55 protein-coding genes and 7 pseudogenes are annotated in these 53284 nt (G+C 67.2%); 47 read left to right on the top strand and 15 right to left on the bottom strand.

The window, feature by feature from the left end:
• The 30 genes and pseudogenes from FU658_RS13895 to FU658_RS13750 all read left to right on the top strand — a co-directional run.
• A partial coding sequence (locus FU658_RS13895) for an EF-Tu C-terminal domain-related protein (RefSeq protein ID WP_222708463.1) occupies nt 1-99 on the top strand: 99 nt, incomplete at its 5' end.
• Nucleotides 100-184: 85 nt separating this feature from the next.
• Nucleotides 185-496 carry a 30S ribosomal protein S10 gene (rpsJ, locus tag FU658_RS13890; protein ID WP_147892626.1) on the top strand — a complete coding sequence of 104 codons (312 nt, stop codon included), beginning with the start codon at nt 185-187 and terminating at the stop codon, nt 494-496.
• A gap of 10 nt (nt 497-506) precedes the next feature.
• Complete coding sequence (gene rplC, locus FU658_RS13885; protein ID WP_147892625.1) at nt 507-1145, top strand: 50S ribosomal protein L3; 639 nt, start codon at nt 507-509, stop codon at nt 1143-1145.
• An 11-nt stretch (nt 1146-1156) separates the two neighbouring features.
• Nucleotides 1157-1762 (top strand): 50S ribosomal protein L4, encoded by a 606-nt coding sequence (gene rplD, locus FU658_RS13880; RefSeq protein ID WP_147892624.1) that lies wholly within the window; start codon nt 1157-1159, stop codon nt 1760-1762.
• On the top strand, nt 1759-2055 hold the full coding sequence (gene rplW, locus FU658_RS13875) for a 50S ribosomal protein L23 (protein WP_147892623.1): 297 nt from the start codon (nt 1759-1761) through the stop codon (nt 2053-2055). The genes rplD and rplW overlap by 4 nt, the downstream gene beginning before the upstream one ends.
• A 17-nt stretch (nt 2056-2072) precedes the next feature.
• Complete coding sequence (gene rplB / locus FU658_RS13870) at nt 2073-2900, top strand: 50S ribosomal protein L2 (RefSeq protein WP_147892622.1); 828 nt, start codon at nt 2073-2075, stop codon at nt 2898-2900.
• A gap of 6 nt (nt 2901-2906) precedes the next feature.
• Nucleotides 2907-3179: a 30S ribosomal protein S19 gene (rpsS, locus tag FU658_RS13865; protein ID WP_147892621.1), complete on the top strand. Its 273-nt coding sequence runs from the start codon at nt 2907-2909 to the stop codon at nt 3177-3179.
• A gap of 13 nt (nt 3180-3192) precedes the next feature.
• Nucleotides 3193-3521: pseudogene (rplV, locus tag FU658_RS13860) on the top strand (50S ribosomal protein L22).
• 17 nt (nt 3522-3538) lie between these two features.
• Nucleotides 3539-4255 (top strand): 30S ribosomal protein S3, encoded by a 717-nt coding sequence (rpsC, locus tag FU658_RS13855; RefSeq protein ID WP_147892619.1) that lies wholly within the window; start codon nt 3539-3541, stop codon nt 4253-4255.
• 3 nt (nt 4256-4258) lie between these two features.
• Nucleotides 4259-4671, top strand: a pseudogene (gene rplP / locus FU658_RS13850) (50S ribosomal protein L16).
• Nucleotides 4671-4856 carry a 50S ribosomal protein L29 gene (gene rpmC / locus FU658_RS13845; protein ID WP_147892629.1) on the top strand — a complete coding sequence of 62 codons (186 nt, stop codon included), beginning with the start codon at nt 4671-4673 and terminating at the stop codon, nt 4854-4856. Before rplP ends, rpmC begins: the two are co-directional and overlap by 1 nt.
• A gap of 9 nt (nt 4857-4865) precedes the next feature.
• Nucleotides 4866-5129: a 30S ribosomal protein S17 gene (gene rpsQ / locus FU658_RS13840; protein WP_147892618.1), complete on the top strand. Its 264-nt coding sequence runs from the start codon at nt 4866-4868 to the stop codon at nt 5127-5129.
• 14 nt (nt 5130-5143) lie between these two features.
• Nucleotides 5144-5512, top strand: coding sequence for a 50S ribosomal protein L14 (gene rplN / locus FU658_RS13835; RefSeq protein WP_147892617.1), 369 nt, complete (start codon nt 5144-5146; stop codon nt 5510-5512).
• 20 nt (nt 5513-5532) lie between these two features.
• Entirely contained in the window at nt 5533-5847 is a 315-nt protein-coding gene (rplX, locus tag FU658_RS13830; protein WP_147892616.1) for a 50S ribosomal protein L24, read from the top strand.
• 11 nt (nt 5848-5858) lie between these two features.
• Nucleotides 5859-6398, top strand: coding sequence for a 50S ribosomal protein L5 (gene rplE / locus FU658_RS13825; RefSeq protein ID WP_147892615.1), 540 nt, complete (start codon nt 5859-5861; stop codon nt 6396-6398).
• 15 nt (nt 6399-6413) lie between these two features.
• Nucleotides 6414-6719 (top strand): 30S ribosomal protein S14, encoded by a 306-nt coding sequence (rpsN, locus tag FU658_RS13820; RefSeq protein WP_147892614.1) that lies wholly within the window; start codon nt 6414-6416, stop codon nt 6717-6719.
• Between the two features lie 65 nt (nt 6720-6784).
• The gene (gene rpsH, locus FU658_RS13815; protein WP_147892613.1) at nt 6785-7180 is read left to right on the top strand and encodes a 30S ribosomal protein S8; all 396 of its coding nucleotides are present in this window, start codon (nt 6785-6787) and stop codon (nt 7178-7180) included.
• 12 nt (nt 7181-7192) lie between these two features.
• Nucleotides 7193-7716: pseudogene (gene rplF, locus FU658_RS13810) on the top strand (50S ribosomal protein L6).
• A 32-nt stretch (nt 7717-7748) separates the two neighbouring features.
• Entirely contained in the window at nt 7749-8108 is a 360-nt protein-coding gene (rplR, locus tag FU658_RS13805; protein ID WP_147892612.1) for a 50S ribosomal protein L18, read from the top strand.
• Nucleotides 8109-8200: 92 nt separating this feature from the next.
• Nucleotides 8201-8710 (top strand): 30S ribosomal protein S5, encoded by a 510-nt coding sequence (rpsE, locus tag FU658_RS13800; protein WP_147892611.1) that lies wholly within the window; start codon nt 8201-8203, stop codon nt 8708-8710.
• A 27-nt stretch (nt 8711-8737) separates the two neighbouring features.
• Nucleotides 8738-8899, top strand: a complete 162-nt coding sequence (rpmD, locus tag FU658_RS13795; protein WP_147892610.1) for a 50S ribosomal protein L30 — start codon at nt 8738-8740, stop codon at nt 8897-8899.
• Between the two features lie 24 nt (nt 8900-8923).
• Nucleotides 8924-9358, top strand: a complete 435-nt coding sequence (gene rplO, locus FU658_RS13790) for a 50S ribosomal protein L15 (RefSeq protein WP_147892609.1) — start codon at nt 8924-8926, stop codon at nt 9356-9358.
• 3 nt (nt 9359-9361) lie between these two features.
• A complete protein-coding gene (gene secY, locus FU658_RS13785) occupies nt 9362-10717 on the top strand; it encodes a preprotein translocase subunit SecY (protein WP_147892608.1) in 1356 nt (451 codons plus the stop codon).
• A gap of 226 nt (nt 10718-10943) precedes the next feature.
• Complete coding sequence (gene rpsM, locus FU658_RS13780; protein ID WP_147892607.1) at nt 10944-11300, top strand: 30S ribosomal protein S13; 357 nt, start codon at nt 10944-10946, stop codon at nt 11298-11300.
• Nucleotides 11301-11309: 9 nt separating this feature from the next.
• Nucleotides 11310-11702, top strand: a complete 393-nt coding sequence (rpsK, locus tag FU658_RS13775; RefSeq protein WP_147892606.1) for a 30S ribosomal protein S11 — start codon at nt 11310-11312, stop codon at nt 11700-11702.
• A gap of 15 nt (nt 11703-11717) precedes the next feature.
• The gene (gene rpsD / locus FU658_RS13770) at nt 11718-12347 is read left to right on the top strand and encodes a 30S ribosomal protein S4 (RefSeq protein WP_147892605.1); all 630 of its coding nucleotides are present in this window, start codon (nt 11718-11720) and stop codon (nt 12345-12347) included.
• A gap of 22 nt (nt 12348-12369) precedes the next feature.
• Nucleotides 12370-13365, top strand: a complete 996-nt coding sequence (locus FU658_RS13765; protein WP_147892604.1) for a DNA-directed RNA polymerase subunit alpha — start codon at nt 12370-12372, stop codon at nt 13363-13365.
• Nucleotides 13366-13400: 35 nt separating this feature from the next.
• Nucleotides 13401-13793, top strand: a complete 393-nt coding sequence (gene rplQ / locus FU658_RS13760; protein WP_147892603.1) for a 50S ribosomal protein L17 — start codon at nt 13401-13403, stop codon at nt 13791-13793.
• A gap of 218 nt (nt 13794-14011) precedes the next feature.
• Nucleotides 14012-14521, top strand: coding sequence for a disulfide bond formation protein B (locus tag FU658_RS13755; protein WP_147892602.1), 510 nt, complete (start codon nt 14012-14014; stop codon nt 14519-14521).
• A 70-nt stretch (nt 14522-14591) separates the two neighbouring features.
• The gene (locus FU658_RS13750) at nt 14592-15983 is read left to right on the top strand and encodes a class II 3-deoxy-7-phosphoheptulonate synthase (RefSeq protein ID WP_147892601.1); all 1392 of its coding nucleotides are present in this window, start codon (nt 14592-14594) and stop codon (nt 15981-15983) included.
• Between the two features lie 32 nt (nt 15984-16015).
• Here FU658_RS13750 and FU658_RS13745 read toward each other — a convergent pair whose 3' ends face one another.
• The 3 genes and pseudogenes from FU658_RS13745 to typA all read right to left on the bottom strand — a co-directional run bounded on the left by FU658_RS13745 (nt 16016) and on the right by typA (nt 19147).
• On the bottom strand, nt 16016-16447 hold the full coding sequence (locus FU658_RS13745) for a VOC family protein (RefSeq protein WP_147892600.1): 432 nt from the start codon (nt 16445-16447) through the stop codon (nt 16016-16018).
• A 55-nt stretch (nt 16448-16502) separates the two neighbouring features.
• Nucleotides 16503-17234 (bottom strand): annotated as a pseudogene (locus FU658_RS13740) (NYN domain-containing protein); the annotation flags it as partial.
• Between the two features lie 68 nt (nt 17235-17302).
• Nucleotides 17303-19147, bottom strand: a complete 1845-nt coding sequence (gene typA / locus FU658_RS13735; protein WP_147892599.1) for a translational GTPase TypA — start codon at nt 19145-19147, stop codon at nt 17303-17305.
• Between the two features lie 174 nt (nt 19148-19321).
• On the opposite strand from typA, the gene FU658_RS13730 reads away from it, so the two are divergent.
• The 9 genes from FU658_RS13730 to FU658_RS13695 all read left to right on the top strand — a co-directional run bounded on the left by FU658_RS13730 (nt 19322) and on the right by FU658_RS13695 (nt 30848).
• Nucleotides 19322-19828, top strand: a complete 507-nt coding sequence (locus FU658_RS13730) for a peptidylprolyl isomerase (RefSeq protein ID WP_147892598.1) — start codon at nt 19322-19324, stop codon at nt 19826-19828.
• A 57-nt stretch (nt 19829-19885) separates the two neighbouring features.
• A complete protein-coding gene (locus FU658_RS14890; RefSeq protein WP_222708461.1) occupies nt 19886-20527 on the top strand; it encodes an HAD-IC family P-type ATPase in 642 nt (213 codons plus the stop codon).
• Nucleotides 20506-22560, top strand: coding sequence for a cation-translocating P-type ATPase (locus FU658_RS13725; protein WP_222708460.1), 2055 nt, complete (start codon nt 20506-20508; stop codon nt 22558-22560). Before FU658_RS14890 ends, FU658_RS13725 begins: the two co-directional genes overlap by 22 nt.
• A gap of 62 nt (nt 22561-22622) precedes the next feature.
• Nucleotides 22623-23822 (top strand): pyridoxal phosphate-dependent aminotransferase, encoded by a 1200-nt coding sequence (locus tag FU658_RS13720; RefSeq protein ID WP_147892597.1) that lies wholly within the window; start codon nt 22623-22625, stop codon nt 23820-23822.
• A 55-nt stretch (nt 23823-23877) separates the two neighbouring features.
• Complete coding sequence (locus FU658_RS13715; protein WP_147892596.1) at nt 23878-24864, top strand: malate dehydrogenase; 987 nt, start codon at nt 23878-23880, stop codon at nt 24862-24864.
• Between the two features lie 168 nt (nt 24865-25032).
• Nucleotides 25033-26943 (top strand): propionate--CoA ligase, encoded by a 1911-nt coding sequence (prpE, locus tag FU658_RS13710; RefSeq protein ID WP_147892595.1) that lies wholly within the window; start codon nt 25033-25035, stop codon nt 26941-26943.
• A gap of 67 nt (nt 26944-27010) precedes the next feature.
• The gene (prpB, locus tag FU658_RS13705; RefSeq protein WP_147892594.1) at nt 27011-27895 is read left to right on the top strand and encodes a methylisocitrate lyase; all 885 of its coding nucleotides are present in this window, start codon (nt 27011-27013) and stop codon (nt 27893-27895) included.
• Between the two features lie 17 nt (nt 27896-27912).
• Nucleotides 27913-29067, top strand: a complete 1155-nt coding sequence (prpC, locus tag FU658_RS13700; protein ID WP_147892593.1) for a bifunctional 2-methylcitrate synthase/citrate synthase — start codon at nt 27913-27915, stop codon at nt 29065-29067.
• 137 nt (nt 29068-29204) lie between these two features.
• Nucleotides 29205-30848, top strand: a complete 1644-nt coding sequence (locus FU658_RS13695; protein ID WP_147892592.1) for a cation:proton antiporter — start codon at nt 29205-29207, stop codon at nt 30846-30848.
• 61 nt (nt 30849-30909) lie between these two features.
• Here FU658_RS13695 and FU658_RS13690 read toward each other — a convergent pair whose 3' ends face one another.
• Together FU658_RS13690 and FU658_RS13685 are read right to left on the bottom strand one after the other, a co-directional pair.
• Entirely contained in the window at nt 30910-31350 is a 441-nt protein-coding gene (locus tag FU658_RS13690; RefSeq protein WP_147892591.1) for a cell wall hydrolase, read from the bottom strand.
• A 324-nt stretch (nt 31351-31674) separates the two neighbouring features.
• Nucleotides 31675-33694 (bottom strand): annotated as a pseudogene (locus tag FU658_RS13685) (oxidoreductase).
• A gap of 292 nt (nt 33695-33986) precedes the next feature.
• On the opposite strand from FU658_RS13685, the gene FU658_RS13680 reads away from it, so the two are divergent.
• Nucleotides 33987-35036 carry an OmpA family protein gene (locus FU658_RS13680; protein ID WP_147892590.1) on the top strand — a complete coding sequence of 350 codons (1050 nt, stop codon included), beginning with the start codon at nt 33987-33989 and terminating at the stop codon, nt 35034-35036.
• A gap of 141 nt (nt 35037-35177) precedes the next feature.
• A complete protein-coding gene (locus tag FU658_RS15785) occupies nt 35178-35702 on the top strand; it encodes a hypothetical protein (protein WP_147892589.1) in 525 nt (174 codons plus the stop codon).
• Between the two features lie 52 nt (nt 35703-35754).
• On the opposite strand, the gene FU658_RS13670 is transcribed toward FU658_RS15785, so the two are convergent.
• From FU658_RS13670 to FU658_RS13640, 7 genes are read right to left on the bottom strand one after another with little or no spacing between them, the layout of a single operon-like run.
• Entirely contained in the window at nt 35755-36783 is a 1029-nt protein-coding gene (locus FU658_RS13670) for a cyclopropane-fatty-acyl-phospholipid synthase family protein (protein ID WP_147892588.1), read from the bottom strand.
• Nucleotides 36784-36800: 17 nt separating this feature from the next.
• The gene (locus FU658_RS13665; protein WP_147892587.1) at nt 36801-37583 is read right to left on the bottom strand and encodes a DUF1295 domain-containing protein; all 783 of its coding nucleotides are present in this window, start codon (nt 37581-37583) and stop codon (nt 36801-36803) included.
• Nucleotides 37580-38143, bottom strand: coding sequence for a DUF2878 domain-containing protein (locus tag FU658_RS13660; RefSeq protein WP_147892586.1), 564 nt, complete (start codon nt 38141-38143; stop codon nt 37580-37582). The genes FU658_RS13665 and FU658_RS13660 overlap by 4 nt, the downstream gene beginning before the upstream one ends.
• A complete protein-coding gene (locus FU658_RS13655) occupies nt 38140-39447 on the bottom strand; it encodes an SAM-dependent methyltransferase (protein ID WP_147892585.1) in 1308 nt (435 codons plus the stop codon). Before FU658_RS13655 ends, FU658_RS13660 begins: the two co-directional genes overlap by 4 nt.
• Nucleotides 39444-40226: a DUF1365 domain-containing protein gene (locus FU658_RS13650; protein ID WP_147892584.1), complete on the bottom strand. Its 783-nt coding sequence runs from the start codon at nt 40224-40226 to the stop codon at nt 39444-39446. The genes FU658_RS13655 and FU658_RS13650 overlap by 4 nt, the downstream gene beginning before the upstream one ends.
• Nucleotides 40223-41467 carry an NAD(P)/FAD-dependent oxidoreductase gene (locus FU658_RS13645; RefSeq protein WP_147892583.1) on the bottom strand — a complete coding sequence of 415 codons (1245 nt, stop codon included), beginning with the start codon at nt 41465-41467 and terminating at the stop codon, nt 40223-40225. The genes FU658_RS13650 and FU658_RS13645 overlap by 4 nt, the downstream gene beginning before the upstream one ends.
• Nucleotides 41464-42453: an acyl-CoA desaturase gene (locus FU658_RS13640; protein WP_187266138.1), complete on the bottom strand. Its 990-nt coding sequence runs from the start codon at nt 42451-42453 to the stop codon at nt 41464-41466. Before FU658_RS13640 ends, FU658_RS13645 begins: the two co-directional genes overlap by 4 nt.
• Before the next feature lie 101 nt (nt 42454-42554).
• On the opposite strand from FU658_RS13640, the gene FU658_RS13635 reads away from it, so the two are divergent.
• The gene (locus FU658_RS13635; RefSeq protein ID WP_147892582.1) at nt 42555-43352 is read left to right on the top strand and encodes a pseudouridine synthase; all 798 of its coding nucleotides are present in this window, start codon (nt 42555-42557) and stop codon (nt 43350-43352) included.
• Nucleotides 43349-44629 (top strand): DUF2254 domain-containing protein, encoded by a 1281-nt coding sequence (locus FU658_RS13630; protein ID WP_147892581.1) that lies wholly within the window; start codon nt 43349-43351, stop codon nt 44627-44629. The genes FU658_RS13635 and FU658_RS13630 overlap by 4 nt, the downstream gene beginning before the upstream one ends.
• A gap of 45 nt (nt 44630-44674) precedes the next feature.
• On the opposite strand, the gene kbl is transcribed toward FU658_RS13630, so the two are convergent.
• A complete protein-coding gene (gene kbl / locus FU658_RS13625; RefSeq protein WP_147892580.1) occupies nt 44675-45880 on the bottom strand; it encodes a glycine C-acetyltransferase in 1206 nt (401 codons plus the stop codon).
• Nucleotides 45881-45962: 82 nt separating this feature from the next.
• Nucleotides 45963-47414: a hypothetical protein gene (locus FU658_RS13620; protein WP_147892579.1), complete on the bottom strand. Its 1452-nt coding sequence runs from the start codon at nt 47412-47414 to the stop codon at nt 45963-45965.
• On the opposite strand from FU658_RS13620, the gene FU658_RS13615 reads away from it, so the two are divergent.
• On the top strand, nt 47413-48099 hold the full coding sequence (locus tag FU658_RS13615; RefSeq protein WP_147892578.1) for a hypothetical protein: 687 nt from the start codon (nt 47413-47415) through the stop codon (nt 48097-48099). The two genes, FU658_RS13620 and FU658_RS13615, sit on opposite strands and share 2 nt — an antisense overlap.
• Nucleotides 48100-48103: 4 nt before the next feature.
• Here the strand turns inward: FU658_RS13615 and tdh are convergent, their stop codons facing one another.
• Nucleotides 48104-49126 carry an L-threonine 3-dehydrogenase gene (gene tdh, locus FU658_RS13610; protein ID WP_147892627.1) on the bottom strand — a complete coding sequence of 341 codons (1023 nt, stop codon included), beginning with the start codon at nt 49124-49126 and terminating at the stop codon, nt 48104-48106.
• 196 nt (nt 49127-49322) lie between these two features.
• Here tdh and FU658_RS13605 point away from each other — a divergent pair, with 196 nt between their 5' ends.
• From FU658_RS13605 to FU658_RS15655, 3 genes and pseudogenes are all read left to right on the top strand, one after another.
• Complete coding sequence (locus FU658_RS13605; RefSeq protein ID WP_147892577.1) at nt 49323-51479, top strand: S46 family peptidase; 2157 nt, start codon at nt 49323-49325, stop codon at nt 51477-51479.
• Nucleotides 51476-52767: pseudogene (folC, locus tag FU658_RS13600) on the top strand (bifunctional tetrahydrofolate synthase/dihydrofolate synthase). The gene FU658_RS13605 and the pseudogene folC overlap by 4 nt, the downstream one beginning before the upstream one ends.
• A 35-nt stretch (nt 52768-52802) precedes the next feature.
• A pseudogene (locus FU658_RS15655) lies at nt 52803-53284 on the top strand (hypothetical protein); the annotation flags it as partial.

The raw sequence follows: 53284 nt of genomic DNA, 5'->3' as shown, positions 1-53284 counted from the left end.
CTGATCGCCCCGATCGCGATGGACGACGGCCTGCGTTTCGCCATCCGCGAGGGTGGTCGTACCGTCGGCGCCGGCGTCGTGGCGAAGATTTTCGAGTAAAGCTGCACCACACGAAGCAATGGGGGGCGGGACATACCGCTCCCGCCCCCGTCGCTCTTTCAACGCATAACAGAGAATTACTGCCATGGCGGACCAGAAGATCCGGATTCGGCTCAAGGCGTTCGATCACCGACTGATCGATCGTTCCGCGAGCGAGATCGTGGAGACGGCGAAGCGGACCGGCGCGCAAGTGCGCGGCCCGATCCCGCTGCCGACCAAGATCGAGCGCTACACCATCCTGGTGTCGCCGCACGTCGACAAGGACGCGCGCGACCAATACGAAACCCGTACGCACAAGCGCGTGCTCGACATCATCGACCCCAACGACAAGACCGTCGATGCGCTGATGAAGCTCGAGCTGGCTGCTGGTGTCGACGTCCAGATCAAGCTGGGTTGAGGTGACGACCATGAGCATTGGAATCGTTGGCCGCAAGTGCGGCATGAGCCGGGTCTTCACCGAGGATGGCCTGTCCATCCCGGTGACCCTGATCGAGGCCACCCCGAACCGGGTGACGCAGCTGAAGACGATGGAAACCGACGGCTACACCGCCGTGCAGGTCACCGCCGGAACCAAGCGCGCCGCCCTGGTGAACAAGCCCAAGACCGGCCATTTCGCGAAGGCGAAGGTCGAGGCCGGCCGTGGCCTGTGGGAGTTCCGCGTCGCCGAGGACCAGCTGGGCAGCTACGAGCTGGGTGCCGAGATCAAGGCCGACATCTTCGAGGTCGGCCAGATCGTCGACGTCCAGGGCGTCACCAAGGGCAAGGGCTTCCAGGGCACGATCAAGCGCCACAACTTCACCATGGGTGATGCCACCCACGGCAACTCGCTGTCGCATCGTGCCCCCGGCTCGATCGGCCAGCGCCAGACGCCAGGCCGCGTGTTCCCGGGCAAGAAGATGTCCGGTCACATGGGCCACGTGCGCCAGACCACGCAGAACCTCGAGATCGTGAAGGTGGACGCAGAGCGCGGCCTGATCGCCATCAAGGGTGCGGTGCCGGGCGCGCCGGGCGGCAACGTCATCATCCGCCCCGCGGTCAAGGCTTGAGGAGTTAGAACATGGAACTCGCCGTAAAGGATAGCGGTACGAAGCTGTCGGTTTCCGACAAGATCTTCGACCGCGAGTTCAGCCAGAACCTGGTCCACCAGGTCGTCGTTGCCTTCCGCAACGCCGGTCGCGCCGGTACCAAGGCGCAGAAGACCCGTTCGGAAGTCTCCGGCACCACCAAGAAGTCGAAGAAGCAGAAGGGCGGCGGTGCCCGTCACGGCGCGCTGACCGCGCCGATCTTCATCGGCGGTGGCGTCACGTTTGCCGCCAAGCCGCGCAGCTTCGAGCAGAAGGTGAACCGCAAGATGTACCGCGCGGCGATCGCTTCGATCCTGTCCGAGCTCAACCGCCAGGACCGCCTGGTCATCGTCGAGAGCTTCGACATCGACGAGGCGAAGACCAAGGCGATGGTGGCCAAGCTCGCCGACTTCGGAAACGCGCAGCGCCCGCTGATCGTGACCGAGGACGGCAGCGAGAACCTGTACCTGGCCTCGCGCAACCTGCCCTACGTGCAGGTGCGTGATGTGCAGGGCCTGGATCCGGTGGCGCTGATCGGCGCCGACACCGTGATCTTCACTGCCGACGCGATCAAGAAGGTCGAGGAGTGGCTGGCATGAGCAACGAGAAGATTCTCGGCGTGATCCGCGCCCCGCACGTGTCCGAGAAGGCCGCGCGGGTGCAGGAACTGACGAACTGTTACGTTTTCGAGGTCGCGACGACCGCAACCAAGGCCGACGTCAAGAAGGCCGTGGAAGACCTGTTCAAGGTCACGGTCGAGGCCGTCAATGTGTTGAACGTCAAGGGCAAGCAGAAGTCCTTCCGTTTCCGCACCGGTCGCCGCGCCAATTCGCGCAAGGCATACGTCAAGCTGGCCGAAGGCCAGACCATTGACGTCATGGCCCAGGGCTGAGGTAAGGAATCAAACCCATGCCAGTAATGACTTTCAAGCCGACTTCACCAGGCCGCCGCGCGATGGTTCGCGTGACGACCCCCGGTCTGCACAAGGGTGCGCCGCACGCCGCCCTGCTCGAGAAGAAGAGCAAGACCGGTGGCCGCAACAACAAGGGCCGCATCACGACCCGCCACATCGGCGGCGGGCACAAGCAGCATTACCGGATCATCGACTTCAAGCGCGACAAGGAAGGCATCCCGGCGCGCGTGGAGCGGATCGAGTACGACCCGAACCGCACCGCGCACATCGCGCTGCTGTGCTACGTCGACGGCGAGCGCCGCTACATCATCGCTCCCAAGGCGCTGGCGGCCGGTGACCAGGTGATCGCGGGCCGCGAGGCTCCGATCCGTCCGGGCAATTCGCTGCCGCTGCGCAACGTTCCGGTCGGTTCGACGGTGCATTGCATCGAGATGAAGCCGGGCAAGGGTGCCCAGCTGGCCCGCGCCGCCGGCGCTTCGGCCCAGCTGATCGCCCGTGACGCCGCCTACGCCACCATCCGCCTGCGTTCGGGCGAGATGCGCCGCGTGCCGGCCGAGTGCCGCGCGACGATCGGCGAGGTCAGCAACTCCGAGCACAACCTCGAGAAGCTGGGCAAGGCGGGCGCGTCGCGCTGGCGCGGCATCAAGCCGACCGTGCGTGGTGCCGCCATGAACCCGGTCGACCACCCGCACGGCGGTGGTGAAGCGAAGGCCGGCCAGGGTAATCCGCATCCGGTGTCCCCGTGGGGCACGCCGGCCAAGGGTTACAAGACTCGCAAGAACAAGCGCACGCAGAAGTTCATCGTGCGCGATCGCAGGGGTTGATAGGGCATGTCTCGTTCACTTAAGAAAGGTCCGTTCGTCGATCACCACCTGATGAAGAAGGTGGAAGTCGCGGAAGCCGCCAACAACAAGCGCCCGATCAAGACCTGGTCGCGCCGCTCGATGATCCTGCCGGAGATGGTCGGTCTCACGATCGCCATCCACAACGGTCGGGCCCACGTGCCGGTGCTGATCAACGAGAACATGGTCGGCCACAAGCTCGGCGAATTTGCGCTCACCCGGACCTTCAAGGGTCACGGTGGCGACAAGAAGAGCCGCTAAGAGGAGCATGGACATGGAAACCAAAGCCATTCTCCGCACCGCGCGGATCTCGCCCCAGAAGGCTCGCCTGGTCGCCGACCAGGTGCGTGGCCTGCCGGCCGGCCGTGCGCTGGAGCTGCTGAAGTTCAGCGACAAGAAGGCCGCCCACATGATCTACAAGGTCCTGTATTCGGCGGTCTCCAATGCCGAGAACAACGATGGCGCCGACGCAGACGAGCTGCGCGTCGCCTCGATCATGGTCGATGAAGGCCCGACGCTGAAGCGCTTCATGGCCCGCGCCAAGGGTCGCGGTACCCGCATCCTCAAGCGCACGAGCACATCACTGTGGTCGTGGGCCAGTAAGGCATAGGACGAATACGATGGGTCATAAAGTTCATCCAACCGGAATCCGCCTCGGCATCGCCAAGGACTGGAATTCGAAGTGGTACGCCGGCAAGAAGGAATTCAGCGAATACCTGACTTCCGACCTGAAGGTCCGCGAGATGCTTCGAAAGAAGCTGGCGCAGGCAGGCGTGTCCAAGATCCTGATCGAGCGTCCGGCGAAGTCGGCGCGCATCACGATCCACACCGCCCGTCCGGGCGTGGTGATCGGAAAGCGCGGCGAGGACATCGAGAAGCTGCGCAAGGAAGTCTCCGACCTGATGGGCGTTCCGGCGCACATCAACGTCGCCGAGGTCCGCAAGCCGGAGCTCGACGCGCAGCTGGTGGCCGAGTCGATCGCGCAGCAGCTCGAGCGCCGCATCATGTTCCGCCGCGCGATGAAGCGCGCGGTCGGCAACGCGATGCGCCTGGGTGCCCTGGGCATCAAGGTCGGCGTCGCGGGCCGCCTCAACGGCGCCGAGATCGCGCGCTCGGAGTGGTACCGCGAGGGCCGCGTGCCCCTGCACACCCTCCGCGCCGACATCGACTACGGTTTCGCCGAAGCACACACCACCTACGGCGTCATCGGCGTGAAGGTGTGGGTGTACAAGGGCGAGATCTTTGACTTTGCCCAGCTGAGCCAGGAAAAGACCGAGGAGCGCTCCGAGCGCGGCCCGCGTCCTCCGCGCTCCGGCGGCCGTGATTCGAGGGAATAAGCCATGTTGCAACCCAAGCGCACCAAGTTCCGCAAGATGCACAAGGGCCGCAATGATGGCCTTGCCTGGAATGGCACGCCGTCAGCTTCGGCGAATATGGCCTCAAGGCGACCTCGAGCGGCTTCATCACCGCGCGCCAGATCGAGTCGGCGCGTCGCTCGATCAGCCGTTACGTCAAGCGTGGCGGCAAGATCTGGATCCGCGTGTTCCCGGACAAGCCGATCACCAAGAAGCCCATCGAGGTCCGCATGGGCTCCGGCAAGGGCAACGTCGAGTACTGGGTGGCCCCGATTCAGCCGGGCCGCATGCTGTACGAGATGGAAGGCGTGAGCGAGGAAATCGCACGTGAGGCGTTCCGCCTTGCCGCGGCCAAGCTCTCGGTCAAGACCACTTTCGTGACCCGGACGGTACGGTGATGGAAATCAAGGATATGCGTAACAAGTCGGAGGCCGAGCTCAAGGCTCACCTCCTGGATCTGCACAAGGAGCAATTCTCGCTCCGCATGCAGAAAGCCACTGGTCAGCTGTCGCAGACCCACCAGGTCAAGCGGGTCCGGCGCGAGATCGCGCAGGTCAAGACCCTGCTCGGCGACAAGAAGTAAGGCGGACGTATGAGCGAGAATGACAAGCCGCTGCGCACGGTCGAAGGCCGTGTGATCAGCAACAAGATGGACAAGACCGTGACGGTCCTGGTCGAGCGCCAGGTGAAGCACAAGCTTTACGGCAAGTACATCCGCCGCTCCTCGAAGCTGCATGCGCACGATGAAGAGAATTCGTGCAACGAGGGCGACGTGGTGCGCGTGAGCGAGTGCCGTCCGCTGTCCAAGTCCAAGAACTGGCGCGTGGTGGAAGTCGTCACCCGCGCGGCCGAGTAAGGGAGGGTTTAGCAATGATCCAGATGCAGTCCACCCTGAGTGCGGCCGACAATTCCGGCGCGCGCGAGCTGATGTGCATCAAGGTGCTTGGTGGTTCCAAGCGCCGTTATGCCCATATCGGCGACATCATCAAGGTCAGCGTGAAGGAAGCGATTCCGCGCGGCAAGGTCAAGAAGGGCGAGGTCTATGACGCCGTGGTCGTGCGTACCCGCAAGGGTGTGCGCCGCCAGGACGGCTCCCTGATCCGCTTCGATGGCAACGCCGCCGTGCTGCTCAACAACAAGCACGAGCCGATCGGCACGCGCATCTTCGGACCGGTCACGCGCGAACTGCGTGGCGAGAAGTTCATGAAGATCGTGTCGCTCGCGCCCGAAGTGCTCTGAGCGAGGAGCGAGGAAAAGCCATGAACCGTATCCGTAAAGGCGATCAGGTCATCGTGACCGCCGGCAAGAACAAGGGCCAGAAGGGCGAGATCGTGAAGGTCGACGGCGACAAGGTCGTCGTTGCCAACGTGAACATCGTCAAGCGCCACACGAAGCCCAACCCGCAGGCCAACAACCCGGGTGGCATCGTCGAGCGCGAGGCCCCGATCCATATCTCCAACGTCATGCTGCTCGATCCGGCTTCCGGCAAGGGCTCGCGCGTTGGCATCAAGGTGCTCGAGGATGGACGCAAACAGCGTGTGCTCCGCTCGAGCGGCGAGGCGGTTGACGCCTGAGGAATGACGCAATGACCCGGCTTGAAGAGTTTTACAAGAGTGAAGTTGTCCCCAAGCTCATGGAGAAGTTTGGCTACGACAACGTCATGCAGGTTCCGCGAGTGACCAAGATCACCCTGAACATGGGCGTGGGCGAGGCGGTGGGCAACAAGAAGGTCCTGGAGAACGCCGTGGCCGACATGGCCACCGTTTCCGGCCAGAAGCCCATCGTGACCAACGCGCGCGTGTCGGTGGCGAGCTTCAAGATTCGTGATGGTTGGCCGATTGGGTGCAAAACCACCCTGCGTCGTGCCAAAATGTACGAATTCCTTGATCGCCTGATCAATGTGTCGCTGCCCCGCGTCCGCGATTTCCGCGGCGTGTCGGGCAAGTCGTTCGACGGCCGCGGCAACTACAACATGGGCGTGAAGGAACAGATCATCTTCCCCGAGATCGATTTCGACCAGGTCGATGCGACCCGGGGCATGGATATCGCCATCACGACGACGGCCAAGAGCGACGCGGAAGCCCGCGCCCTGCTCGAAGCCTTCGGTTTCCCGTTCCGCAACTGATTCGGAGTTCCGTACATGGCAAAGACCAGCATGGTGAATCGCGAGGCAAAGCGCACGAAGTTGGTGAACAAGTTCGCCGCCAAGCGCGACGAGCTGAAGAAGACAATCGCGAACCCCAACGCCTCCTACGAGGAGAAGATGGACGCGGTCACCCGCCTCAACAAGCTGCCCCGCGACTCCTCGCCGGTCCGCCAGCGTACGCGCTGCGAGCTGTCGGGTCGTCCGCGCGCGGTCTACCGCAAGTTCGGCCTGGGCCGGAACAAGCTGCGTGAAGCCACCATGCGTGGCGACGTCCCCGGTCTTCGCAAGGCCAGCTGGTAACGCACGGCTCCCCCTCGGGGGACTTTGCGGATATCGGTGCTTATCACTGAGACAGGATTCATTACATGAGCATGACTGATCCCATCGCCGACATGATCGTCCGCATCAAGAATGCGGCCGCGGTCGGCAAGCCCACGGTGCAGATGCCGTCGTCCAAGACCAAGGTGGCCATCGCCAAGGTGCTCAAGGACGAGGGCTACATCCTCGACTCCAAGGTCAGCGACGGCGACGGCAAGCCCGTCCTCGAGGTCGTCCTGAAGTACTACGAAGGCCGTCCGGTCATCGAGCGCATCCAGCGTGTGTCGCGCTCCGGCCTGCGCCAGTACCGCGGCAAGGACGCGCTGCCCAAGATCCTCAACGGTCTCGGCATCGCGATCATTTCGACCTCGAAAGGCATCATGACCGACCGCCAGGCCCGCGCTGCAGGCGTGGGCGGCGAAGTCATCTGCCTCGTGGCCTAAGGAGTACGCATCATGAGCCGCGTTGCCAAGCAACCGATCGTCGTCCCGAAGGGCGTCGACATCACCATTTCCGCCGAGGAAATCACCGTCAAGGGTCCCAAGGGCACCCTGAGCCTGAAGAAGCCGGCCGGCGTCGACCTGAAGGTCGAGAACGGCGAAGGCCAGATCAGCTCCGCGGAAGGGGACCTCGCCATGGGCGGTACGATCCGCGCGATCGTCGCCAACATGGTCAAGGGCGTGTCCGAAGGCTTCGAGCGCAAGCTCGAGCTGGTGGGCGTCGGTTACCGGGCTCGGTCCAGGGCCGTGACCTCAACCTGAACCTCGGTTTCTCCCACCCGGTCGTGTTCACTGCGCCCGAGGGCATCACCATCGAAACCCCGACCCAGACCGAAGTGCTGGTGAAGGGCACCGACAAGCAGCGCGTGGGCGAAGTGGCTGCCAAGATCCGTGGTTTCCGTCCGCCGGAGCCCTACAAGGGCAAGGGCGTTCGCTACTCCGGCGAGAACATCATCAGGAAGGAGGCGAAGAAGGCCTAAGCCGCAGGGCTTACGCGCTTCGCTCCAGAGGTATGACCATGAACAAGAATATTGCCCGTCTCCGCCGCGCCAAGCGCACCCGTTCGCACATCCGCGTGCTCGACGTGCCGCGTCTGTCGGTGCTGCGCACCGGCCAGCACATCTACGCCCAGGTGTTCACGGCCGACGGCTCCAAGGTGCTGGCGGCCGCTTCCACGGTCCAGGCCGACGTGGCCGAAGGCCTGAAGGGTCGCAAGAACATCGACGCCGCCGCCCGCGTGGGCCAGATCGTCGCCGAGCGCGCGCTCAAGGCCGGTGTGGAGCACGTCGCGTTCGACCGCTCGGGCTACCGCTACCATGGCCGCATCAAGGCCCTGGCCGAGGCGGCCCGCGAGGCCGGCCTGAAGTTCTGATCCCGTGCCCGGGGCATTCCCCGGGCCGGTTACCCGAAAGCCATCACAACGATAAGCGGCCACGGCCGTAAGCATTTGACAGGATTACAAGCATGAGTGGTTCCCATCAGCGAGAGAGCGACGACGGCTTCATCGAGAAGCTGGTCGCCGTCAATCGAGTCTCCAAGACGGTCAAGGGCGGTCGCCAGTTCACCTTCACCGCGCTGACCGTGGTCGGTGACGGCAACGGCAAGGTCGGCTTCGGCTACGGCAAGGCCCGCGAGGTCCCGGCCGCGATCCAGAAGTCGATGGAGTATGCGCGTCGCGCGATGATCGACGTCAGCCTCAACAACGGCACCCTGTGGCACCCGGTGAAGTCCGGCCACGGCGCGGCGCGTGTGTACATGCAGCCCGCCTCCGAGGGTACCGGCGTGATCGCCGGTGGTGCGATGCGCGCCGTCATGGAGGCCGTCGGCGTGCACAACGTGCTGGCCAAGGCCATCGGCTCGCGCAACCCGATCAACCTGGTTCGTGCGACCATCCGCGGCCTGCAGGAAATGCAGTCGCCGGAGCGCATCGCCGCCAAGCGTGGCAAGAAGGTCGAGGAGATCACCCATGGCTAAGAAGAACGACGCCGCCGCACCGTCAAGGTGCGTCTGGTCAAGGGCCTTCGCGGCACCCAGGCCCGTCACCGCCTGTCGGTGAAGGCGCTCGGCCTGCGCAAGATCAACGACGTCCGCGAGCTGCCGGACAACCCCTGTGTGCGGGGCCTGATCAACCAGGTGCATTACCTGGTCCAGGTCGAGCAGTAAGCCGGAATTCGAGGAGAAACACCCATGCGTCTCAATACGCTCAAGCCCGCAGACGGCGCCCGCAAGGAGCGCACCCGCGTCGGTCGCGGTATCGGTTCCGGACTCGGCAAGACCGCCGGTCGCGGCCACAAGGGCTCGTTCGCGCGCGCCGGCAAGGGCAAGATCAAGGCCGGCTTCGAAGGCGGCCAGATGCCGCTGATCAAGCGCCTGCCCAAGGTCGGTTTCCGTTCGCGCATCGCGAAGGACACCGCCGAGGTCATGCTCTACAAGCTCGACCTGGTCAAGCTCGACACGATCGATTTCGCCGCGCTGCGTGCAGCCAAGCTGGTGCCGTCCACGGCCAAGCAGGCCAAGATCGTCAAGAAGGGCGAGATCAGCCGCAAGGTGACCCTGACGGGTCTGCTGACCACCGCTGGTGCCAAGGCCGCGATCGAAGCGGCCGGCGGAAAGGTGGAGTAAGCAGTGGCCCAGTCCGGCACCACTGCCGCGGGGATGCTCGGCGGCCTAGGCAAGCTCACCGAGCTGCGCAACCGCCTGCTGTTCGTCCTCGGCGCGTTGATCGTCTATCGCTTCGGCACCTATATCCCGGTGCCGGGCGTGAACCCCGAGGCGATGACCAACCTGATGCGTCAGCAGGAAGGCATCGTCCAGATGTTCAACATGTTCTCCGGCGGTGCGCTGGAGCGTTTCAGCCTGTTCGCGCTGAACGTGATGCCGTACATCTCGGCGTCGATCATCATGCAGCTCGCGGCGCAGATCTTCCCGGCGCTCATCGCCATCCGCAAGGAAGGCGAGAGCGGTCGGCGCAAGATCACCCAGTACACGCGCTACGGCACGGTGCTTCTCGCGGCCTTCCAGGCCATGGGCGTCGCACTCGCGCTGCAGTCGCAGTCCGGTGGCGAGGGTGCGGTGGTGTTCAACCCCGGCCCGGGCTTCGTGTTCACGGCGATGATCTCGCTGACCGCAGGCACCATGTTCCTGATGTGGCTGGGCGAGCAGATCACCGAGCGCGGCGTCGGCAACGGCATCTCGCTGATCATCTTCGCGGGCATCGTCGCGGGCCTGCCGGGTGCGGTCATCTCCACGCTGGAGATGGTCAACACCGGCGAGATCGGCGCGCTGTCGGTCATGGTGCTGTTCGCGCTGATCCTGGCGGTCACCTACTTCGTGGTGTTCGTCGAGCGTGGACAGCGCCGGATCACGGTGAACTACGCCCGTCGCCAGGGCGGTCGCCAGGCGTACATGAACCAGAGCTCGCACCTGCCGCTCAAGCTGAACATGGCAGGCGTGATCCCGGCGATCTTCGCCTCGTCGATCATCATGTTCCCGGCCACGGCCGCGAGCTGGTTCGGCCAGGGCACCGACATGGGCTGGTTGTTCACGCTGTCCCAGCGCCTGTCGCCGGGCGAGCCGCTGTACCTGTTCCTGTATGGCGCGCTGATCATGGGTTTCGCGTTCTTCTACACGGCGCTGGTGTTCAACGCCCAGGAGACCGCGGACAACCTGAAGAAATCCGGTGCGTTGATTCCGGGCATCCGCCCGGGTCGTGCCACGGCCGAGTACGTCGACGGGGTGCTCACGCGCCTGACCGCCGCGGGCTCGGTGTATCTGGTCAGCGTGTGCCTGCTGCCGGAAATCCTGCGTACGCAGATGGCGGTGCCGTTCTACTTCGGCGGTACCTCCTTGTTGATCGTGGTCGTCGTGGTGATGGACTTCACCGCGCAGATCCAGGCTCACCTGATGTCCCATCAGTACGAGAGCCTGTTGAAGAAGGCCAACCTGAAGGGCGGTTCGCGCGGCGGCTTCGCGCGCGGATAGTCCCTGGTCCGTGCCCGCGCGAGAGTAGCGCGGGCCGCCCCCGAGGCCGGTTTTCCGGAGTCGGGGGCAGATCGGGGTCTTTACGCCAGAGTACGGGCACACTCCCCGTACCGGCTCCCGGGTCGCGCTCGCGCGGCCTGGGGGTTCTATTGAACACGAAGCCTTGGTATCATTTCCGATTCACTGCGCTGGAAACAGCGGCGAATTCACGTTGGAGATCGCGTAAATGGCGCGTATTGCGGGTGTCAACCTTCCCGTCCAGAAACATGTCTGGGTCGGGCTGCAGAGTATTTACGGCATTGGCCGTACCCGGTCGAAGAAGATCTGTGAGTCGGCGGAAGTCACGCCGACCACCAAGATCCGCGACCTCAGCGAGCCCGACGTCGAGCGCCTGCGCGCCGAAGTCGGCAAGTTCATCGTCGAGGGCGACCTGCGTCGTGAGGTCGGCATGTCGATCAAGCGCCTGATGGACCTGGGTTGCTATCGCGGCCTGCGTCATCGTCGTGGCCTGCCGATGCGCGGCCAGCGTACCCGCACCAACGCACGGACCCGCAAGGGCCCGCGTCGTGCGATCAAGAAGTAAGGGATAACAATGGCCAAGCCAGCTGCTGCCAAGACGAAGAAGAAGATCAAGCGGGTCGTCACCGACGGCATCGCCCACGTCCAGGCTTCGTTCAACAACACGATCATCACGATCACCGATCGCCAGGGCAATGCCTTGTCGTGGGCCACTTCGGGCGGCGCGGGTTTCCGCGGCTCCCGCAAGTCCACCCCGTTCGCGGCGCAGGTCGCCGCCGAGCGTGCCGGCAAGGCCGCGCTCGATTACGGCCTGAAGACCCTGGAAGTGCGCATCAAGGGCCCCGGCCCGGGTCGCGAGTCCTCGGTCCGCTCGCTGAACAATGTCGGCTACAAGATCACGAACATCATCGACGTGACGCCGATCCCGCACAACGGCTGCCGGCCGCCCAAGAAGCGCCGCGTCTAAGGAGCACACAAGACCATGGCTCGTTACATCGGTCCCACCTGTAAGCTCGCGCGCCGCGAAGGCGCCGATCTTAGTCTCAAGAGCCCGGCGCGTGCGCTGGATTCCAAGTGCAAGCTGGAGCAGAAGCCCGGCCAGCATGGCGTCGGCACCCGCCGCGGCAAGCTGTCGGACTATGCCCTGCAGCTGCGTGAAAAGCAGAAGGTCAAGCGCATCTACGGCCTGCTCGAGCGCCAGTTCCGCAACTACTACGGCAAGGCTTCGTCGAAGAAGGGCAACACCGGCGAGAACCTGCTGCAGCTGCTGGAGCGTCGCCTCGACAACGTCGTCTACCGCATGGGCTTCGCGGTCACCCGCGCACAGGCCCGCCAGCTGGTGTCCCACCGTGGCGTGCTGGTCAACGGCAAGTACGTGAACCTGCCGTCGTACCAGGTCCAGGCCGGCGACGAGATCACGCTGTCGGAGAAGGCGCAGAAGCAGATGCGCGTCCAGGAAGCGTCCACCCTGTCCCAGGAAATGGACCTGATCCCGTCGTGGATCGAAGTGGATGCGAAGAAATTCACCGGCGTGTTCAAGTCGGTGCCCGAGCGTGCGGACCTGCCCTCGGACATCAACGAAGCACTGATCGTCGAGCTGTACTCGAAGTAATCATTCAGGAGAGTCACTGACCATGTCGGTAACTGCCACCCAAGTGCTGCGTCCGCGCGGCGTTGCCATCGAACGCATCACCCAGAATCGCGCCAAGGTGGTCATCGAGCCGCTCGAGCGTGGCTATGGCCACACGCTGGGCAACGCGTTGCGCCGCGTCCTGCTGTCCTCGATTCCGGGTGCCGCGATCACCGAAGTCGAGATCGACGGCGTGCTCCACGAGTACACGACCCTGGAGGGCCTGCAGGAGGACATCATCGAGATCCTGCTCAACCTCAAGGACGTGGCCATCCGTCTCGACGGCGTGGACTCCACCACCCTGAGCCTCAGCGCGCAGGGTCCGGGCACGGTCACGGCCGGTGACATCAAGGTCGACCACAACGTCGAGGTGCTCAACCCCGGCCACGTGATCTGCGAGCTGACCAAGGACACGGCGCTCAACATGCGCCTGAAGATCGAGCGGGGCTTCGGCTACCAGCCGGCCGCGGCGCGCCGTCGTCCGGACGAGGAGGCCCGTGCGATCGGCCGCCTGATGCTGGACGCGTCGTTCTGCCCGGTCAGCCGCGTCGCGTACGCGGTCGAGGCTGCCCGCGTCGAGCAGCGCACCGACCTCGACAAGCTGGTGCTGGACATCGAGACCAACGGCACGATCGAGGCCGAGGAAGCGGTGCGCACCGCCGCCCAGATCCTCACCGACCAGCTGTCTATCTTCGGTGACTTCAGCCAGACCACCGGCGCCAAGCCGGAGCCGGACACCGGTGGCATCGATCCGACGCTGCTGCGTCCGATCGACGACCTGGAGCTGACGGTGCGTTCGGCCAACTGCCTCAAGGCCGAGAACATCTACTACATCGGCGACCTGATCCAGCGTACGGAGGTCGAGCTGCTCAAGACCCCGAACCTGGGCAAGAAGTCGCTTACCGAGATCAAGGAAGTCCTTGCACAGCACGGTCTTTCCCTGGGCATGAAGCTCGAGAACTGGCCGCCGGCCGGTCTCCAGCAGGGCATGCTGGGCTGAACGCCCAGAGCTTTTAGAGAATAGGATAATCAGCCATGCGCCACCGTAAATCCGGCCGCAAGTTCAGCCGCACCAGCGCCCACCGCGAGGCCATGTTCAAGAACATGGCAGCCTCGCTGTTCAAGCACGAGCTCATCCGCACCACGCTGCCCAAGGCGAAGGAACTTCGTCGGGTCGCCGAGCCGATGATCACCCTGGCCAAGATCGACGGCGTCGCCAACCGCCGCCTCGCCTTCTCGCGCCTGCGCGACAAGGAAGCGGTCGGCAAGCTGTTCGTCGAACTGGGTCCGCGCTACCAGGAGCGTCCGGGCGGTTACGTCCGTATCCTCAAGTGCGGCTTCCGCCCGGGCGACAACGCGCCGATGGCGTACGTCGAGCTGGTGGACCGTCCGCGCAGCGACGCGGGCGAGGGCCAGACGGCCGAGTAAGCTGCTTTCTGCCGGCGCTCGCGCCGTGCACGGAAAACCCCGGTTCGCCGGGGTTTTTTTGTGGGTGCCGTCGGAGCGGAGGGAACCCCTGGGGCGCCTGGCGGTCTATCTGGGCTGCTACCGCGCTCGCGCGGGCGGTCGGCTTGCGGTAGCGTGGCGCCCGATTCCCCAATCCCGATTCCCCAATGCTGTCCCGACCCACGAGCCTGGAAGCGATGATGTCTCCCAATCCCCTTGCCTGGTCGTTTCGTCAGCGCTTCGGCGCCGGCTTCCTGGCCTGTGTCGGCCTGATGGGCTACGCGCTTTACGCACAGCACGGCCTGGGCCTCGAACCCTGCCCGCTGTGTGTCTTCCAGCGCATGGCCGTCATCGCCCTGGGCCTGGTGTTCCTCGCCGGCACCGTGGTGGGCCCGCGTCCCGGACCGCTGCGCATCGGGTTCGGGGTGCTGGGCCTGATCGCCTCGGGGGTCGGCGCCGGTGTGGCCGGTCGCCATGTATGGCTGCAGAACCTGCCTGCCGACGAGGTTCCCGCATGCTCGATGATGAGCCTCGAGTACATGCGCGAGGCCTTCGGCATCGGTGAAGTGATCCGGCGGGTGTTCACCGGGTCGGGCGAGTGTGCCGAGATCGACTGGACCTTCCTCGGTCTGTCGATGCCGGCGTGGACGCTGATCGCGTTCGTTGTGCTCGGTGCGTGGGCGGTCCTTGCCGGCCTGCACCGGCGCTGAGCAGGGCTTTCATTGCGCGACGACGTCCATGTGGCATCATTCTTTGATGCAACGCAGCAGTGATCGATCAATGAGCCCTCGCGACACCCAGCCCCAGCCCGTCAGTCTGCCCATCGATTGGGCCCCGGACAGTTGGCAGGCATTCCAGGCGCGGCAGCAGCCCAGCTACCCGGATGCCGCCGCCCTGGCCGATGCATTGGCGGAGTTGCGCCGACTGCCGCCGTTGGTGACCTCTTGGGAGATCCTGAGCCTCAAGCGCCAGCTTGCCGAGGCCCAGGAGGGCAAGCGTTTCCTGTTGCAGGGCGGGGACTGCGCCGAGAGCTTCGCCGATTGCGAGTCGGGCCTGGTCTCGAACCGGCTCAAGGTCCTGTTGCAGATGAGCCTGGTTCTGGTGCACGGCATGCGCCTGCCGGTGGTCAGGGTGGGGCGCTTCGCCGGCCAGTACGCCAAGCCGCGCTCGGCCGACACCGAGACCCGGGACGGGGTGACGCTGCCGAGCTACCGCGGGGACTTCATCAACGCGCCGGGCTTCGACGAGACTTCGCGTCGCCCCGATCCGCGGCGCATGATCAAGGGCCACGCCCGTTCGGCGATGACGATGAATTTCGTCCGTGCGCTGATCGATGGTGGCTTCGCCGACCTGCACCATCCCGAGTACTGGGAGCTGGGCTGGGTCGGTCGTTCGGACCTGGCGGCGGAGTACCACCGCATGGTCGACGCGATCGGCGATTCGGTGCGCTTCATGGAAACGTTGTCCGGCGAAGAAGTGCACAACCTCAATCGCGTGGACTTCTTCACCTCGCACGAGGCGCTGCTGCTGCCCTACGAGGAGTCGATGACCCGCGAGGTGCCCAGGCAGTGGGGCTGGTTCAACCTGTCCACGCATTTCCCGTGGATCGGCATGCGCACCGCCGCGGCGGACGACGCGCACGTGGAATACATGCGCGGCATCCGCAATCCGATCGGCATCAAGGTCGGTCCGACCGTCACGCCGGACAAGCTGTTGTCGCTGATCGACCTGCTCAATCCCGAGGACGAGCCCGGCCGCCTGACCCTGATTCATCGCATGGGTGCGGGCGAGGTCGAATCGAAGCTGCCTCCGCTGCTCGAGGCGGTGCGCCGCGAGGGCCGGCGCGTGCTGTGGATCGCCGACCCGATGCATGGCAACACCGAGTCCACCAGCAACGGCTACAAGACCCGGCGCTTTGCAAACATCCGCAGCGAGCTCGAGCAGGCGTTCGAGCTGCATGCCGCGTCGGGCACGCGCCTGGGCGGCGTGCACCTGGAGCTCACCGGCGAGGACGTCACCGAGTGCCTCGGCGGGGCACGCGAGCTTGTCGAGGCCGACCTGACGCGCGCCTACCGCTCGACGGTGGACCCGCGGCTGAACTACGAGCAGTCGCTGGAGATCGCGATGCTGATCGTGCGCAAGCACGCCCAGCTCGCCGCCCCGGTCCGCTAGGGCCGGGGCGGCCCACCGATCGGCGCTGCGCTTCAGGCGTCCGCCACGCCGGACGGTGGGGTCGCACCGAAGCGGTTCGCCTTCTCTTCCATCAGCGCCAGGGTGTTGCCCTCGCTGTCGCGCAGGAAGGCCAGCCACAGCGCATAGGTCGGCGCCTGGTGGGTCAGCGTGGCCTCGCGACGGAACTCGACGCCGCGTGCCTTCATTTCACGCACCCGGGCCTCGATGTCGCTGACGGCGAGGTAGATCAGCGAGGTCGGGTGGTCGAACTCCTCGGCGCTGGGCAGGCTCAGCATCAGCCGCGTCGGCCCGCACTGGAAGAAGGCCATGCCCTCGGCGGCGAACAGGAACGGCAAACCCAGCGCGTCGCGGTAGAAGGCGGTGGCGCGCTCGACGTCGTGGCAGGTCACCGCGATCTGGGCGATGGCGTGGATCGCGGTCGGGGCGGGTGCCGCGTCGTTCATCGTGAACTCCTGCGCCGACGGCTCGACTTTTCGCCGCGACCTCGGAGCCCACTGGCCGCGCGCGGACGTAGATCGAGGTGGACTGGCCGTTGCCGCCACGCTCCTCCACCTCGTAGGCACTCAATGCACGCACCAGGTCGCTGAGCTTGCGGTAGCCCCACACGCGCGGATCGAAGTCCGGCGCCTGCTTGGCGATGTGGCTGCCCACCGGGCCCAGCTGCGCCCAGCCGTCCTCGTCGGAGGCATCGTCGACCGCCTCGGCGAGCAGCTTCGACAGGCGCTTGTCGGCGTGCAGCGCCTTCTCGTCGAGCTTCCTCGGACTGGTTTCGGCCGACTGCGCGCCCAGCAGGTCGGTGTAGATGAACTTGTCGCAGGAGGAGACGAAGGGCGAGGGCGTCTTGCGCTCGCCGAAGCCGTAGACGGTCAGGCCCTGCTCGCGAAGCCGGCTGGCCAGGCGGGTGAAGTCGGAGTCGCTTGAAACGATGCAGAACCCGTCGAAGCGGCCGGTGTGCATCAGGTCCATCGCGTCGATGATCAGCGCGCTGTCCGACGCGTTCTTGCCGACCGTGTAGCGGAACTGCTGGATCGGCTGGATCGACAGGTCCAGCAGCACCTGCTTCCAGCCCTTGAGGTTGGGCGTGGTCCAGTCGCCGTAGGCGCGCTTGACGCTGGCGATGCCGTAGCGGGCGATCTCCGACATCAGCCCCTCGGCGATCGAGGGCGGGGCGTTGTCGCCGTCGATCAGCACCGCCAGTTTGGCATTCGCGTTGTCGCCGTTGCTGGCCATGCGGCCTCCACCAAAGGAAAGGGGGCCAGTATCGGCCCCCTCCGGTCACACCTTCAAGCGAAGTCGCATCACGCCACGCGCGAGGCCCGCTTGCGGTCGTTCTCGGTGCGGTGCTTCTTGCGCAGGCGGATCTGCGCCGGGGTGATCTCGACCAGCTCGTCGTCGTCGATAAACTCCAGCGCCTGCTCCAGCGACAGCTTGATCGCCGGGATCAGGCCCTCGTCCTTGTCGGTGCCCGAGGCGCGGAAGTTGGTCAGCTGCTTGCCGCGCAGCGCGTTCACCGTCAGGTCGTTGTCCTTGGAGTGGATGCCGACGATCTGGCCCTCGTAGATCTCCTCGCCCGGCTCGATGAACAGCCGGCCGCGCTCCTGCATCGCGATCTGTGCGTAGGCCGGGGAGGATCCGGTGGCGTTGGAGATCAGCACGCCGTTCTGGCGCTGGCCGATCGAGCCCTCGCTCTTCGGGCCGTAGTGGTCGAAGACGTGGAACAGCAGGCCGGTGCCGGCGGTGATGGTGCGGAATTCGGTCTGGAAGCCGATCAGGCCACGCGCCGGGATGATGAAGTCCAGGCGCACGCGGCCCTTGCCGTCGGGCTCCATGTTCTGCAGCAGCGCCTTGCGCTCGCCCAGGCGCGACATCACGCCGCCCTGGAACTGCTCCTCCATGTCGACCACCAGCGACTCGAACGGCTCCATCATCTGGCCGTCGATCTCCTTGATGATCACCTCCGGGCGCGAGACGGCCAGCTCGTAGCCCTCGCGGCGCATCGTCTCGATCAGGATCGAGAGGTGCAGCTCGCCACGGCCGGACACCTTGAACTTGTCCGCATCCTCGGTGTCCTCGACCTTCAGCGCGACGTTGTGCTGGGTCTCGCGGATCAGGCGGTCGCGCAGCTGGCGGCTGGTGAGGAACTTGCCGCCGCTGCGGTCCTTGACGCCGGCGAACGGCGAGTCGTTGACCTGGAAGGTCATCGAGATCGTCGGCTCGTCGACCGTCAGCACCGGCAGCTGCTCGGGTGCTGCGGTGTCGCACACGGTCTCGGAGATGCCCAGCTTGTCGATTCCGGAGATCGCGATGATGTCGCCGGCGCGGGCCTCCTTCACTTCATGGCGCTCCAGGCCCATGAAGCCCAGCACCTGCAGCACCTTGCCGTTGCGGTTCTTGCCCTCGCGGTCGACGACCGTGACCTGCTGGTTGGTGCGCACGGTGCCGCGCTGGATGCGGCCCACGCCGATGATGCCGACGTAGTTGGAGTAGTCCAGCGACGTGATGCGCATCTGGAACGGGCCTTCCAGGTCGACCGGCGGCGGGGAGACCTTGTCGACGATGGTCTGGAACAGCGGGGTCATGTCGCCCTCGCGCACCGTGTCCTCCATGCCGGCGTAGCCGTTGAGGCCCGACGCGTAGACCACGGTGAAGTCGAGCTGCTCCTCGGTGGCACCCAGGCGGTCGAACAGGTCGAAGGTCTGGTTGAGCACCCAGTCCGGCCGCGCGCCGGGGCGGTCGACCTTGTTGATGACGACGATCGGCTTGAAGCCCATCGCGAACGCCTTCTGGGTGACGAAGCGCGTCTGCGGCATCGGGCCGTCCATCGCGTCGACCAGGATCAGCACCGAGTCGACCATCGACAGCACGCGCTCGACCTCGCCGCCGAAGTCGGCATGGCCCGGGGTGTCGACGATGTTGATGCGGTATTCCTCGCCCTCGGGCGACTTCCAGCGGATCGCGGTGTTCTTCGACAGGATCGTGATGCCACGCTCCTTCTCGATGTCGCCGCTGTCCATGACCCGCTCGGTCATCTGGTGGCGCTCGTCGAAGGTGCCCGACTGCTTGAGCAGCTGGTCGACCAGGGTGGTCTTGCCGTGATCGACGTGGGCGACGATGGCGATATTGCGGAGCTTTTCGATGGACATGGGGATACCGCGCCGGCAGGCGCACTTTTGGCAGGGAAGTCGAGCAGTATAACGCGATCATGTTGCGCTGCAGCGGTTTTCCGGGCTGCATGGCATTATTCGTGTTCAGCCGGCCGTCGGCCGCGTCCCGGGCCCCCCGGGCACTTCCCTCCCATCGATCCCCGAGGTTTCCCCATGTCCCAGCTCACCGCCGTCTTCACCACCTCCCGCGGCCCGATCCGCGTCGTACTGCGCCCGGACAAGGCCCCGCTGACGGTCGCCAACTTCGTCAACCTGGTGAGGCGCGGCTTCTACGACGGCCTGAGCTTCCACCGGGTGATCCCCGACTTCATGGTCCAGGGCGGCTGCCCCGAGGGCAGTGGCCGGGGCGGCCCGGGCTACCGCTTCGAGGACGAGTGCAGCCCGGACCTGCCGCACGAGCGCGGCGTGCTGTCGATGGCCAACGCCGGCCCGGGCACCAACGGCAGCCAGTTCTTCATCACCCACGTGGAAACCTCCTGGCTCAACGGCAAGCACACCGTGTTCGGCAAGGTGGAGTCCGATGCCGACCAGAAGGTGGTCGATGCGATCCAGGGCGGTGACGCGATCGAGAAGGTCGAGCTCGAAGGGGATGCCGACGCCGTGATTGCCGCCAAGGCCGACCGCGTCGCGGAATGGAACAAGGTGCTCGACGCGCGCTGAGGATCCGATTTTGACCGCAGTCGGGTGGGAAGCCCCCGGCTGCGGTAGCTTTGGGGCATGGCTGCCCTGGAAGACGAGCGCACGAATCCCGACCCGGCCGATGCACCGGTGCCCTGGCATGCGCTTGAAGCCGCCGAGGTCCTGGAGCGGCTTGGTTCGGGCCCCGGGGGGCTCGACCAGGAGCAGGTGCGCGAGCACCGCGAACGCTACGGGGAGAACCGCCTTCCCGCACCGCCGCCCCGGCCCGCGTGGCGGCGATGGCTGGCCCAGTTCAACAACGTCCTGATCCACCTGCTGCTGGTGGCCGCCGTGGCGGCGCTGGTGCTTGGACACCGCGTCGACGCGGCGGTCATCCTTGCCGTGGTGCTGGTCAATGCACTGATCGGCTTCATCCAGGAAGGCAAGGCCGAGCGCGCGATGGAGGCGATCGGCCGCATGCTCGCGCCCAAGGCGCGCGTCCGTCGCCGGGGACGCTGGACGGTGGAGCCGGCGGAAACGCTGGTGCCCGGCGACCTGGTGTCGCTCAAGGCCGGCGACCGCGTCCCGGCCGACCTGCGCATGATCGAGGCGCACGGCATGCAGGTCGACCAGGCCGCCCTGACCGGCGAGTCGGTCCCCGTGGACAAGTCGGCCTCGGCCGACCCGGAGGACGCGCGCTCGCGGAGCGTGCCTCGCTGGTGCACGCCAGCAGCATGGTGACCCTGGGACAGGGGAGTGGCGTGGTGGTGGCCACTGGCGAGGCGACCGAGCTGGGCCGCATCAGCCACCTGCTGGAGGGCGTCGGGACGCTGACCACGCCACTGTTGCGCGACATCACCCGCTTCGGGCGCAGCCTCGCCGTGCTGATCCTGGCGGTTGCCGCAGCGATGGGGCTGGTGGCGGTGTGGTGGCATGCGACGCCGATCGGCGACGCCTTCCTGGCCGGCGTGGCCCTGGCCGTGGCGGCGATTCCCGAAGGCCTGCCGGCGATCATCACGGTGACGCTGGCCATCGGGGTGCAGCGCATGGCGGCCCGCAAGGCCGGGGTGCGACGGCTTCCGGCCGTGGAGACCCTGGGCGCGGTGAGCGTGATCTGCACCGACAAGACCGGCACGCTGACCCGCAACGAACTGGTGGCCCGAAAGATCGCCACGGCTGCACAGGCGTGGCCTCCCGACGAAGTCGACCCCGCGCGCAGCGGCCACCGTCGTCTTCTCGAGGCCGCGGTGCTGTGCAACGACGTGGCCGAGGATGCGCATGCCGGGGACCCCCTGGAGCGCGCCCTGGTTCAACTGGCGCTCGACTCGGGCCTGGACGTGGCCGGCGTGCGGGATGCGAACCCCCGCGACGCGATGCTGCCGTTTTCCTCCGATGCCAAGTTCATGGCGACCGCCCACGGCGAACGGGTCTGCCTCAAGGGTGCCCCGGAGGCGGTGATGTCGCGTTGCGACCAGGCACTCGACGGTGACGAGCCGGTGGCGCTGGATGCCGAGGCCTGGATGGCGCGCATGGAAGGACTCGCCCGGTCGGGATACCGCGTGCTGGCTTTCGCCGAGCACGCGCGCGAACTGGGCGGCGGCAAGGGGCTGCACGTTGACGACCTGGCCAAGGGTGGTTGCCTGCTCGGCTTCGTCGCCTTCGAGGATCCGCCGCGCGAGGAGGTTCCTGCCGCGCTGTCGGCCTGCCGCAGCGCCGGCATCCGGGTGGCGATGATCACCGGGGACCATGCGGCCACCGCGAAGGCCATCGCCGGACAGTTGGGTATTGGTGACGGTGAGCGGGTCATGACCGGTCCGGAACTGGACAAGCTCGACGCGAATGGCCTGAGGGAAGCAGCGGCCGGGTGCAGCGTCTTCGCCCGCACCACGCCCGAGCACAAGCTGCGCCTCGTGGAAGCGCTGCAGGCAGGCGGCGCGGTGGTCGCGATGACCGGCGACGGGGCCAACGACGCCCCGGCGCTCAAGCGCGCCGACATCGGCGTGGCGATGGGCATCAAGGGCACCGAGGCCTCGCGCCAGGCGGCCGAGATCGTGCTGGCCGACGACAACTTCGCCTCGATCGTCGCCGGCGTCGAGGAGGGGCGGGGCGTGTACGACAACATCCGCAAGGCGCTGATGTTCATCCTGCCGACCAATGCCGCCCAGGCGCTGGTGGTGCTGGTGGCCGCCCTGATGGGCATGAGCCTGCCGATCACGCCGGTGCAGATCCTCTGGATCAACATGGTCACCGCCGTGACCCTGGCCATGGCGGTGGCGTTCGAGCCGCCGGAGGGCCAGGTCATGCAGCGATCGCCGCGGCCGCCGGGTCGGGGCCTGGTGACGGCCTACGTGGGCTGGCGCGTGGCCTGGGTGGGGGTGCTGATGACCGTCGGCGTGTTCGCCACGTTCCGCATGGCGATCGATTCCGGTGCAGGCGCCGAGGTGGCGCGCACCGTCGCGATGAACACCTTGGTGGCCGCGCAGCTGGCCTACCTGTTCTGCGCACGCCGCTGGGTGTCGCCAGGCTGGACGCCGCAGGCCCTGTTCGCCAACCCCTGGGCCTGGGTGTGTGTCGGGGCGTTGCTCCTCATGCAGGGCACGATCACCGCCTGGCCGCCGGCGCAGGCGGTGTTCGGTACCGCGATGCCAGCCGCCGGGCACTGGCTGTGGATCGCCATCGTCGCGCTGGTGGTGTTCGTGCTGGTCGAGCTGGAGAAGGCCGTCCTGCATGCGCGGGCGTCCCGCCGCCGGGCCTCCCGGGGGAGAGCGGGCTGAGGCCTGCATGCTAGAATCGGGGGCTTGCCCGACCCCGTTCCCACCCGATTCGAGGACCCGAAATGCCCAAGCTCGCCGCCCGCGTGGGCCGCGCCAAGCCCAGCGCGATCATGCAGATCTTCGACAAGGCCAAGCAGCTCCAGGCCCAGGGTCGCGACGTCGTGAGCTTCTCGATCGGCGTACCGAACTTCCTGCCCGGCGAGCACGTCTACCAGGCGGTGCGCGACGCCCTGGAACACGACTCGGGTTCCTACGGCTCCAACCGCGGCGACGTTCGACTGCTCGACGCCTTCCTGGGGCACATGGAGGGACTGGGGCTGACCGGCTACGCGCGCGAGAACTGCGCGGTGGCCGTGGGTGCCAAGCACATCCTCTACAACCTGTTCGAGGCGATCCTCGACGAGGGCGACGAGGTCGCGTTCCCGACCCCGTACTGGACCAGCTACGTCGACATCGCCGAGATCGTCGGCGCGAAGATCAAGCTGCTGCCGTGTCCGCCGGAGCAGGACTACAAGATGACCCCTGCCCAGCTCGACGAGGCACTGGCCTCCAAGCCGGCGCTGTTCCTGTTCAACAACCCGTCCAACCCGACCGGCATGGTCTACACGAAGGACGAGATCGCCGCGCTTGCCGACGTGCTGGTGAAGCACCCGGACACCTGGGTGATCACCGACGACATCTACAACAAGATGGTCTTCGACGATGTCGGCTACCACAACTTCATCAATGCCCGTCCCGAGCTGCGCGACCGGGTGATCTTCGTCGACTCGCTGTCGAAGACCTACGGCATGCCCGGCTGGCGCGTCGGCCTGATGGCCGGCCCGGAGTCGATCGCGAAGGCGGTGGTGACGCTCAATTCGAACCACATCACCAACATCCCGGAGATCGTCACCGCGGGTGCGGTCGCGGCGCTGTCGGGTCCGCAGGACGTGCCGGAGTCCAAGTGCGTCGAGTTCCAGGCCAAGCGCGACCAGGTCGTGGGCATGTTCCGCTCGATCCCCGGCGTGGAATGCCCGATGCCGCAGGGCGCGTTCTACGTCTTCCCCGACATCAGCTGTGCGTTTGGCAAGTCGCACTCGGGCCGCGCGATCAACAACGACGTCGACCTGTGCGACGCGCTGCTCGAAGCCAAGGGCGTGGCCTGCGTGCCGGGTTCGGCCTTTGGCGAGCCGCGCGCGCTGCGGGTCAGCTACACCTGCCCGACCGCGCAACTGGCCGATGGCCTGGAGCGCATCCGCAGCTTCTTCGCCGAACTGCAGTAACCCCTTCACTTCCGCGGGGCCGTTTGGCCCCATATCAGTTTTCGGAGACCTCCCCATGAAGAACCCCGTCCGTGTTGCCGTCACCGGTGCCGCCGGCCAGATCGGCTATTCCCTGCTGTTCCGCATTGCCTCGGGCGAGATGCTAGGCAAGGACCAGCCGGTGATCCTGCAGATGCTCGAGCTGCCGATGGAGAAGGCCCAGGCCGCGCTCAAGGGCGTGATGATGGAGCTCGAGGACTGCGCGTTCCCGCTGCTGGCCGGCATGGTCGGCACCGACGACCCGGAAGTCGCGTTCAAGGACGCCGACATCGCGCTGCTGGTCGGCGCACGACCGCGTGGCCCGGGCATGGAGCGCAAGGACCTGCTGCTGGAGAACGCGAAGATCTTCACCGCCCAGGGCGCCGCGCTGAACAAGGTGGCCAGCCGCGACGTGAAGGTGCTGGTGGTCGGCAACCCGGCCAACACCAATGCCTACATCGCGATGAAGTCGGCCCCGGACCTGAAGGCGCGCAACTTCACCGCGATGCTGCGCCTGGACCACAACCGCGCGCTCAGCCAGCTGGCCGGCAAGGCCGGCGTGCCGGTGAAGAACATCGAGAAGCTCATCGTGTGGGGCAACCACAGCCCGACGATGTACCCGGACTACCGCTTCGCGCATGCCGATGGCGTGTCGCTGAAGGACTCGATCAACGACGAGGCCTGGAACCGCGACACCTTCCTGCCCACCGTCGGCAAGCGCGGTGCGGCGATCATCGAGGCGCGTGGCCTGTCCTCGGCGGCCTCGGCGGCGAATGCCGCCATCGACCACATCCGCGACTGGGTGCTGGGCACCGATGGCAAGTGGACCACGATGGGCATTCCCTCCGACGGCAGCTACGGCATCCCGATGGGTGTCATGTATGGCTTCCCGGTGACCTGCCAGGATGGCGAGTACACGATCGTGCAGGACCTGGACATCGACGAGTTCAGCCGCGAGCGCATGAACCACACGCTGGCCGAGCTCGAGGAAGAGCGCCAGGGCGTGGCGCACCTGCTGGGCTGAGCCTACCTGGCATGAGATGTCGGACGGGCGGCCTTCGGGTCGCCCGTTCTCGTTTGCCGGCAGGGGCATGTCGACGGAATGTGGCCAGGGATACGACGAAGGTCGCAGGGTCCGCGCGCTGCACCCGCACTAGGCTTGCAGGACGCTCCCGCCGGCCAGGTATCCGCCATGCGCTACGAAGACGTCTATCGCCGCTCGATCGAGCAGCCTGAGGCGTTCTGGGCCGAAGCGGCCGGGGCGATCGACTGGGAAACACCGCCCGAGCGGATCCTCGACTACTCCAATCCCCCGTTCCGCCGCTGGTTCGTCGGGGGGCGCACCAACCTGTGCCACAACGCGGTCGATCGCCACCTTGCACAGCGCGGCGACCAGCCTGCCTTGATCGCGGTGTCGACCGAGACCAACGAGCAGCGCAGCTACAGCTACCGCGACGTGCATCGCGAAGTGAACGCCTTCGCGGCCACGCTGGCGGGCCTGGGGGTGGAGGAGGGTGACCGGGTCGTCATCTACATGCCCAACATCGCCCAGGCGGCTTTCGCGATGCTTGCCTGCGCGCGGCTCGGTGCGGTGCATTCGGTGGTCTTCGGTGGCTTCGCCGCACCCAACCTCGCGCTGCGCATCGATGATGCGCGCCCCAAGGTGCTGGTGTGCGCCGACGCGGGCATGCGCGCTGGCAAGGTGATCCGCTACAAGCCGCTGGTCGACCGGGCGCTGGAGGCGTGTGCGCATCCGCCCGGTGCGGTACTGGTGGTGAACCGCGGCCTCGACGACGCGCTCGAGCTCCAGGCCGGGCGCGACCATGACTTCGACCGCCTGCGACAGCAGCACGAGGGGGTCGAGGTGCCGGTGGCCTGGGTCGAGGCCAGCCACCCCAGCTACCTGCTCTACACCTCCGGCACCACCGGCAAGCCCAAGGGCGTGCAGCGCGAGACCGGCGGCTACGCGGTGGCGCTGGCGCTGTCCATGCGGGCCGTCTACGACATCGGCCCGGGGCAGGTGATGTTCACCACCTCGGACGTGGGTTGGGTCGTTGGCCACTCCTACATCGTCTACGGGCCATTGATCGCCGGTGCCACTTCGATCATCTACGAGGGGCTGCCGACCTCGCCCGACCCGGGCATCTGGTGGCGACTGTGCGCCGAGCACGGCGTGCGCACGCTGTTCTCCTCGCCGACCGCGATCCGGGTGTTGAAGAAGCAGGACCCGGACCACATCCACCGACACGACCTGTCGAAGCTCCAGTACGTCTTCCTGGCCGGTGAGCCGCTGGATGAGCCGACCGCGCGCTGGGCCGGCGAGACGATCGGCAAGCGCATCATCGACAACTACTGGCAGACCGAGACCGGCTGGCCGGTGCTGAGCCTGCTGCCGGGCGTCGATCTCAAGCCATCGAAGCTCGGTTCGCCCGGGCTACCCAACCTCGGCTACCGGCTCAAGCTGATCAACGAGGTCAGCGGCGAGGAGTGCGCCGCGGGCGAGAAGGGCGTCCTGGCGATCGTGCCGCCGCTGCCGCCGGGTTGCCTGAGCACCGTGTGGGGCGACGACCAGCGGTTCCTGTCGAGCTACTTCAGCCACTTCAAGGAACTGCTCTACAGCTCGCTGGACTGGGCGATCCGCGACGAGGACGGGTACTACTTCATCCTCGGGCGCACCGATGACGTCATCAATGTCGCCGGGCACCGTCTGGGCACGCGCGAGATCGAGGAGTCGGCATCGGGCTGCGCACTGGTGGCGGAAGCCGCGGTGATCGGAGCGGCTGACGAGACCAAGGGCCAGGTGCCCGTGGTGTTCGCGCTGCTGCGCCAGTCCGCCGGCGATACGGATGGCCGGCAACAGGCGGCCGAGTCCATCCGCGCCCGGATCGTCGACCAGCTGGGTGCGGTGGCGGGGCCTGCGCGCATCTACCTGGTGGAGGCGCTGCCGAAAACGCGCTCCGGCAAGCTGCTGCGGCGCTCGCTGCAGGCGCTGGTGGAGCAGCGTGATCCGGGTGACCTGTCCACGCTGGACGATCCCGGTGCGCTGGACGCGGTGAAGCGGGCGCTGGAGCAGGGTTCGGACCTCAAGCCGCGCAAGGGGTGAGCCAGGTCCGCCCGGACCGGGATGGCGGCGGTGCGCTAAAATGGCGGTTTTCCGACAGGAACCCCGCATGAGCCAGTCCAGCCCCGGCGCGCGATTCCGCGCCGCGCTTGCCGAAGAGTCGCCGTTGCAGGTGATCGGCGCGATCAACGCCAACCATGCCCTGCTGGCCAAGCGTGCGGGTTACCGGGCGATCTACCTGTCCGGCGGCGGAGTGGCGGCCGGCTCGCTGGGCCTGCCCGACCTGGGCATCAACACGCTCGACGACGTGCTCACCGACGTGCGGCGCATCACCGATGTATGCGACCTGCCGTTGCTGGTCGACATCGACACCGGCTTCGGTCCCAGCGCGTTCAACATCGAGCGCACGGTGAAGAGCCTGGTCAAGTTCGGCGCCGCGGCCTGCCATATCGAGGACCAGGTCGGCGCCAAGCGCTGCGGCCACCGGCCGGGCAAGGAGATCGTGTCCACCCAGGAGATGGCGGACCGGGTCAAGTCCGCCGCCGACGCGCGCACCGACGAAGCGTTCTTCATCATCGCGCGCACCGATGCGATCGCCTCGCACGGCGTCGATGCCGCGATCGAGCGCGCGATCGCCTGCGTCGAGGCCGGCGCCGACGGCATCTTCGCCGAGGCCGCCTACGACCTCGACACCTACAAGCGCTTCGTCGACGAGGTCGGCGCACCGGTGCTGGCCAACATCACCGAGTTTGGCCAGACGCCGCTGTTCACCCGCGACGAGCTGGCCTCGGTCGGCGTGGCGATCCAGCTCTATCCGCTCTCCGCGTTCCGTGCGATGAACAAGGCGGCGGAGAGCGTGTACGAAGCGATCCGCCGCGACGGCCACCAGAAGGCGGTGCTGGACACGATGCAGACCCGCGAGGAGCTCTACGACCGCATCGGCTACCACGCCTTCGAGCAGCACCTCGACGCCCTTTTCAGCAAGACCAAGTGAGCCAAGGAGCCCCACGCATGTCCGAGACCCCGAGCACCCTGCCCAAGCCGAAGAAGTCGGTGGCCCTGAGCGGTACCGCCGCCGGCAACACCGCGCTGTGCACCGTCGGCCGCACCGGCAACGACCTGGCCTATCGAGGCTACGACATCAAGGACCTGGCCACGAAGGCCGGTTTCGAGGAGGTCGCCCACCTGCTGGTGCACGGCCACCTGCCCAGCTTCAGCCAGCTGGCCGCCTACAAGCGCAAGCTGGCCAGCCTGCGCGGCCTGCCGGCGATCGTCACCGAGGCGCTGGAGCTGATCCCGGCCAATGCCCACCCGATGGACGTGCTGCGCACCGGTTGCTCGGTGCTGGGCACGGTGCTTCCGGAGAAGGAGGGCCATGCCGCGCCGGGTGCGCGCGACATCGCCGACCGGCTGATGGCCAGCTTCGGTTCGATGCTGCTGTACTGGTACCACTTCACCCACAACGGCCGCCGCATCGACACCGATACCGACGACGAGTCGATTGCCGCGCACTTCCTGCACCTGCTGCATGGCAAGCCGCCGACCCAGCTGCAGGCCGACTCGCTGGACAAGTCGCTGGTGCTCTATGCCGAGCACGAGTTCAATGCGTCGACCTTCGCCGCGCGCGTCATCGCCGGTACCGGGTCGGACATGTACTCGTGCATCACCGGCGCGATCGGTGCACTGCGCGGCCCGAAGCACGGTGGCGCGAACGAGGTCGCGATGGACATCATCGCCCGCTACCAGAGCGCCGACGAAGCCGAGGCCGACATCCGTGCACGCGTCGAGCGCAAGGAGATCGTCATCGGCTTCGGCCACCCGGTCTACACCGTCAGCGACCCGCGCAATCCGATCATCAAGGAAATCAGCCGCAAGCTGTGCAAGGAAGGCGGCAACGAGACGCTTTTCGACATCTCCGAGCGCATCGAGACGCTGATGTGGGACATGAAGAAGATGTTCCCGAACCTCGACTGGTTCAGCGCATCGGCCTACCACATGATGGGCGTCCCCACGGCGATGTTCACCCCGCTGTTCGTCATCGCCCGCACTTCGGGCTGGAGCGCGCACGTGATGGAACAGCGCGTGGACGGCAAGATCATCCGCCCGAGCGCGAACTACACCGGCCCCGAGGACCGCGACTTCGTGCCGCTGGACAAGCGCGGCTAGGCAGACCCGAAAACGCATGCTGGACCAGGCCCGGGGCGGCATCGTCCCGGGCCTTTTTTTTTGAGCTGCCTCCAATGGCGGGCACGGTCCGGGTGCTAATGTCTGCATCGACCTTGGCCCCAGCGACGACGCCTGCCATGTACAACGAAATCACCCTGCTGCTGTTCGCGACCTCGATCCTCGGTTTGATCGCACTGCGGCTCAAGCAACCCGTCATCGTCGCCTACATCCTGATCGGCATCCTCGCCGGACCAGCGGTTCTGGACTGGGTCAGTGCCCACGAGCCGATGGAACTGCTGGCCGAGATCGGCGTGACGGTGCTGCTGTTCGTGGTCGGGCTGAAGCTCGACATCAAGCTGATCCGAAAGCTGGGCGCGGTGGCGCTGGCCACCGGCCTGGGCCAGCTGGCCTTCACCATCGTGGTCGGGTTCGGCATCGCGGTGGCGATGGACATGGGCTGGCTGCGCGCGCTGTACGTCGCCGTCGCGCTGACCTTCTCCAGCACGATCATCATCGTCAAGCTCCTCTCCGACAAGCGCGAGATCGATTCGCTGCACGGGCGCATCGCGATGGGTTTCCTGATCGTGCAGGACATCGCGGTGGTGCTGGCGATGATGGTGGTCGGCACGCAGGGCGGGGCCGACGCCGACACGGCGTGGTGGATGAGCGCGCTGGAGCTTGTGGGCAAGGTGCTGGCGATGGGCGTGCTGGTCGGCCTGCTGATGCGCTTCGTGCTGCCCCGTGTGCTGCACTGGATGGCCGGTTCGCAGGAGCTGCTGCTGATCTTCGCGATCGCCTGGGGCACCTCGCTGGCTGCCGGCGGGGAGTGGCTGGGTTTCAGCAAGGAGGTCGGCGCGTTCCTGGCCGGCTTCTCGCTGGCCTCCCTGCCGTTCCGCGAGGCGATCAGTTCACGCCTGTCGAGCCTGCGCGACTTCCTGCTGCTGTTCTTCTTCGTCCACCTGGGTACCCAGCTGGACATGAGCACGCTGGGTGCGGAAGTGCCGGCCGCGATCGTGCTCTCGCTGTTCGTGCTGATCGGCAACCCGATCATCGTCATGGCGATCATGGGCTACATGGGCTTCCGCAAGCGCACTGGCTTCCTGGCCGGCTTGACCGTGGCCCAGATCAGCGAGTTCTCGATCATCTTCGTCGCCATGGGCGTCGCGATCGGCCATGTCGATGATGCGGCGCTTGGCCTGGTGACCCTGGTGGGGCTGGTGACGATCACCGCCAGCACCTACATGATCCTCTACTCGCACAAGCTCTACGCGCTGTTCGAGCCGTGGCTGGGCGTATTCGAGCGCAAGGTGCCGTTCCGCGAGCAGGGGGCGGAGGAGGTCGGGGTGAGCGCCGACGTCATCGTCATCGGGATGGGGCGTTACGGGCGCCGGCTGGCCGAGCGGCTGGAGGAGCATGGCCTGCGCGTGCTTGGCATGGACTTCGACCCCGAGGTGCTCTCGGCATCTGCAAGCTGCAAGGTGCCGGTGGTGTTCGGGGATGCCGACGACGAGGAGTTCCTGGCGCACCTGCCCTTGCGTTCGGCGCGCTGGATCGTCAGCACGCTGCGTGACCGCGAGGTCGATCGCAATCTCGCCATGCTGTTGCGTCGGCAGGGCTTCACCGGAAAGCTTGCGCTGACGGCGCACTCCGGGGTGGAGTCGACCTGGCTCCAGGAGGCCGGCGCCGACGAGATCTTCCACCCCTTCCAGGACGCGGCCGAGCACGCTGCCGGCAAGCTTGCCGAAGCCTGCGGGCTCATTCGCGCCGACCCCGTGGCCTGAACGAAGAAACCCCGCCGGTTCGGGCGGGGTTTCCAGTCAGCGACGCAGTGATGATGCAAGCCTACAGGCGCATCACCCGGTAGAAGCTGTGGTCGCCGATCACCGCCACCGGCTCGTTCGCCCAGGCGGGGCTGACCAGGTTGTGCGCGGCGAAGTGGCTGGCGCCGGGCACCAGCTCCTTGCGCTCGCCCTGGGGCAGGGACCACTCGCGCTGTGCGTCGAAGGCCATGGCCACCGCCTTTTCCCATGCGTTTGCGTTGCGCAGGCGGTAGCCCGGGTGCACCAGGGTCGGCGCGAACTGCGAGCGGGCGGTGACGACATCGCACATCGAGTCGCCCCACACGCCGCTGTCCTGCCGGCGCAGGGCCACCTCGGCCACGGCGCGCTGGCCGGCGACCGGCTGGTCGCGTGCCTCCAGGTACAGCGTGGTGGCCAGGCAAAGCTGGTCACCGGCGGGTTGCGGCAGCACTTGGGCCAACCAAAGTAGCCAAGCGAGTTTCATGGCCTTGCTCCTTGCTCCGTTGCGCCGGCGTTCCCGCACTCGTCCCGGCGGCCTTGCGACCGTCGATCAAGCGTTGGGGAGGACTCGCCAGCCTGGCGTCATGGGGAGGATCCGTACGTCGACCTGTCCCTGGTCTGGATCCAGTGCGTGCCTCCTTGAAGGCACGCACGGCCGAACCGCCATTGGCTCGGCTTGAATGCGCGGCACCCTATCGGGTCGACGCATAACGCCAGCTTAACAGATGAACTCCCGGCTGAACACAATTGGCCGGTCTTTCAAGCACCTAACGCAGCATCGTTGGGACAGCGGCCAGAGCCGTACGCCTTAAAAGCGTGCGGCGAGGCGCGATCCCTGGTCGATGGCCCGCTTGGCATCGAGTTCGAGCGCGACATCGGCGCCACCGATGAGGTGGGCTTCCACGCCGAGCGCGCCCAGCGCGTCCACGAGGTCCCGACGCGGCTCCTGCCCGGCGCAGACCACGACATGGTCGACGGTGAGGGTGCGCTCCTTGCCTTCGGCCCGGATGCGCAATCCGTTGTCGTCGACGCCCAGGTACTCGACGCCACCCAGGGCCTTCACTCCCTTTTGCTTCAGCGTCGCCCGGTGGATCCAGCCGGTGGTCTTGCCCAGCCGGCGCCCGGTTTTCCTTCACTGCGTTGCAGCAGCCAAAGCTTGCGGGCAGGTGGCTCGGGCTCGGGGCGCACCAGGCCACCGCGGGTGGCGAACTCCGGGTCGATGCCCCATTCGGCCATCCAGCGCGCTGATCGAGCGTCGGGGAGGGCCCCTCATGGACCAGGAACTCCGCCACATCGAATCCGATGCCGCCCGCGCCGATGATCGCGACGGCCGCGCCGGGCTTCACGCGCCCCTCGAGGACGTCCAGGTAACCCACCACCTTCGGGTGATCGGCGCCGGGGAAGTCCACCCTGCGCGGTCGCACCCCGGTCGCCAGCACGACTTCATCGAAGCCCTGCAGCGACTCGGCTGAAACCTCCTTGCCAAGGAATACGCTGACCCCGGTGGCATTCAGGCGCTGGCGGAAGTAGCGCAGGGTCTCTTCGAACTCCTCCTTGCCCGGGATGCGCTTGGCGAGGTTGAACTGGCCGCCGATCTCGGCGGCCGCGTCGAACAGCGTGACCTCGTGCCCACGTTCGGCGGCCACCGTCGCGCAGGCCAGGCCTGCGGGCCCCGCTCCGACGACCGCGACCCGCTTCGGTGCGGTGGTGGGCGTGTAGACCAGTTCGGTCTCGGCGCAGGCGCGCGGGTTGACCAGGCAGCTGGCGCGACGGTTGGCGAAGACATGGTCCAGGCAGGCCTGGTTGCAGGCGATGCAGGTGTTGATGGCGTCCGCCCGCCCGGCGGCGGCCTTGTTGACCCACTCCGGGTCGGCCAGGAACGGCCGGGCCATGGACACCAGGTCGGCCTGCCCCGCGGCAAGCACCTGCTCGGCCACGTCGGGCATGTTGATCCGGTTGGTGGCGACCAGCGGCACGAAAACATGGGGCTTGAGCTTGGCGGTGACCCCGGTGAACGCGCCCCGGGGCACCGAGGTGGCGATGGTGGGGATCCGGGCTTCATGCCAGCCGATGCCGGTGTTGATGATCGTGGCGCCGGCGGCTTCGACCGCCTTGGCCTGGGCGACGATTTCCTGGAAGTCCGAGCCGCCTTCGACCAGGTCGAGCATGGACAGCCGGTAGATGATGATGAAGTCCCTGCCCACCGCCTCACGGATGCGACGTACGATTTCCACCGCGAAACGCATGCGTTTTTCCGGGCTGCCACCCCAGCGGTCGTTGCGCTTGTTGGTGCGGGGTGCAACGAACTGGTTGATCAGGTAGCCCTCCGAACCCATCACCTCCACGCCGTCGTAGCCCGCAGCCTGGGCGAGGCGGGCGGATTGGGCAAAGGCGGAGATCTGGCGTTCCACGCCACGATGGCTTAGCTCGCGCGGGGTGAAGGGGTTGATCGGGGACTTCAGCTTCGAGGCCGACACCGAGAACGGGTGATAGGCATAACGTCCCGCGTGCAGCAGCTGCATGCAGATCCGGCCGCCCTCGGCGTGGACGGCGGACGTGACCTGCTTGTGCTTCCCGACCTCCCAGCGCCAGCTGAGCTTGCCCGAGAACGGGACCAGCCAGCCGGTGACGTTCGGCGAAAAGCCGCCGGTGACCATGAGGCCCACGCCACCGCGCGCGCGTTCCGCGAAATAGGCGGCGAGCTTGGGGAAATCCCGACGCTTGTCCTCCAGGCCGGTATGCATCGATCCCATGAGGACCCGGTTGGGCAATGTGCAAAAGCCCAGATCCAGCGGGGCGAGGAGGTTCGGATATTTGGGCTGGGTCATTGGATACGGTTGCGTAGGTCAACGACTAAGGTGCCTGCATTCGGCGGGCCCGACAAGGCGAAAATAGATTCCGGGGCGCTTGCCGGGGTGCCGGGAGGACGTGGCCGCGCGTCGGATGTGCTTGCTGTGAAAGGGATATTGCAATTGCACCGGGCTGCGTTATCATTCCGTTAACGTGCCGTTGGGTCGGCCGTTGTAGGCTACGCGGGTTGGTGCTGCTCAAGGCAGGCCACCACACCAGTGACCTTCCGTTTAGCGGTTGCACTTCCCCGTCATGAACAAGGAGTTGATCATGAATAAAAAAATCCTTTGCATCGCGCTCGTCGGCGCTATCGGCGTGGCGCCTGCCGCGTTCGCCCAAGACTACGATGACCGCTGGTACCTGACTGCTTCCACGGGTCTGGTCGACTATGACAGCGAGCGTGGCCTGAGCGACGACATCTACGGTTCGATTGGTCTGGGCAAGTTCTTCAGCCCGAACTGGTCGATGGACCTGGACGTCAACTACTCCAACCCGATGCGCAGCGCGCCGGCCAACGACCTGCGCTGGAGCCAGCCGGCCCTGGGCATCACGCCGCGCTACCACTTCCGTTCGGAAGGCCGCAACTGGGGCCCGTTCGTCGGTCTCGGAGTCGGTGTGGTCCGCAACTACGAGTCGTTCTCCGACCCGATGGGTGGCCCGCCGCTGCAGCGCAAGGACAACTCGCCGTACGTGCAGCCGAGCCTCGGCCTGCAGGCTGACTACGGTCGTGTCGGTGGCCGCATCGAGGCCGCCTACCGCCATACGTTCGACGACAGCAGCATCCATGCCCCGGACAAGAGTGGTTTCGGTGACATGATCTACTCGGTCGGCCTGATCGTGAAGCTTGGTGCGGAGCCGGTTGCCCCGGTCGCGCCGCAGCCGGCCGCCCCGCCGCCGCCGCCGCCGCCGCCGCCGGTCGAGCGTTGCCCGGATGGTTCGGTCATGGGTCCGGACGGTTGCCCGGTTCCGCTGACGATCGACCTGCGTGGCGTGAACTTCGACTTCGACCGCGCCACCCTGCGCCCGGATGCGATCTCCAGCCTCAACGAGACGATCGAGATCCTGCGCAACTACCCGGATCTGCGTGTTGAAGTCGCCGGTCACACCGATCTGTGTGGTTCGGAGACCTACAACCAGGGTCTGTCGGAGCGTCGTGCCCGTGCGGTGTACGAGCACCTCATCAACAACGGCATCTCCTCCAACCGCCTGGTTGGTCCGGTCGGCTACGGCGAGAGCCGTCCGCTGGTCAACACTCCGCAGACCCATCCGGAGTGCCGCAACGAGACCAACCGTCGCACCGAGCTGAACGTCCAGAACTGATTGGTTCCAGCGTTGAGTTCAAGAAGAAACCCGGCCTTGTGCCGGGTTTCTTTTGTTTCAACGGGTTGCAAGGCCTGTTGCATGTGGGGCCTGCGGTTCCCTACACTGCAGGGACCCGCGTCGCACCAGAGAATCCCGACCATGCGCAATGTCCTGTTCGTCCTCAGCCTGTCCCTCATTGGTTTCAGCGCCCAGGGCGCGGCTGACATTGGCTCGCAGATCGATTGCTCGGGAAGCGTGTCGCCCTATCCGTTGCCCGTGCGCCCGTCGGCGGTTCCGCCGGTGGCCTACGAGTTGACGGGTGCCGGAAGCCAGCACGGGGCACCGCGTGGCACCCTGGCCCGCGCCAGCGACGAGCGCCAGTCGATCGACCGGGTGCTGACGCGACTTCGTACCGAGCACTGCCAGCCCAAGGTCATCGATCCGGGTGCCGGCTACGTGCGCCAGACCGAACACGACAACACCCCATACCGCTTCAACGCCAACACCGGCTTCACCGCCGCGGAGTTCGATGCGTGGATGAAGGAGCGGGGCATCCGCATCGTCAACGGCCGTGCGGTCGTCGGCGGTCGTCCCGAAGCGCCGGCTGAACCCCGGCCGGTGGCTGCGGAGCTGGGCTGCGCCGAGGCCGCCTCCGGTGCGGAGCAGGCCGCAGGCGCCTGTTGATCGGCCTGTTTCCTTTCCGGGTTTCCTGATCCTGCCCGTTGCCGGGCGGGTATCAGCGTCGCCTGAAGCGATAATGCGCGACTTGCCACTCATTGCCGTCGCGATAACCGAACAATTCCGCGCACGCCATCCAGAACATGCGCCAGCGCTGCATCCAGATGGCCGTGTCGTCGCCGTAGACCGGGCGTAATACCGATTCGACTTCCGCGCGGTTTTCATCCTGGTTTTCCAACCAGTGGTTGGCGGTAGCCTGGTAATGTTTTCCCGACATCATCCAGCGTTGCTCCAGGGCGAGTGAATCCTGGAAATGAAGCAGGGTGTCGGCGGCGGGCATCAGGCCGCCGGTGAAGAAATAACGACCCATCCAGTTGTCCTCGCCCTGCGTTTCGAACGGGTACATCAGGTGGCGGTGGCAGAAAATGTGCACGAACAGTATTCCGCCGGGCTTGAGCCAGCCACCGATGCGTTCCAGCAGCAACTGGTAGTTGCGCACGTGCTCGAACATCTCGACTGAAACGACACGGTCGTACGCCGCCTCGGGTCGCTGCAGCGCATTGACATCGCAGGTGACGATGTCGACGTTGGCGATCCCCAGAGCCGCGCAGCGGGCCATGATGTGCGCACGCTGGCTGCGGGAGTTGGATACGCCGGTGATGCGCGCGTTCGGGTAACGGCGTGCCATCCAAAGCGTGAGTGATCCCCAGCCGCAGCCCAGTTCAAGGATGTGCTGCCCGTCTTGCAGGTCCGCCCGCTCGCCGTAGAGCTCGAGCATCGCGTCCTCGGCCTCGTCGAGGCTTTCGTTGCCGCGCGGGTAGTAACAGCTGCTGTACTTGAGCCGGCTGCCCAGGCAGAGCTCGAAGAAGCGCGTGGGGACTTCGTAGTGTTGCTCGTTCGCCGCGTCGGTTTCTATCGCAATCTCACTACCGCGCAGCGTTTCGATCAGGTCGCGGTAGCGCCTGGAGGCGGAGTCGGCGTCGTCATCGAACTCATCGCGAAGGCGTTGGCGGCACATCCGTCGGATGCCGTGCCGCAGCAGGACGTCTGGCACGAGGCCACGTTCGCACAGGTCGATCAGGGACATGCTGCCTCGCTCAAAAGTCAGGGGGAGGAACGCGGGGGTCTGGGAATGAAGGGGCTGACTTCGCGCTGGTAGCGTCGGTAGTCCTCGCCACGGCTGCGCAGGGCCTGTTGTTCGGCCCAGGGGATCCCGGTGAAGCGGTAGAGGAAGGCCAGCATCAGCACGGGTCCCAGCAGGGCAAGCCATGCCTGCGGTGCGCCCACCGCCAGCAGCGCATAGGCGAACCAGTGCAGCCATTCGAAGAAGTAGTTCGGATGCCTCGACCAGCCCCACAAGCCGGCGCGGCAGGTCCTGCCACGATTGGCCGGCACGGCCCGGAAGCGGGCGAGTTGCCGGTCCGCCAGCGCTTCGCCCCCGACGGCGACCAGCCACACGACGATCGCCAGCGCGGTGACTGTGCGCAGCCCGGATTCGGGGTTGGCCGCCGCCACCAGCAGCGGCACCGAGAACAAGGCCACGATCAGCGCCTGGGCCTGGAAGAACAGGAAGAACCGGCGCTGGTCGCCGCTCCAGTGCTCGCGCAGTGTGCGGTAGCGGCCGTCCTCGGGCTCGCCCAGCACCCGATGCATCAGGTGCAGGCTCAGGCGGGCACCCCACAGACCGCCCATCATCGCCACCAGCCAGCGGTTGAGTGCAGCGCCATCCGAGAAGCTGCCCGCATACAGCGCGGCTGCAGCCATGAGGCCGGCCCAGAACACGTCGACCCAGCCGGCGTTGCGGCGCTTCCACGACAGTGCCCAGGCGGCCGTCATGACCAGGGCAGCCCCGAACCAGACCAGCAGCACGTGCTGCAAAAGGCTCATGGTGGGGTCCCCGGGTGCAGCGCGGCCGGATGCGGTGCGACGCGCGCCGCCGCCAGTGCCAGCAACGGAACGGTCACGGCCCAGGCCGCGCCGATCGCGCCGATCACGACGGACGTGGGTGCTGCCAGCGAGACGGCGCCGAAACCGCGCTCGGCCGCCAGGTAGGCCAGCGGACCACCGATGGCGCCGAGCGTGACCGCCAGGGCAGGACGTTGGCAGATCGCGGCCAGCGAGTGGTTGATGGTCAGTGCGAAGCCAGCCCACAAGGACAGGATCCACAAGGGTGCCCAGTCCGGCGAAGGCCAGGAATGGGCGAACTCAAGCAGCCCAAGGCCGACCCAGACGGAGTCGAGCGCGAAACCGAATGGCAGCACGATCGCCAGCAGCGAGGCATCGGCGCGACGCTGCCCGGAGAGCGCCAGGGTCAGCAGCGCGAAGATCGCCACAGCCAATGGTCCCGTCCAGGGACGACCGCTTCCAGCCCCGGCAACAGTGGCAAACCACACGCACTGGAAGCCCAGCGCATTGGCCACCAGGGCCATGCGATGCGGAGTGCTCACGCCCACCCCGGTTCCACCGGGTGCAGGTCGGGGAGGTATTCCCCGCGGCGGTTTCCGGGCCGCGCCAGCAGCAATTGCGCGTCGCCGATCGAGCGTTCAAGGAAGCCGCCCTCGCAGTAGCACAGGTAGAACTCCCACATGCGCACGAAGCGCTCGTCGTAACCCAGGGCCCGCACCTCATCCAGACGCTGCACGAAACGCTCGCGCCAGGCCCGGAGCGTCAGCGCGTAGCTGGGCCCGATGTCCTCCATGCTGAGCAGGCGCAGATCGGTCGAGCGGGCCATCGCCCCGGTAAGCGCACTGATCGACGGAATGAAGCTGCCCGGGAAGATGTGCCGCTTGATGAAGTCCACCGAAGCCAGCGCCTGCCGGTAGCGGTGGTCCTCGATCGTGATCGCCTGGATCAAGGCCAGGCCGTCGTCCTCGAGCAGCGAAGCGCACTTGGCCAGGTAGGTGTCCAGGTACTGGTGCCCGATCGCTTCGACCATCTCGATGGATACGAGCTTGTCATAGCGACCGTCCAGGTCGCGGTAGTCCTCGAGCAACACGTTGATGCGCTCGGAGAGCCCTGCCGCGGCCACGCGCTGGCTGGCCAGTGCGTGTTGCTCCCTCGATATCGTGGTCGTGGTGACACGGCAGCCGTAGTGGCGCGCGGCGTGGAGCGCAAACCCCCCCCAGCCGGTGCCGATCTCGACCACGTGGTCGGTGGGTCGCAGCGCGAGCTTCTGGCAGATCCGGTCCAGCTTGCGTGTCGCCGCCACCTCCAGCGACTCCGCCGGGTGCGCGAACACGGCCGAGGAGTACATCAGGTTGCGGTCGAGGAACAGGGAGAACAGGTCGTTGCCCAGGTCGTAGTGCGCAGCGATGTTGCGACGGCTCCCGGTCCGGGTATTGCGCCGCCACGCGTGCCAGGACCTCATCAGCCAGCCGCCCAGGGCCGCCACGCCGCCCTCCATCCGGTCGAGCAGGTCGCGATTGCGCACCAGCAGTTGCACCAGCCCGACCAGGTCATCGCAGTCCCAGTCGCCCTCCATGTAGGACTCACCCGCGCCGACGCTTCCGTTGAGCGCGACCTGGCGATAGAAGTCCGGTCGGTGGACGGTGACGTGGACCTCGATCGGCGGCAAGCCGCCCGTGTCGGCGCTGCCCAGTTCGGCCAGCCCGAATGCGTCCTCCACGAGGATGCGGCCGCGAATGCCTCCCAGGCGCTGCAGCAGGCGCGAGCGGAGCATGCGGTCGGTGGCCCGGTAGGCGGCCTGCCGATCGGGATCGGTGCGCTCGAGCGAGGTGGCCTGGGTCGTCATCGCTGTTGTTTCCTGGCGGCGAGCCGCGCCGCGGTGTCGGGATGGTCGTGGACCGGGACGCCCTTGAGCCACAGCCTCAGGGCCTGCCAGTGGATTGCAGTGACCACGCGCGTGGTCATCAGCGGAAAGCGCGCGAGGCACCGGGCCAGCGTCGTGGCTCCGATCTCGTGACGTGCCATGGACAGCGTCGCGTCGAACTCGCGACGTTCCCCGTGCGCCACCGCCATGTGCACGCGCAGCTGCGCCCCGGGAGCCTGCAGGCGCCAGTGGTAGCGGCGCTGCATCGGCAGGAACGGGGACACGTGGAATCGCTTGTCGAATGCCCATTCCAGCATGTCGCCTCGCCGCCGTGCCTCGGATACGGGCAGAACGTAGCTGAAGCGTTGTCGCCACGGCGTGTTCGTGATCTCCGCGAGCACCCAGTCCAGGGTGTGGCCGTCCTCGAGGTAGCCGTAGTAGAAGCTGACCGGATTGAAGCTGACCCCGAAGTAGCGCAGGTGCGTGAGCAGCCGGATCGGCCCCCCGGGTCGTCGCCCCAGGCGCAGCGCGACGGTGTCGCGCACCGCCTGAGCCAGGGGCAGGTCCGGATCGCCGTGGAAGTCGCGTCGTTGCATCGATGCCACGTTGGGTCGTTCCAACGACCACAGCCAGCGGTCCTGGAAGACCTCGTCGAGCTCGTCCAGGTCCAGCAGGGGCTGGAACATGCGGTAGCTGAACGCGTGTGTCGCCGGGTGGTGGCGACGGTGCCGGACACGCCCGATGTAGATCGCCGACTTCATGGCCAGGCCACCCCCAGCGCGCGGGCCACGTCGACGCCGCTGCGCAGGCCGTCCTCGTGGAAGCCAAATCCCCAGTAGGCCCCCGCATACCAGGTGCGGTGCTGGCCGTTGAGCTCGCCGCGACGGCCCTGGGCGGCCACGCTGGCATGCGAGTACACCGGGTGGGCATAGTCCATGCGCGCGATGATCCGCTCCGGATCGATGTCTGCAGTGCGGTTGAGCGTCACCACGAAGGGCTCGGGAGAACGAAGCGACTGCAACAGGTTCATGCAGTAGCTCACGGTACATTGCCCGTCCGCCTCGGCAGGCACGTAGGCGTTCCAGGCGGCCCATGCCTTCCGGTTGCCGGGCAGCACGCTCGCATCGGTGTGCAGGACGGTTTCGTTGGGCTGGTAGGTGATCGCGCCAAGCACATCGCGTTCGGCGGTGGTCGGGTCGGCCAGCAGCGCCAGCGCCTGGTCGGAGTGGCAGGCGAGCACGATCTGGTCGAACCGCTCGGCGCCGCTCGCGGTCTCGACCATGACGTGGTCGGATGCCCGGCGAACGCGCAGAACCGGCGTTTCGAGACGCACCTGCGCCGACCAGGTCGCGGTGATGCGCTCGATGTAGCTCGACGAACCGCCGCTCACGACGCGCCACTCGGGCCGGCCCTCCACCTGGAGCATGCGGTGGTTGTCCATGAAGCGCGCCAGGTGGCGTGCCGGGAAGGCCAGGACCTGTTGGCTGGGGGAGGACCAAAGCGCCGAAGCCATGGGCACCAGGTGGTCCTCGATGAACATCGTCGAATAGCGTCCTTGCCCGAGGTACTCCCCGAGCGTCGGGCCGGGGGCGTCGTCGTCGAGCAGGGCCGGGGCCTCGCGGTAGAAGCGCATGATGTCGCGCACCATGCCCCAGAACCGCGGCGACACCAGGTTGCGGCGCTGGCAGAACATCGTGTCCATCCGGGTGGCGTTGTACTCCAGGCCAGTGCGCGCGTCGTGTACCGCGAAGCTCATCGTCGTGGGCTGCGAGGCTACGCCGAGCTGGTCGAACAGGCGGTCCAGCAGCGGGTAGTTGTGCGGGTTGAACACGATGAATCCGGAGTCGATCGCATAGTCGCGACCCTCCATGTGGCACCGGTGCGTGTGGGTGTGGCCACCCAGGCGGCTCCCGGCTTCGAACACGACGACCTCGTGCTCGCGCGAGAGCAGCCAGGCCGCACCGAGCCCGGCGATGCCGCTACCCACCACGGCGATCTTCATGTGCGGCCGTCACTCCCATCCGGCATGCGACGCACGCCACGCATCGCCGCCGGCACCGGTTTGAGGTCCCAGACCAGGCCGAGCGCCGCCATCGTGCGCAGGACGTAGTAGGTCAGGTCGACCTCCCACCAGCGGAAGCCCTGCCGTGCCGAACCGGGGAAATGATGATGGTTGTTGTGCCAGCCCTCGCCGAAGGTCAGCAGGGCCAGCAACCAGTTGTTGCGGCTGTTGTCGCGCGTGGCGAAACGCCGGCTGCCCCAGCGGTGGGCCAGCGAGTTGATCGTGACGGTGGCGTGGAACAGCACCACCGTGGAGACGAAGAAGCCCCAGACCAGCAGCTGCGGGCCATTGGTGCCCAGGCCGGGGGCATGGCGCTCGAGCAGCACGCCGGAGCCGTAGAGGGCGGCCGCCAGCGCCACCGGCACCAGGATGTCGAAACGATCCAGCAGGCGAAGTTCGGGGAAGCGCTCCAGGTCGCGGATCACGCTGCGATCGGTCCGGAAGCCGTGGTTGGTCAGGAACCATCCCATGTGGCTCCAGACGAAACCACGCACCACGGGGGAGTGCACGTCGCGCGCGGTGTCGGAATGCCGGTGGTGGTTGCGGTGGTGTGCGGCCCACCAGAGCGGCCCGCGCTGCACGCTGGCTGCGCCCAGTACCGCGAACACGAACTGCAGGCCCCGCGAGGTGCGGAAGGCCTTGTGCGAGAAGTAGCGATGGTAGAAGCCGGTGATGGCGAACATCCGCACGGCGTACAGGGCCGCCGCCACCGCGAGGGCGATCCAGGAAACGCCAACGACGAACACGCCGAGGCAGGCCAGGTGCAGGCCGATGAAGGGAACGACGCGCAGCCAGTCGATACGTTCGGGAGATCGATCGGGTCCTTCCGCACCGGCCTCCGTATCGAACCACTGCCGCAGTCGTGTCGCTGCGTTCGCCGCATCGCGCGCCGGCGACGGGCGTGGGTCTTCGGAAGGTGCTGACATGCGCGGAATGTGCCCTCGAAACGGTGATGGAGCAGTGAACCGGGAGCGTGGTTCGTGCGCCGGGGCTTGGCAAGCGCGCGGCACGCGGTGATGCTGGGTGCATGCCTCCCCGCTCCGCCACGCCGCCACCGACGAAGAGCGCCCGCAAGGGCGTGTCGCGCGTGATCTCGCGCAGCGGTGCGTGTTCGCGCAGCGAGGCAGCGCGCTGGGTGCTCGAGGGGCGGGTGGCGGTCGATGGCCGGGTCGTGGACGACCCCGATCATCCGGTGCGCGTCGGTCACGACAGCGTCAGCGTGGACGGTCGGCCGATCGGGGTCGCGCCGCGGGTGTGCATCATGCTCAACAAGCCACGTGGCCTGGTGACAAGTGCCAGTGACGAGCAGGGTCGCGATACCGTGTATTCCTGCATCGCCGACGCACAGCTGGGCTGGCTGGCGCCGGTGGGGCGCCTGGACCGTGCCAGCGAAGGCCTGCTGCTGATGAGCAACGACCCGCAGTGGGCGGCAGGAATCACCGATCCGGTCGGCGGACTGGAGAAGACCTATCACGTCCAGGTCGACGCGCTGCCGGACGAGACGATGCTGGCGGCGCTGGCGCGTGGCGCCTGCGAGCGCGGCGAGCCGTTGCAGGCCCGCAGCGTGGCGTTGCTGCGCCACGGCCGCTCGTCGGCCTGGCTGGAGGTCGTGCTTGATGAAGGCCGCAACCGGCATATCCGGCGACTGATGAAGGCCCACGGGCTGGAGGTGCGACGGCTGGTGCGGGTGGCGATCGGCGGCCTGCGGCTGGGCACGCTTTCCAAGGGCGCGTGGCGCCACCTGAGCGCGAGCGAAATCGACGCGCTGGTGCCGGGGGGCGGGCCCGGGGATGATGGCCGGGGTACAAGGGAGGTCGGGTCATGACGCTGAAGCCGAGGGTGTTCCTGGAGTTCCTGCGCACCAGTCTGTGGGTGGTGCCGATGGGCCTGGTGCTGGGCATGATGATGCTGGGCCAGTTCCTCCTGTGGGTCGACGGCAGGGCCGAGATCGACGTCAAGATGATGGAGGGTGCCGGGATCGACGGGGCCCGCGGCATGTTCCAGGCGGTCGCGGGCGGCATGCTCACCCTGGCTGGCGTGGTGTTCTCGATGACGCTGGTGGTGCTGTCCCAGGCGACCGCCCAGTACAGTCCCCGGGTGCTGCGCAACTTCCTGGGTGATCGCGTCAACCAGACCGTGCTCGGGGTGTTCCTCGGCATCTTCGTCTACTGCCTGGTCGTCCTTCGCGGCCTGGGTGAGGACGGATCGACGCTTCCGGTCCTGACCGTCCTCGTTGGCCTGGCGATGTCGCTGCTCGGCGTGGTGTTCCTGGTCTACTTCATCCACCACATCGCGCGCTCGCTGCAGGTGGAGAACATCGTCGCGTCGATCCACGACGAGACCGCCCCGGTCATCGATCGCCTGTACCCCGAAGCCCAGGCCGAGGGCGACGAGGCTGCCAGGGAGGACGTCCCCGCGTTCGGCGCCGGGGATCCGGTCATCCTGGCCCGTTCCAGCGGCTACATCCAGGACGTCGACGTCGCCCGCCTGGAGCGGCTCGCCTGTCGCCTCGACACGGTGATCGAACTGCCCCACCGGGTCGGCGGCTTCGTGTCCGAGGGCATGGCACTGGTGCGCATCAAGGGGCCGGTCGAGCCCGACGAGGATGCCGCCTCCGACGTGCATTCGAGCTTCACGCTGGGGCGCCAGCGTACGATCCAGCAGGACCCTTCTTTCGGCTTGCGCCAATTGGTCGACGTGGCCATGAAGGCGTTGTCCCCGGGCGTCAATGACACGACCACCGCCGTACTGGTCGTGGACCGTCTCAGCGCACTGGTGCGGCGGCTGTGCCAGCGCCGCATGCCCGCGCGCCTGCGCGAGGTGGACGGCGTGCTGCGCCTGGTGGTGGCGCGGCCCGACTTCGAGGACTACCTGGGGCTGGCGTTCGACCAGATCCGGCAATGGGGGGCCAACAACCCCGCGGTACTGGGTCGGATGCTGGAGGTGATCGCACAGCTGCTACCCATCACCCATTGCAGTTCGCGACGGGAACTGCTGCACGAGCATGCGCGGCGGATCATCACCGCGGGCGGTCACGCCATCAACGAAGAGTGCGACCTGGCGTGGTTGCGGCAGTGCTACCAGCGCGTTCCCCCGGTGTAGCCAGCCCACGCCAGGAGGGGCCGGGGCGGCCCGGCCCGGGCTGCATCAGCCGTTGATGACGCCGAGTTCGCGCCCGACCCGGGTGAAGGCATCGATCGCGCGGTCGAGGTGCTCGCGGGTGTGCGCGGCCGACATCTGGGTGCGGATTCGGGCCTGTCCCTTGGGCACGACCGGAAAGAAGAAACCGATCGCATAGATGCCTTCTTCGAGCAGGCGCTCGGCGAACTTCTGTGCCAGCGGGGCCTCGTAGAGCATCACCGGGACGATCGGATGCTCGCCCGGCTTGAGGTCGAAGCCGGCCTGCGTCATCCGCTCGCGGAAGTAGGCGGTGTTGGCCTTGAGCGCTTCGCGCAGCTCGCCCGCGGCGTCGAGCATGTCGAAGACCTTGGTCCCGGCCGCCACCACATGGGGCGGCAGCGAGTTCGAGAACAGGTAGGGCCGCGACCGCTGGCGCAGCATCTCCACGACCTCGGCGCGGCCGGTGGTGAAGCCACCCAGCGCGCCACCCAGGGCCTTGCCCAGCGTTCCGGTGATGATGTCGATCCGGTCCAGCACGCCCTTGACCTCGGCCGAGCCGCGTCCGGTGGCGCCGAGGAAGCCGGTGGCGTGGCACTCGTCGATATGCACCAGCGCGCCGTAGCGCTGCGCCAGCGTCGTGATCTCATCGAGCGGCGCGATGAACCCGTCCATCGAGAACACGCCGTCGGTGGTGATCATGATCGTGCGTGCACCATCGGCGCGCGCCTGCTTGAGCTGCGCCTCCAGGTCGGCCATGTCGCAGTTCGCGTAGCGGTAGCGCCTGGCCTTGCAAAGGCGCACGCCATCGATGATCGAGGCGTGGTTGAGCGCGTCGGAAATGATCGCGTCCTCGGGCCCCAGCAGCGGCTCGAACAGACCACCATTGGCGTCGAAGCAGGCGGCGTACAGGATCGTGTCCTGCTTGCCGAAGAAGCCGGCGATCTTCGCCTCCAGTTCCTTGTGCAGGTCCTGGGTGCCGCAGATGAAACGCACGCTGGCCATGCCGAAACCATGGGTGTCGAGCGCCTGCTTGGCCGCTTCGATGACTTCGGGGTTGTCGGCCAGGCCGAGGTAGTTGTTGGCGCAGAAATTCAGTACCCGACGACCATTCGCCAGTTCGATCTCGGCCGTCTGCGGCGAGACGATCACCCGCTCGGACTTGAACAGGCCCTGCTCGCGGATGGAATCGAGCTCGGCGGCGTAGCGTTCGATGGCGGCGTTGACGGTTTCCATGGCGGTTCCGGTGCGGAAAAGCGCCATTCTAGCAAGCCGGTCGCGTGCCCCAGTGGCATCCCGGCGCGGCGCGCGGCGGCACTCAGCGTGGCGCCAGGCCCGCAGGGGCCGAGGGCGAGGCGGGATAGGGCGGCGCGCCGGGGTAGGGCACGTGGGCCACCTGGTTCCAGTTGCGCCGGGTCAGCTGGCGCTGGGCCTCGTTGCTGATGCGGCCACTGACCAGAAGCGTGGGGTTGTCGTGTCCGCTCAGCAGCGCCCGGTCGAACCAGGCCTCGATCTGCGGTGTCCAGCTCAGCACGTCCACGGGGACAGGCAGCAGGAACTCGCCCCCTTCGGTGAGGTAGGCCAGCGTGGCGCCATGCGAACGCACGTGCCCGCCGATGGCCGCATCACCGCCGTAGTGGCGCACCAGGCGCAGCGCATTGAGCACGAAGCGCGCCTCGATCTCGCTGCCGGCCATCAGTGCCGTTTCCAGCAGGGCCTCGCAGCCGGTGCGTGGGCGCAGCGCGTCAAGCTCCTCGGTGAAGGCGGTTTGAAGTGTCGGCGTGAACGCGCGATGGCGCACGAAGCGCTCCAGCAGGTCCTCGTCGGAACAATGCAGGCTCAACACGTCGTGGTTGCGCTGCGCCAGGTCTTCGGGGACCTCCCGCAGCACCAACCGTTCCACGTCCTGGGTATACCCGAGCGTTTCCGCGAAGCCCGCCGTGGCCACCGACACCAGCTGGCGGGTGGCGAACGCGCCGGTGCTGGTCATCCAGGCCAAGCGGTCGAGGCGCTCGTTGAGGATCGGGTTGGAGGTGTAGGGGTCGACGCCCAGCTTCTGCGCAAGCTCCAGCCGCGAGCGGCGGTAGCTGATCTCGCCACGCACTGCGCGGACAAGCTCCCGGCGCGGTTTTTCCCACCACGCGCGCTCGGTCGGATCCACCTCGGCGCGGGTGGCCCCCATCGGCCCTTCCGGGTCGCGGTAAGGGTCGCCGTCATGGCTGATGCGATCATCGATCTGGTCACCAAGACGCTTGGCGCGCCGCCCCCACTTCGTCACGCCTTCCCCGAAAAAGCGCACCGCACCCACCGGCAGGCCGATCAGGCTGTCGATCGGGTGGGTCACGACCTGGCCGATCGCACGCACCGGCGCCATCGCGGCGTTCTGGGCCGACTGTGCCACCAGGCCGGTGATTTCCGCCGTGAACACGGCATCCATCGCGGGGATTTCGCTGATGCGGATCGCGAGCATCTCCGCGCTCTCGGCTTCCAGCCGGCCCCAATCGGTGTGCAGCACGAACCGGGCCTGGTAGCCGGTGACCTGGACCTGGGGTTCGACCCGGTAGCCTGGACCGGTCAGCAATGCAGGGATCACCAGCTCGGCCGCAGCCAGGGTTGGCTCGTTCTCGGCATGGACCGGTGCGACCAGCAGCATCGCCGCCAGCGCGGCGGCGGAGGACAGGCGGGGCAGGGGAAGAATCTTGGGCATGGACTGCGCATTGTCCAGACCGTGGCTGAATCCCGGCTTCAGCGGGTCTAGGATGGTGGGCATGGGTGGTCCGACCTTGCACCGCAACGACGTCGCGCTGTGGCCCCTGGCGCTGATGGTGGCGACGCTGCCGGCGATCGCCACGCACGTCGCCTGGGCCCTGTCCCTGCATGCGGGACACATACCCTGGTGCGTGCCCTACCTGGAGGGCTGCACCTCGATCAGCCGTGCCGCGCGCCATGGCCTGGGCAACGACCTGTTCCGCATGGTGATGTTGCCGACCGCCGCGCTGCAGGCCCTGTTCTGGGTGGCCGTCGCGGCGTGGTTGCGCTCGGGCGGAGCGCGGGTGGCGGCCACCGTGCCGTGGCTGGGCCTGCTCGCGGCGGTGTTCCTCGCGCTGTACGCCACCTTCCTCGGCAGCGAGGGCGACATCTACCGGATGCTGCGGCGTTACGGCGTCACGGTGTACTTCGCGGCCACCTACCTGGCACTGCTCGCCAGCCTCCGGGCGCTGCAGAAGACCCGCGGCGCACGGGACCCGGGCTACCGGCCGCTGCTGGTGGTGGCGCTGGGCATGCTGGCGCTGGGCGTCCTCAGCACCGCGGCCACGGCCTTCGTCGACTCCAGGGAGCTCAAGGACCGCATCGAGAACGTGCTCGAGTGGCACCTGGGCGTGTGGCTGACCGCGATGTTCCTGGTGGTCGCATGGCGCTGGTGGCGCGAGGGCGTGCGCGTGGGGCTGCGCTGAGCGCTCAGTCCCAGCGGCACACGACCTTGCCGCACTGGCCCGAGGCCATCAGCTCGAAGCCTTCCTGGAATTCGTCGATGCCGATCTGGTGGGTCAGCACCTTGTCCAGCGGGAAGCCGGTGCGCACCAGCTGCGTCATCTTGTACCAGGTTTCGTACATCTTCCGGCCGTAGATGCCGTGCACGACGAGGCCCTTGAAGATGATGCGGTCCCAGTCGATGCCGGCGCCCTTGGGCAGGATGCCCAGCAGGGCCACCTTGCCGCCGTGGTACATCGCACCGAGCATGTCGTTGAATGCCCCCGGGTGGCCGGACATCTCCATGCCGACGTCGAAACCCTCGATGCCGAGTTCGGCCATGACGTCCTCGAGTTCTTCCTTGCCCACGTTGATCGTGCGCGTGGCGCCCATCTGCCGGGCCAGGTCGAGTCGGTAGTCGTTGACGTCGGTGATGACGATGTTGCGCGCGCCGATGAACTTGCAGATGCCTGCGGCGATGATGCCGATCGGGCCAGCGCCGGTGATCAGCACGTCCTCGCCGACCACGTCGAACTCCAGCGCGCAGTGTGCGGCATTGCCGAAGGGATCGAAGAACGCGGCGAGCTCGGGGGCGATGTCGTCCGGGATCGGCCAGAGGTTGCTCGAGGGCATCACCACGTATTCGGCGAATGCGCCGTGCCGGTTGACGCCGATGCCGACCGTGTTCGGGCACAGGTGCGGGCGGCCGGCCCGGCAGTTGCGGCAGTGCCCGCAGACGATGTGGCCCTCGGCCGACACCCGGTCGCCGATCGCGTACCCGGTCACGCCCGGCCCGATCTCGACGATGCGGCCGACGAACTCGTGGCCGATCACCAGGCCGGGCTTGATCGTGCGCTGGCTCCACTCGTCCCACTTGTAGATGTGCAGGTCGGTGCCGCAGATGGCGGTCATCTCGAGCTTGATCAGCACCTCGTTGGCACCGGGCGAGGGCACCGGCACCTCGTCCATCCAGATGCCGGGCTTGGCTTCGCGCTTGACCAGCGCCTTCATCGTCTGCGCCATGAGATCTGACCCCAGGTCGGGGGGGCCGCGGGCCCCGGAAAAACATCAATTATACCGGGCCGCCCTGAATCGCCGTCAGCGCGTACCGGCGCGGGCGGCGACGCCCGGGGACGGATGGCTTCCGGCAGGGGTTGGAGCCGGCCTGCGGTGTCTATACTGCGCATCCCGTGGATGGAGGAAGACGATGCGCAAGTCGATGGTCGCCGCAGCACTGCTGTTGGCCGGTACCGCCCAGGCCGGCGAGGGCATGTGGGTTCCGCAGCAGTTGCCCGAGATCGCCGGACAGCTGGCGCAGGCCGGACTGGAGCTCGACCCCGCGCAACTGGGCGACCTGACCGGCCAGCCCATGGGGGCGGTGGTCAGCATTGGCGGCTGCACGGCTTCGTTCGTCTCGCCACGAGGACTGGTCATCACCAACCACCACTGCGCCTATGGCGCGATCCAGCTCAATTCCAGCGCCGAGCGCGACCTCCTCAGCGAGGGCTTCAACGCCGCCACGCCCGGGGACGAACTCAGTGCAGGCCCGAACCAGCGCGTGTTCGTGACCCGCGAGATCCGCGACGTGACCGACGAGGTGCTGGCGCGGGTCACGCCGCGCATGTCCGGGCTGGCGCGGCAGGACGCGATCGATGCGGCACAAAAGGCGCTGGTCGCCGGGTGCGAGGCCGAAGGCGGCGTGCGCTGCAGCGTCTTCAGCTTCCACGGGGGCCTGTCCTACCGCCTGTTCACCCAGGTCGAGATCCGTGACGTGCGCCTGGTGTACGCGCCGCCGGGATCGATCGGAAAGTACGGTGGCGACGTCGACAACTGGATGTGGCCGCGCCACACCGGTGATTTCGCGTTCTACCGTGCCTACGTGGCACCGGACGGCACGCCGGCGCCCTACTCGCCGGACAACGTGCCCTTCGAGCCCGCGCGCCACCTGCGCATTGCCGGGCAGGGCCTGGAGGAGGGCGAGTTCGCGATGGTCGCGGGCTACCCCGGTCGGACGTTCCGCTATGCGCTGGCCGACGAACTTGCTGAAACGGTGGAGTGGAGCTACCCCACGCGCATCGAGCTCAACCAGCAACTGCTGGACCTGATCGAGGCGGCTGGGGCCGACGATCGCGAGGTGGCGATCCGCTATGCCGGTTTCAACGCCAGCTGGAACAACCAGATGAAGAATTTCGTCGGCCAGCTCGAGGGCTTCCAGCGCAGCGATGCGCTGGCCCGCAAGCGGGCCGAGGAGCAGGCCGTGCTGGACTGGTTGCGTGCGCAGGGGCGTGCGGGCCGTCCTGCACTGCAGTCCCATCGCGCGCTGCAGGCGCTGCACGGGCAACGCGTCGCCACGCGCGAGCGCGACCAGTTGCTGGGCGTGTTCGGCAACATCGGCCTGCTTGATGCGGCACGCCGCATCCATCGCTTGTCGGTCGAGCGCGGCAAGCCCGATGGCGAGCGCGCGCAGGGATTCCAGACCCGCGACGAAGCGGCCCAGCGCGGCGCGCTGGAGCAGCTCGAGCGGCGCATGGCGCCCGAGGTCGACCGGCAGCTGATGGCCCTGTTCCTGGCGCGCTACGTGGAGCTGCCTGCGGCGCAGCGCATTCCCGAGCTCGATGCCTGGCTGGGTGGCGACGACCAGGCCACCCGCGACTTCCGCCTCGACACGCTGTACGCGGGAACCCGCCTGGACGACACCCGCCAGCGGCTCGAGTGGTTCGATGCCGGGCGCGCCGCCGTGGAGGCCAGCGATGACAGTTTCCTGCGCCTGGCCGTGGCGCTGGCCCCGGCCTTCGAGCGCATCGAGAACGAGCGCCGCCGGCTTGCGGGCGAGGACCAGATGCACCGGCCGGGTTTCCTGCAGGCCGTCATCGACTACAACCAGGCCCAGGGCCGTGCGGTCTATCCCGACGCGAACGGCAGCCTGCGCATCACCTACGGCCATGTCATGGGCTACTCGCCGGCCGATGCGGTGCACTATGCCCCGTTCACCACCCTTGAAGGCCTGCTGGCCAAGGACACCGGCGAGGATCCGTTCGACTCCCCGGGCGTGCAGCTGGACCTGATCCGCGAACGCGCCCATGGCGGCCGTGCGATGGAGCGCCTGGGCAGCGTGCCGGTGAACTTCCTGACCGACATGGACGTGACCGGTGGCAACTCCGGCAGTCCGGTGCTCAATGCGCGCGGCGAACTCGTCGGCCTGGTGTTCGACATGAACTGGGAGAGCGTCGCTTCGAACTGGGTGTTCGATCCGGAAATGACGCGTACGATCAATGTCGACATCCGTTACCTGCTGTGGGTCATGGAGCAGGTGTTCCCGGCGCCCAGGCTGATCGAGGAAATGGAGTTCGCGCCCCGACCGTGAACGCACGAACGCTGCCGCAGTGGCTGGAGTACATCCAGCAACAGCACCCCAGGGAGATCGAGATGGGCCTGGAGCGGGTGCGGGCGGTGGCGGACGCGCTGGGAATGAAGCGGCCCGCGCGGCGGGTCATCACCGTGGCCGGTACCAACGGCAAGGGGTCGACGGTGGCCTTCATCGAGGCCATCGCCCGCGCCGCCGGCCATCGCGTGGGTGCGTATACCTCGCCGCACCTGCTGGCCTACAACGAGCGCGTTCGCATCGATGGCGCGGACGCCGACGACGCCTCGTTGGTGGCGGCGTTCGAGGCCGTCGAGGCCGCCCGGGGCACGACGCCACTGACCTATTTCGAGTTCGGTACCCTTGCCGCGCTGTGGCTGTTCCAGCGTGCCTCCCTCGACCTCGCCGTGCTGGAGGTGGGGCTGGGTGGGCGCCTGGATGCGGTCAACCTCGTCGATGCCGACGTCAGCGTCATCACCAGCGTGGACCTGGACCACCAGGACTGGCTGGGCGCCGACCGCGAGGCGATCGGCCTGGAAAAGGCCGGCGTGATGCGCAGTGGCCGGCCGGTCGTGCTGGCCGAGGTCGATCCACCGGCCAGCGTGCTGCGCCAGGCGTACGCGCTGGGGGCCTTCGCGATCCGTGGCGGCAGCGACTATCTCATCGATCTCCACGAGGACCACTGGACCTGGCGTGAACCCGGGTACCGGGTGGACCTGCCCATGCCGGCCCTGTCGGCACCGATCCAGGTGTGGAATGCGGCTGCCGCCATCGCCGCGCTCAGGGCCAGCCGCCTGCGCCTGTCCCGCGAGGCGCTGGCCTCGGGTGTGGCCGCGGCGCGTGCTCCGGGCCGGCTCCAGGCCTGGCGACTCGACGACGGGAACCACGTGGTGCTCGACGTCGCCCACAACCCGCAGGCGGCACGCGAGGTCGCGCGTTGGCTCCAGGTCCAGTCGGCCGGCGGATGCTGCCGGGTGGTGCTCGGCATGCTCGACGACAAGGATGTGGAAGGCGTGGTGTCGGCGCTGGCGACCCACGTCGACGAGTGGTGGGTGGTCGACTGGCCAGGGAGACGCCCCGGGGGCTCGGGGTGGATGCGCTCGCCGCGCGAGTGCAGGCCGCGGCGGGTGGCACGGTCCGGGTGGAGCGTGGCGGCCCGGTGGCGGACACGCTTTCCCAGGTGCTGGGCCTGACGGGTACGGGCGACCGGGTCCTGGTCCTCGGGTCGTTCCACACCGTCGCCCCCGCGTTACGCGCGCTTCAGGACGCGGCCCGCGCGCGCCCCGTATAATCAGTGCCTGGCTTCGCCCGCGGACTCCCACCTCGATGGATCCTGCCTTGAAACAGCGCCTCATCGGCGCCGCCGTGCTGGTTGCGCTGGCGGTCATCTTCCTGCCCATGCTGCTCAAGGGTCCCGCGCCCGATGGCGGTGCCTCCCATGTGCCCCTGGACATGCCGGCCGAGACCGACCGCAGGTTCGAAACCCGCGAGTTGCCGCTGGTGCCGCAGCCCCGCGCCCCCGAGGGTGGGGCCACCGGCATGCAGCCGCTCGACGACGACCCCAACCGGATCGTCACGATCGACACGGAAGCGGCCGACCGCACCGATGCGCTGGCGGGGGAGGACGTGCGCAGCAACGTCACGACCCGTCAGCCGGATGCGCTTCCGGCACCGGGTGTCGAGACCGCCCCTGCCCCCGCGCCGGCTGCCGATCCCGAGCCGCCCCGGCGGCGCCTGCACCGGCTGCCGCGCCCGCGCCGCAGCCGGCACTGCCCGCGTCCACGGCTGCAGGCGGCTACGCCCGTGAA

It is taken from the genome of Alkalisalibacterium limincola (assembly GCF_008017755.1).
Classification (GTDB): domain Bacteria; phylum Pseudomonadota; class Gammaproteobacteria; order Xanthomonadales; family Xanthomonadaceae; genus Alkalisalibacterium; species Alkalisalibacterium limincola.
The sequence above is the reverse complement of the archived record's forward strand: the minus strand, read 5'-3'. Positions and strand labels throughout refer to the sequence as shown.

What these genes read in the sequence shown, in the direction of transcription:
- rplE (WP_147892615.1), top strand. Translation starts at nt 5,859, where the DNA reads ATGACCCGGCTTGAAGAGTTTTACAAGAGTGAAGTTGTCCCCAAGCTC.
- FU658_RS15785 (WP_147892589.1), top strand. Translation starts at nt 35,178, where the DNA reads ATGCGCAATGTCCTGTTCGTCCTCAGCCTGTCCCTCATTGGTTTCAGC.
- rplQ (WP_147892603.1), top strand. Translation starts at nt 13,401, where the DNA reads ATGCGCCACCGTAAATCCGGCCGCAAGTTCAGCCGCACCAGCGCCCAC.
- FU658_RS13755 (WP_147892602.1), top strand. Translation starts at nt 14,012, where the DNA reads ATGTCTCCCAATCCCCTTGCCTGGTCGTTTCGTCAGCGCTTCGGCGCC.
- prpE (WP_147892595.1), top strand. Translation starts at nt 25,033, where the DNA reads ATGCGCTACGAAGACGTCTATCGCCGCTCGATCGAGCAGCCTGAGGCG.
- FU658_RS13765 (WP_147892604.1), top strand. Translation starts at nt 12,370, where the DNA reads ATGTCGGTAACTGCCACCCAAGTGCTGCGTCCGCGCGGCGTTGCCATC.
- rplX (WP_147892616.1), top strand. Translation starts at nt 5,533, where the DNA reads ATGAACCGTATCCGTAAAGGCGATCAGGTCATCGTGACCGCCGGCAAG.
- typA (WP_147892599.1), bottom strand. Translation starts at nt 19,147, where the DNA reads ATGTCCATCGAAAAGCTCCGCAATATCGCCATCGTCGCCCACGTCGAT.
- rpsM (WP_147892607.1), top strand. Translation starts at nt 10,944, where the DNA reads ATGGCGCGTATTGCGGGTGTCAACCTTCCCGTCCAGAAACATGTCTGG.
- FU658_RS13630 (WP_147892581.1), top strand. Translation starts at nt 43,349, where the DNA reads ATGACGCTGAAGCCGAGGGTGTTCCTGGAGTTCCTGCGCACCAGTCTG.
- FU658_RS13620 (WP_147892579.1), bottom strand. Translation starts at nt 47,414, where the DNA reads ATGCCCACCATCCTAGACCCGCTGAAGCCGGGATTCAGCCACGGTCTG.
- FU658_RS13605 (WP_147892577.1), top strand. Translation starts at nt 49,323, where the DNA reads ATGCGCAAGTCGATGGTCGCCGCAGCACTGCTGTTGGCCGGTACCGCC.
- FU658_RS13640 (WP_187266138.1), bottom strand. Translation starts at nt 42,453, where the DNA reads ATGTCAGCACCTTCCGAAGACCCACGCCCGTCGCCGGCGCGCGATGCG.
- rpsH (WP_147892613.1), top strand. Translation starts at nt 6,785, where the DNA reads ATGAGCATGACTGATCCCATCGCCGACATGATCGTCCGCATCAAGAAT.
- FU658_RS13695 (WP_147892592.1), top strand. Translation starts at nt 29,205, where the DNA reads ATGTACAACGAAATCACCCTGCTGCTGTTCGCGACCTCGATCCTCGGT.
- rplW (WP_147892623.1), top strand. Translation starts at nt 1,759, where the DNA reads ATGAGCAACGAGAAGATTCTCGGCGTGATCCGCGCCCCGCACGTGTCC.
- rpsE (WP_147892611.1), top strand. Translation starts at nt 8,201, where the DNA reads ATGAGTGGTTCCCATCAGCGAGAGAGCGACGACGGCTTCATCGAGAAG.
- FU658_RS13720 (WP_147892597.1), top strand. Translation starts at nt 22,623, where the DNA reads ATGCCCAAGCTCGCCGCCCGCGTGGGCCGCGCCAAGCCCAGCGCGATC.
- rpsJ (WP_147892626.1), top strand. Translation starts at nt 185, where the DNA reads ATGGCGGACCAGAAGATCCGGATTCGGCTCAAGGCGTTCGATCACCGA.
- rpsD (WP_147892605.1), top strand. Translation starts at nt 11,718, where the DNA reads ATGGCTCGTTACATCGGTCCCACCTGTAAGCTCGCGCGCCGCGAAGGC.
- FU658_RS13635 (WP_147892582.1), top strand. Translation starts at nt 42,555, where the DNA reads ATGCCTCCCCGCTCCGCCACGCCGCCACCGACGAAGAGCGCCCGCAAG.
- FU658_RS13730 (WP_147892598.1), top strand. Translation starts at nt 19,322, where the DNA reads ATGTCCCAGCTCACCGCCGTCTTCACCACCTCCCGCGGCCCGATCCGC.
- FU658_RS13670 (WP_147892588.1), bottom strand. Translation starts at nt 36,783, where the DNA reads ATGTCCCTGATCGACCTGTGCGAACGTGGCCTCGTGCCAGACGTCCTG.
- rpsK (WP_147892606.1), top strand. Translation starts at nt 11,310, where the DNA reads ATGGCCAAGCCAGCTGCTGCCAAGACGAAGAAGAAGATCAAGCGGGTC.
- FU658_RS14890 (WP_222708461.1), top strand. Translation starts at nt 19,886, where the DNA reads ATGGCTGCCCTGGAAGACGAGCGCACGAATCCCGACCCGGCCGATGCA.
- FU658_RS13745 (WP_147892600.1), bottom strand. Translation starts at nt 16,447, where the DNA reads ATGAACGACGCGGCACCCGCCCCGACCGCGATCCACGCCATCGCCCAG.
- kbl (WP_147892580.1), bottom strand. Translation starts at nt 45,880, where the DNA reads ATGGAAACCGTCAACGCCGCCATCGAACGCTACGCCGCCGAGCTCGAT.
- prpC (WP_147892593.1), top strand. Translation starts at nt 27,913, where the DNA reads ATGTCCGAGACCCCGAGCACCCTGCCCAAGCCGAAGAAGTCGGTGGCC.
- FU658_RS13690 (WP_147892591.1), bottom strand. Translation starts at nt 31,350, where the DNA reads ATGAAACTCGCTTGGCTACTTTGGTTGGCCCAAGTGCTGCCGCAACCC.
- rplN (WP_147892617.1), top strand. Translation starts at nt 5,144, where the DNA reads ATGATCCAGATGCAGTCCACCCTGAGTGCGGCCGACAATTCCGGCGCG.
- rpmC (WP_147892629.1), top strand. Translation starts at nt 4,671, where the DNA reads ATGGAAATCAAGGATATGCGTAACAAGTCGGAGGCCGAGCTCAAGGCT.
- FU658_RS13715 (WP_147892596.1), top strand. Translation starts at nt 23,878, where the DNA reads ATGAAGAACCCCGTCCGTGTTGCCGTCACCGGTGCCGCCGGCCAGATC.
- rpsQ (WP_147892618.1), top strand. Translation starts at nt 4,866, where the DNA reads ATGAGCGAGAATGACAAGCCGCTGCGCACGGTCGAAGGCCGTGTGATC.
- rplB (WP_147892622.1), top strand. Translation starts at nt 2,073, where the DNA reads ATGCCAGTAATGACTTTCAAGCCGACTTCACCAGGCCGCCGCGCGATG.
- FU658_RS13645 (WP_147892583.1), bottom strand. Translation starts at nt 41,467, where the DNA reads ATGAAGATCGCCGTGGTGGGTAGCGGCATCGCCGGGCTCGGTGCGGCC.
- FU658_RS13655 (WP_147892585.1), bottom strand. Translation starts at nt 39,447, where the DNA reads ATGACGACCCAGGCCACCTCGCTCGAGCGCACCGATCCCGATCGGCAG.
- prpB (WP_147892594.1), top strand. Translation starts at nt 27,011, where the DNA reads ATGAGCCAGTCCAGCCCCGGCGCGCGATTCCGCGCCGCGCTTGCCGAA.
- FU658_RS13650 (WP_147892584.1), bottom strand. Translation starts at nt 40,226, where the DNA reads ATGAAGTCGGCGATCTACATCGGGCGTGTCCGGCACCGTCGCCACCAC.
- rplD (WP_147892624.1), top strand. Translation starts at nt 1,157, where the DNA reads ATGGAACTCGCCGTAAAGGATAGCGGTACGAAGCTGTCGGTTTCCGAC.
- rplR (WP_147892612.1), top strand. Translation starts at nt 7,749, where the DNA reads ATGACCATGAACAAGAATATTGCCCGTCTCCGCCGCGCCAAGCGCACC.
- rpsN (WP_147892614.1), top strand. Translation starts at nt 6,414, where the DNA reads ATGGCAAAGACCAGCATGGTGAATCGCGAGGCAAAGCGCACGAAGTTG.
- rpsC (WP_147892619.1), top strand. Translation starts at nt 3,539, where the DNA reads ATGGGTCATAAAGTTCATCCAACCGGAATCCGCCTCGGCATCGCCAAG.
- rplO (WP_147892609.1), top strand. Translation starts at nt 8,924, where the DNA reads ATGCGTCTCAATACGCTCAAGCCCGCAGACGGCGCCCGCAAGGAGCGC.
- tdh (WP_147892627.1), bottom strand. Translation starts at nt 49,126, where the DNA reads ATGAAGGCGCTGGTCAAGCGCGAAGCCAAGCCCGGCATCTGGATGGAC.
- FU658_RS13665 (WP_147892587.1), bottom strand. Translation starts at nt 37,583, where the DNA reads ATGAGCCTTTTGCAGCACGTGCTGCTGGTCTGGTTCGGGGCTGCCCTG.
- FU658_RS13615 (WP_147892578.1), top strand. Translation starts at nt 47,413, where the DNA reads ATGGGTGGTCCGACCTTGCACCGCAACGACGTCGCGCTGTGGCCCCTG.
- FU658_RS13750 (WP_147892601.1), top strand. Translation starts at nt 14,592, where the DNA reads ATGAGCCCTCGCGACACCCAGCCCCAGCCCGTCAGTCTGCCCATCGAT.
- rpsS (WP_147892621.1), top strand. Translation starts at nt 2,907, where the DNA reads ATGTCTCGTTCACTTAAGAAAGGTCCGTTCGTCGATCACCACCTGATG.
- rplC (WP_147892625.1), top strand. Translation starts at nt 507, where the DNA reads ATGAGCATTGGAATCGTTGGCCGCAAGTGCGGCATGAGCCGGGTCTTC.
- FU658_RS13680 (WP_147892590.1), top strand. Translation starts at nt 33,987, where the DNA reads ATGAATAAAAAAATCCTTTGCATCGCGCTCGTCGGCGCTATCGGCGTG.